A 57,671-nucleotide genomic window follows, 5' to 3' on the forward strand; every position below is an offset into this window, starting at 1 on the left:
CTGTGATATAAATTGAAACGCCGTATACGCGAACCGTACGTACGGTGTTGTGAGAGGGGCGAAAATAATACATTTATTTTCCCTCTACTCGATTGCAACAAACGGGGCAGGCTAGTTCAACAAAATTCTGTTTTAACTCAAAAACTACGATTATAAATGTAGCTTGATTCAGGCTTATATCTGGAGATTCCAAATATTAGTGTGTTACAGTAAAAATAAGGAATTTATAGCTATCATAACGAGGTGGGACGAGAAATGATAAAAGGTCTTTACGAGGCACATTTACCTGTAAGTAATCTTGAAAACTCAATAAAATTTTATAAAAAGTTAGATTTAGAAATTGCATATCAAAGTGATAAAGTAGCTTTCTTCTGGATTGAGAAAGGTAAAAGTTGGCTCGGTCTATGGGAAACAAACCAGGTAGAAATTCCGTACCATCCTTCAATACGACATGTAGCTTTACAAATAGATATAGAGGACATGATGACTTCAGCAAAAGATTGGTTAAATAGTAAAGGAATCGAAATTCGTACAACCTTTGACTTAACTGAAGAACAACAACCTTTAGTTCTCGATAATAATCCACAAGCTCACGCAGCTATTTATTTTAATGACCCAGACGGAAATTCTCTTGAATTGATTGCTCCTTTAAGATTGGACTTTGAGGAATCCTTTGGAGAGATGTCATTAGAGGATTGGTATAGACGAAATGCCGCTCACAACTAATTCTGCTCTGTTTCTAATGGATTCTTGAGTTTAACAAGGCGGTTGCTGTGGCAATCCTTTTCCATATGGAAAAACGGGTGCTTTATTTCATTATCAGGAGCTGATCAGCAGCTTCTTTTCCTTATGCAATTATAAGGGCTGGTTAGTTCAACAAATGTGACTTTTTCGATAAAAAGTTAAGGAATTATAAAATCGATTTTTTTGATATGATTGGTTATCTTTGGGGAGGTAATTTAATGGAATACAGAGGTGCATCAGCTTACAATGATGATAAATTTTTCGAGAATTATATCACCAGAAGAAATCGTGAAGAAAGTCCAAACAATATTATTGAAAAGCCTATATTGCTAGAACTTATTGGTGATGTAGTAGGAAGAAGGGTGTTAGATTTAGGGTGTGGTGAGGCTAAACTTGGTGTTGAACTTCTACAAAAAGGATGTATCTCGTATGACGGTGTAGAAGGTTCAGTAAATATGGTTAGGGAAGCTACTAAAAACCTAAATGGGACAGAGGGTAATGTGCATCTTTCTTCAATGGAGACGTGGAATTTTCAATCAGAAAATTATGATTTAGTTGTCTCACGTTTAGCTCTACATTATTTAGCAGAATTAAAGGATATATTTCAAGAAGTTCATGGTTCCCTTGCAAGTAATGGGAAATTTATATTTAGTGTTCAGCATCCTGTATTAACTTCATCAATAAAAAGTGCAGCAGCTTCTTCTTCAAAAGCAGATTGGATCGTGGATGATTATTTTAATAGTGGCGAACGAATAGAACCCTGGATTGATAAAAGGGTTGTTAAATATCATCGAACTTTTGAAGAATATTATCAACTTTTAAAGCTAGCTGGATTCAATATTGAAGATATTAGAGAAGGCACTCCAAGAGTTGAGGAATTTAGCAGTGAAAGTGAATATAAACGTCGAATGAGAATTCCACTATTCTTGATTTTTTCTTGTAAAAAATAAGATTTCTTCAATAAGGGAGGTTGCTCGGAACTCTTTTCATTAAGAACTCGGGGCAAGTTAGAAGAAGGAAAGTACAAAAGTTTGAGGAATAGTTAAAACAAAAGGGGAACCAGTGTATGAATAATGAATTTGAGAAGGTAATAAATTTACTGAAAAAAAATGATAAAGAAACTTATCCGACATTTGCTTACTCTGTATTAAATAATTTTATTCCTGGACAGGTTTATATGGATGAATTAAAGAAAACAGTTTTAGTTGGTACTGATTCAGGTCTTTTTGTTGTCGGTGGAGACGAAATGAACAATGATCTTGACAGCATATTTTTAGAGATTTATAGAAGTAGAAAAAATGATAAAAAGCGATTCACTTTGTTTTCTCCATCAAAAGAGTGGGATCAAGTTATAAATAAATTGTTTGAAAAAGAGTTAAGACAAATGCACAGATATTCTTTTCATTTTAATAAGGATACATATGCAGCAATAAAAAAGGAAAAAGTCCCTAAAGATTTTATAGTAAAGAGAATAGATGAAAAAATAATTACTGAAAGTCTGGAATTTAATGAATCTTATTATAATGAATATTGGGGTTCAGTATCAAATTTTCTAGAGAATGGTTTTGGTTATTGTTTGTTACATAATGATAGCGTTGTAAGTGAGTGTACATCAATATTTAGTTCATCACAATTTGCTGAAATTGATATTGCAACTCAAAATAAGTATAGAGGAATGGGCTTGGCTCAAAATGTTGCAGAAATATTCATTGGACATTGTATTGAAAGAAATTTGAAACCCAATTGGGACTGTGATGTTAACAATTTTGCGTCGATAAAGCTGGCTGAAAGATTAGGATTCGAAAATCCAATGGAATATTCGGTATTCGTTAGAAGCTAAAAGTTTTTATTTATTTCGCTAACGGGTGTTTTACTCCAATAATAGAAGTTGATGAGGCAACCTTTTTGTTATGAACTAAAGGGGTAGCATTCCTGTAATTAATGAAAATTAGTATTGAGCACATCTCTCTTTTTTAAACAAAACCAGCTAAGTTTGTGATTAATACACTTAAACTCCCACCTTAACAAAATAGACCCAGTAAAAACGCTTTTTAAAAAAAGGCTGAGCCTTATGAGTGATCTGATTGAGTTTGGTAAATCGTTAAACAAAAACCTCCAAGTATAGTAAATTAAGTAGAGGCTAGCGCAACGACCAAAAAAGGATCAATCTCCCCTGAGTCCTACCCATATAGGGCGCAACAGTCGGTGGTCCACAATGGTCGTCGGAGTCAAACTAACGAATGGGCTCAAAGGCACCATAGTTCAACGACCTTCTTCTCCAGCCATTACAACATTATCACATAGAGATCAATTTTCATTCTCTGTGGTGAAGCGCTGATTTTTGCGCTTCCTGAATGGCTAAAGGGGTAGGATAATTGAAGAAGGTCTTTATTGTTCAGATAAAGAATAGTATTAGGTAAAGGTTGATTAAAAAAATTAATATTAGGAGGATAAAATGGTTGATAATAGTTATGAGAAACAACAACTGAAAAAAGTCAGAACTTATATTTACATCACGATAGCATTACTTTTTTCAATGATATTTATATTTGTTAGCATTTTATTTTTGTTTTTTCCTATGATAGGCATTTTAGACATTGTGTATTTTTCACCAAAACTCGCAATTTTTTCATTCTTAATTTCTATTGTATTTTCTGTTTTAGCCATTAAAAATCTCTTTGGTAAGATATTGTTAGTATTTAACATTTTTCTAATGCTATTTATGATTTTTTATGGACCATAAATAGATACAAGAAGACTATCTTTGGAGTTAGTATAGCTTCATGGACAAATTCAAGAAGGTTATAAAGCAGACCTTGTATTTATTAAAAAAGAAGATTTTCTTTTACCATCACTCGAAACAGAGCATTATTCTACATTGCTGCATAATTTATTACTTTACTTAAAAGAAGATTCTATCAAACATGTAATGATTGATGGTAAGTGGATTATGAAAGAACGACAAATTCAAACAGTTGATCAACAAAAAGTCGAGCAAAAATATAAGGAAGTTGTTAATGCATTTATTGAGTATGTGTACCAAAAAGAGAATACTATGAAATGAAATTTGTTATTTGTATAACACTCAGTCAGCTAAAGAGGGCTTTTATTGAATAAGTAAGTACTTTTTCTAATTCTATTAAAAGCAAAAATTCCTTACCTTTTCTCCTAAAATCGGGGTTTTTTGGTTTCCGCTAATGAGATTGTGAAGGTTTAGTTGCAGGGAATTGGGGTAATATGCCAAACTATAATTTTCTACCTGATCCATATCATCATAGGAAAAGGTTAGCTTATTTCGGAGGGTTTTCAAGTCAGTAGCGATCTATATGTATTACATACAGCTATTTAGATTATAACATTATCATTTTGTTATGTTAGGAAGTGGATACAGTCCACTTCCGTCTGATCCTCCATTAACCATCGGTTACCACTGGAACTCTTAGTCGCGTCATTAAAACGATTAACCAAACATTTGCATGAAAATCGTACGGAGTGCCGAACAAAACTTTAAGTATCCCAAGCGGTATGACAATGCGCACTTCCTATTTAGCTGCACATATCCAATTTTTCACTCCGATCATTAAGGACTTTAAATGCAATCAGAGTACAGAAGCAACCAAGGTTTCCTTCATAAGGTTCCCCAGCATGTACTTCTCACAGGACTGCATCTTTCGTAATGATCATACTATCGGCTTTGCTTTCATTGGCCATTTTTTATTTAATTCAGTTATAAAAGTTTTAACATTCTTTTTATCTTCCATAATCGGTGAATAAACGTATGAAAGAGTTCTATTAAAGGATTCATTTTTTAACTGAATGATAGAAAGGATTTTATTTTGTACATCCCTTTCAATGACACTTTGGGAAAGGAGAGCCAGCCCTTCGCCGTTTTTTATAAGTGTTTCTTTAATTCCTTGATTGCTGCTTATCGTCAGTATCGATTTAATTTTCAAACCATTAGTGCGTATGACGTGGTTAAGGTACTCACGTGTACCAGATCCAACTTCCCTGGTTACCCATGCTTGGTCATGTAGATCAGTAATCACCACTTCGTCTTTATAAGAAAGTTCATGATCATTTGAAGAAACAACGAATAGCTCATCTTGCATAAAGGGGTGTACGGAAAGCTCTTTTTCATTAGTTTGACCTTCGATTAAACCAATATCCACTTTGTATAGCCGAACGGCTTGAACGATTTCTTCGGTGTTTCCAATTACAACTTGAAGTTCAAGCTCAGGATAGTCCTTTTGAAGGTCAATGAGTAACGAAGGGAGGATATATTCTCCGATTGTAAAACTTGCCCCAATCTTTAATTCGCCTTTAATGGACTTATCATGTTCCTGAATGTCCTCTCGGGTCTGTTCATAGATTGTGATCATTTGTTTAGCCCGATCGTAAAGAATTTCTCCTGTTAAGGTGACTTTTAGGAACTTAGGAGAGCGGAGAAATAATTTGGTTTGGAACTCTTCTTCTAATTTTTTAATGTGCAAACTAACACTTGGTTGCGACATAAGAAGGATTTCTGCTGTTTTTGTAAAATTCTTGACTTCTACAAGGGTCACAAATGTTTTTAAAGCATCATAGTACATAAGAATCCCGCCTTATTATTAATATTCTTAATAGTTGCAATAAATTATATATATTTTACTAATGATGTACCTTCCAGTAAAGTTAATGAGAAACTTATTTTAGGAAGAGTTTAGGCTGGGGAAGGCTATCGTCCTTTATAACCTTATTTTTTATTTGTATCGTGGTTTGAAGAAGTGTTCCATTCCTGTATGAACTGTAATTCTAATTTTTTTTCAGTTAAAACCGACTTGGTCTATAGGAGTAAGCGAGTTAATTAAATGAATGGAAATAAATATTAAGCCCACTCGTTGTATATAAGAGTCAACTAAGATAAGTTTATATCCTTTTGAGAGGTGGAAATCGTGCAACTTCAGGAAATGAACAGTCCCTTTAATCATGAACAGGCAGAGCTTCTTAACAGTCTTCTGCCTAGTTTGACAGAAACACAAAAAATTTGGTTGAGCGGTTATCTGACCGGATCTTTATCCGTTTCGAATATTGGAACAGCCGGTGCCCCGGTAATGAAGGACCTAGGCAGCGGGAAGACATTTTCAAAAGATATTACCATTCTTTATGGTTCACAGACTGGCAATGCTCAAGGGCTGGCGGAAAATGCGGCGAGAAAACTTGAGGGTAATGGCTTTCAGGTTGCCATTTCATCCATGAATGACTTTAAAGTCAACAATTTGAAAAAAGTCCAAAATCTCCTTATTGCCGTAAGCACGCATGGAGAAGGAGATCCGCCGGATAATACGCTTTCCTTCTATGAGTACCTCCATGGCAGAAGAGCACCAAGCCTTGAAGGTCTCCGCTTTTCAGTATTGGCGCTTGGGGACAGCTCGTATGAGTTTTTCTGTGAAACAGGAAAACAATTTGATAAACGGTTGGAGGAACTTGGCGGGACACGACTATTTCCGCGAAGGGACTGTGACCTTGATTATGATGAGCCGGCGGCAGAATGGCTGGAAGGAGTCATTTCCAGTTTAAGTGAAGCGCAAGGCAGTACTGATGCTGCAGTTCCCGTAGCGATACCTTCAGCAGGTGAAAACACTTATTCCAGGACAAATCCGTTTAAAGCGGAAGTGCTGGAAAAAATAAACTTGAACGGCCGTGGCTCTAATAAAGAGACACATCATCTCGAGTTATCACTTGAAGGCTCTGGCCTTACATTCGAACCTGGTGACAGCCTTGGTATTTATCCGAAAAATGATTCGGATTTAGTGGATATGCTTCTTTTGGAACTCAATTTGGACCCTGGAGAAACCGTGAAGATCAATAAGCAGGGAGAACTCCGTCAGCTAAGGGAATCGCTCATCTCCGATTTTGAAATTACGGTTTTAACAAAATCTCTCCTTGAGCGAGCGGCCCAGCTTTCAGGTAACGAGGATTTAAAGGAGATTTTATTACCTGGTAATGAAGAAAGACTAAAAGAATATCGTGAGGGCCGTGATTTGCTTGATTTTATCCGTGATTTTGGCTCTTGGGGCGAATCGGCGCAAGAGTTCGTATCCATACTCCGGAAAATGCCTGCACGACTATATTCAATTGCGAATAGCTTATCCGCATATCCGGATGAAGTGCATTTGACAATCGGTGCTGTCCGGTATGAAAGTCACGGTCGTCCAAGAAAAGGTGTCTGCTCCATTTTATGTGCGGACCGAATACAGACCGGGGACATGCTGCCCGTTTACATCCAGCATAACCAGAACTTCAAGCAGCCTAAGAACCCAGACACGCCTATTATCATGGTTGGACCTGGAACGGGCATTGCTCCGTTTAGATCCTTCATCCAGGATCGCGAAGAAACGGAAGCGAATGGGAAAACGTGGCTCTTTTTCGGTGATCAGCATTTCGTCACGGATTTCCTCTATCAGACTGAATGGCAAAAGTGGTTGAAAACAGGTGTACTTACGAAAATGGATGTTGCCTTTTCCCGTGATGCGGCTGAAAAAGTGTATGTTCAAAACCGGATGCTCGAGCACAGCAGGGAATTATACGAATGGCTTCAACAAGGGGCAGCGGTTTACATTTGCGGCGATGAGAAAAACATGGCACATGACGTCCATAATACGCTAATTGAGATCATTGAAAAAGAAGGTCAGATGAGCCATGCTGCTGCGCAAGCTTATCTTGACGAAATGCAACAGGCTAAACGTTATCAACGTGATGTTTACTGAAATTTGGATGAAAAGGAGATAACGACATGGTGAACCCACTATTAAAAGCACCAGAAGGCCCGCCTAGTGATGTTGAGCAAATTAAAGAAAAAAGTGATTATTTGCGAGGAACACTTGGAGAAGTGATGCAGGATCGGATCAGCGCCGGGATTCCAGATGATGACAATCGATTAATGAAACATCACGGCAGCTATTTGCAGGATGACCGGGATTTGCGCAATGAACGTCAAAAACAAAAACTTGAGCCTGCTTATCAGTTCATGTTGCGTGTCCGCATGCCAGGTGGGGTTGCTTTGCCTTCTCAATGGCTTGTTATGGATGACCTTGCTCAGAAATATGGTAACGGTACATTGAAATTGACAACAAGACAGACATTTCAAATGCATGGTATTTTAAAATGGAATATGAAAAAAACGATTCAGGAAATTCATGCGTCCATGCTGGATACAATTGCTGCATGCGGAGATGTAAACCGGAACGTAATGTGTAATTCGATTCCATTTCAATCCGAAATCCACTCGGAAGTATATGAATGGTCGAAAAAATTGAGTGATTATTTATTGCCACGTACAAGGGCGTACCATGAAATCTGGCTTGATGAAGAAAAAGTCGTCGGAACACCTGAATTGGAAGAAGTTGAACCAATGTACGGACCGCTTTATTTGCCAAGGAAGTTTAAAATAGGCATTGCGGTTCCTCCATCCAATGACATTGATGTTTACTCCCAGGACCTTGGCTTCATAGCAATTGTTGAAAGTGGAAAACTCGTTGGTTTTAATGTGGCGATCGGTGGAGGTATGGGAATGACCCACGGTGACAATGCGACATATCCCCAACTGGCCAAAATAATTGGCTTTTGTAATCCTGACCAAATACTGGATGTGGCGGAAAAAATCATTACGATCCAGCGCGATTACGGAAACCGTTCCGTCCGGAAAAATGCCCGGTTCAAATATACGGTTGACAGGCTTGGACTCGGAGTGGTAAAGACTGAGCTGGAAAACCGTCTAGGCTGGAAACTGGAGGAAGCGAAAACTTTTCATTTCGACAATAATGGTGACCGCTATGGCTGGGAAAAAGGCATTCAAGGAAAATGGCATTTTACACTATTTGTCGAGGGTGGCCGAATTGCCGATATCAATGATTACAAACTGATGACCGGTTTGCGCGAAATAGCTAAGATTCATACGGGTGATTTCCGTTTGACGGCCAATCAAAACCTGATTATTGCCAATGTATCAAGCCAGAAAAAGAAAAAGATCGTTGAATTGCTCGAAACATTCGGTTTGACGGACGGTGCACACCATTCAGCACTCCGACGTAGCTCGATGGCATGCGTGGCGCTTCCAACATGCGGTTTGGCAATGGCAGAAGCAGAACGTTATTTGCCGGTTTTGCTTGATAAAGTCGAGACCATCGTTGATGAAAACGGGCTGAGGAACGAAGAAATCACGATCCGCATGACCGGTTGCCCGAATGGCTGTGCCCGGCATGCACTTGGAGAAATTGGTTTTATAGGTAAAGCACCTGGCAAATATAATATGTATCTCGGTGCAGCATTTGATGGAAGCAGGCTAAGCAAAATGTACCGTGAAAACATCGGTGAAGAAGAGATTTTAAATGAGTTGCGTGTACTTCTTTCCCGTTATGCGAAAGAACGTCAGCAAGGAGAGCATTTTGGGGACTTTGTCATCAATGCAGGCATTGTTAAAGAAGTGGCGGATGGAACGAATTTTCATGATTAATTAAAACGAACGAGAGACAGGAATGGATTCCTGTCTCTTTTTAATGGAAATGTCAACGGAAGTTTAGATATGGGTATCCTAGCTTTGACTATTTTAGAGATTAAACAGAGTATGGTTACTTACTGACTGCATAGAAGCCTTAACAAACAGGCAATTGACTTCGATAGTATTCCCTCTTGATTATTCAGAGACCCCGGTTTGGAGGATGTCAACTTTGGTTTCTACTTTAATGTCCATCATGGGATAGATCTTTCTCCATTGTTCATAGGTCATTTTTTTATTTTTGGCGTGATATTTTCCCTTCAAGTCAATCGGGTCAATGTTTTTTTTCTGAAAATCTTTAATAAGACGGTTTGCCTGCCTGTTTAAGGAAGTTTCCATATCCTTTTCAATCCTTTTTATCATCTTTTTATTGGTTAGATTGTCACTTCGCATTGATTCTTTAATTTGTCCTTTAATTTTGAGCTTAATCGTAATGGACGGATTTCGCTCGGAGTTGGATACCTCATAGTTTGAACCGCTTCGGATACTTTCTACTACGATATCACTTTTCTGCTTGTCTTTTAATTGGAACTTGTAAATCCCCCGTTTATGAAATTGAACTAATGTCTTGAAAATGAACATATCATCCGTTCGAACTTTACTGACCATTTTATTTTCATGAAACAAGGCAACTCCTGAAACTGCAGCTTCTTTATTAATTATTTTAAATAAAGGAAGAAACGAATCTCCGCCAGCTTCCAGGGAGTTTCTTAAAAAAAGATGGAGGTTTGTTTCCGGACCATTCCCTGTTTCAATTTGTTGATTAATTAAATCCGATAAAAAGACTCCAATATTTACATTCGTATTTGGTGGTTTGGTATTTATGAAATCCTTGACCTTTCCTTCAACGATGCCCAAAATGACCCTGTTTCCCAGTTGAGGCTCACGGTAGAGATAATCGGTCAGTTCTGTCATTCCAATTTCATGTGCGATTTTCTCGCTAAATAAAAAGATGCGTGTCTGTCCAAGCATTACCGGCTTATCCGCTTTTTTGGATACGATAGCCTGAACATCACTCGTTGTCGTCGATGTTCCAGTTAAGATTTGATACATCCCCATCTTGTCCTGTTGGAAGATAGGGATAACGAACATTCCTTCGATTATTTTATCCTTTCGTATATCGTAGCCAATGGCTTGGGCCATATTGACTTCATCAACCACTTTTGGCTGGGCACAGCTGCAAAGGAGGGGAAAAGCCAAGATGACAATGAATAATTTTCTCATAAACGTTTCCTCCTTTTCTTTATATAAATGATGATTAAAAGAAGAGGCAAATATAATGCAAGGAAGAGCACGGCGTATGGATTGATTATTTTATTCAATATATATAGGGAATCTTGATCAAAAACAAATATATTTGTGAGCAGGATAATGATGGACATTGCCCATAATGGATACTTTTGCTGAACGTTGAATATGCGCTTGACACCCCTGCTGGCAGCCCACAAGCAGATGGTCATGTTTGGTATGACAAAAATGGCCCACCAAGAAATTTCTATATATTCAAATCGCTGAATAAAAGGTAATTCGACAATGCTGGTCATTGTAAGTGTCGGCCATATAGTCAGTTCCAACTGTTTTTGTGAATAAAAAATCAGTGAAACTAAATAAATGAATACGGTTAATAAGGTTGTTGTTAAGGCCCCTCCATGAGCATATTTTTGTGAAGTTTTAGCATCTTTGATGAACGGATAAAACATCAGGATCATTTCAAAACCAAGCATAGTTAAGGAAGTACTTCTGGTTCCCTTCAGTATATCCAATAGGTTGTGGTCGAATATAGGGAGCAAATTGGTGAATTCAGAGTATTTAATGGCATAGAATAGGACAAAGAAAATCCAGTAAGACAAAATGACGCTTAAAAAGGCAATTCCCGTAATTGTACGGAAGCCTCCCGTATTTATATAATAAATCAAAAGCAATAAAACCACTGTAAACGCCCAAGAAGCTACCTCTGCAAACATCCATACATGTATGACATTTATATAGCTGATAATCATATTCATTCCAAGGATCAAAAAGTAAAGAATGAATAATAGACTGAAAAAATTCCCAATCCATTTTCCGAATGCATGATTATTGGCAGAAATGATATCACCTGGGACGATACTTAATATTTTATATATGATCCAAATCAATATATGAACGATCAATCCGGCAAGTAGTATCGAAATCCAGCCATCCGTTCCCGCCGACTTTGCTAAAACTCTTTGAAAACTTAAAACGCCTACTCCCGTTTGCATGGAATGCACTAAAAAAAACACATAGAACGGTGATACCTTATAATTTTCATTAACTTCTACTTGGTTCATATAGGACCCTCATTTAAATCATTCATTAAAATCATTTTTTTTGATTTTCGCTTTTTTTGGCGTTGGCTGTCTGGACTTATCATCAGGATGTAAATTTTCAGGTCTGGATTTAAAAAGATTATAAGGAAGCCGAACAAAGCTATCTTTCCAATCTTGGATGCGAAATGGATATATGGGTTCAAGGTACGGGTGTCCCATTGATGTTAATTTGATAAGGTGGGTCATCAAAAACACGGCCGTTAGGATAATGCCAAGTCCCCCCCAAATTTGGGCCCCCACTAAAAAGGGGAATCGCAGTAACCGAATGGCATTCCCCATTTTATAAATAGGAGTAACAAATGATGCCAAAGCCGAGAGGGCAACGATGATTAATAAGATATTACTGGTCAGACCAGCTACAACTGCCGCTTGACCGATAACGATACCGCCGACGATACCTAATGTCTGACCTACCTTTGTTGGCAGCCTGGCTGCCGCTTCACGTAATAACTCAATGGAAATCTCTAAGAATAACGCTTCGATTAAAGGCTGAAAAGGAATTAAGTTCCTTGAAGTGACGATCGTTTCCAACAAATCTTTAGGAATCAGTTCATAATGATAGGTCAGCACGGCTACATAAATGGGAGTTGCAAATATGGAAAAAGCCACCGCAAATATCCTTAATAAACGGAAAGCAGATGCCGGAATCCAAGGCATATTATAATCTTCCATGGTGATAAAGTATTCCAACAATATGGTTGGAGTAATAAGTACAGAGGACGACCTATCGATTAACAAGGCTACTTTACCTTCTGCCAATGCACCTGCGATGCGATCAGGCCTTTCCGTATTTAGAAAAAGGGGAAATAAGGTATTTGAATTATCATATAGCATTTGCGCGAGATGTGACCCGTCCAATATTTCATCAAACTCTACGTCATTGATCCTTTGTATAACATTATCAACATTTTCCTGATCAACAATCCCTTCTATCGATAACACTGCCACTTTCGTTTTAGACAAGGACCCTACAGTCTTTTCATTTACTTGTAACCCTGGGATAGGCAGCCTTTTTCTGACTAGATTCAGATTAATATCAATATCCTCGACAAAAGCTTCTTGAGCACTTATGATTCCAAATTCAAGTTCAGGTTTATTAACTTGCCTGCCTCGTTGGGCCGCAACATTGATTAATAGGCATTCATCAAGATTTCCATCTAAACGAATGGCAATTTCGCCTCTCATGATCCTTTCTTCGATTACAACTTTGGTACTGGTTATAAGCGTATTTTCAATAGGAACGTTTTCTTTAATTTGCTCCAAATTTATCGTTTTCAGAGTTGGTATGACAGAAAGAACACTTTCGTGAAGTTGCTGTGCATCAATTAAAGAGCGATAAAACGATACCCAATAGCCGACGCCATTATATGTTCCTTGATGGTTTATGAAATCATTGGATGAAGAAAGGGAATTGAATAGGTCCCTTACGTCCGAAGTTTTTTTAAATTCGTCATTTTTGACATAATGTTGAATGTCTTTTTTTTTGAACTTTCTACGGTTAAACAATGTTGTCACCTCTAAACTAAAGCTTATTATCCTAGCATTTGCAAATTAATTACATATTAACCATTTTAGTTTGCCCATGGTGCTCGTTTCGGAAAGGGGATTCATTAAAAAACCCTATCAAGATTTCCTTATCAAATAAAAAAATTTAAAAAAGAGGAAACTGAAAATAAACTCATTAACCAAAGGAGTTCGCCATGAAAAGTAAACCCTTGCATACAGAATTGGATATGCAGGATGATGTTGTTTTAAAATAGGTACTCATTCCCTGCTCAGGATTATTTGTATTTGTCAATGGAACGGGATAGCGAATGGTTATGTCTTGAATCTGGAAAAGGAAAAAACCCGTACACTGGGTGAACCTTCAACAGAAAGGGTTGTCCATGGACCGAAAATCGGGTTTATCGAAAGTTTCTTCAAGAAAATATCGGCTTGAAAAGGCAATATTCAAACCACCCTAACCTTATTGTCAAACACAGGGACGTTTGAAAAGCGGGATTTTGCATGGATCTATTACGGAAAAGCAAGCGATTCTTTGCTAAAAGAAGTGAATAAACGGATAGAAGGAGTGAAAGCTACTGATCTTCAAGACACGGGAATGCTTGAAGAATTAATTGAAGATACATCGTATATATCTTTCCCACAGATCCAGAATACGGAGCGTCCGGATAAAGTATTGGCGGCACTGCAGGAGGGAAGGGTGGTCATGATGGGTGACGGCTCACCATTTGCGTTGATGGCACCGGCGACAATCACGATGTTACTGCAGTCACCGGATGATTATTATGAAAGATGGGTCGCAGGATCTTTTTTACACGGTAAGCCTTTAAGTGTTGAAGTGCTTATAAGGACAAGGAGGAAAACCACGACAAAATTGAACGGGAATCATTTGATGATTAATATTAAGGTCTGGTACACAGCAAGACTTTCGGAAGATTGGTATAGCAAGGAAAACTCATTTAATGAAACCTATTTAAAAGAGATTGAGCATATTGCCGAGGCTGAAGTTGAGAAGGATGTCGAGAGAATCGTAGACAAATTACAGCATGAATATAAAACAGGGGTGGCTGGATTATTTCAGTATGTGGAAAATCAGCATCCGGAGTTTTGGGAGAAACATAAGCAGAAATGGGATGGGATTTTCAGTAAAGCTGATATTAATTATCAGGATCATAGACTTTAGTTCAAAAGGAGGGGTGAAGTGAATTGTCAGGGGTAAAGGCGAACATTCCATAAATGAGCAGGCATCATAAGAATGAAAAACCTTACAAATGGGAAGTTTTCAGTTTGTAGGCAAAAAGGTGTCGGAATGTTCTCATTCCGACACCTTTTTGATTTTTTATTGGATGGAAAGGTTTTTTGTCAAGGCTCATTAGTTGATTGAATGCAACATGGTCAAAAAAAGTAAACGATCCCATCATTTATTAAGGCACATCGAAAGTTCTTGGAAGATTCGTCACTTCATGTGCAACCCTGATGCCGGATTGAATGGCCCCTTCAATCCAAGCAGGTACTGTTGATGTATGCTCTCCAGCGAAGTGAACCCTTCCTTCAGGAGTCGGGATGTATGGAAACAAGTCCGTTTCCTGACCAGGTTTAAACATGGAGAACGCTCCGTATGCGTACTGATTCATGGTCCAGCTATAAGAAGCTCCTGATAAAAAATGATCGTATACTTGTTTTCCATGTACCTTTTCCAAATTTTTCAATGCGTGTTGTATACGTTTTTTTTCCGGGAGGATATCCCATAAAGTGGCATCATCCCCCCATGTATAACTTGCTAAGATGATCCCAGATTCACTTGGATTTACCGTTTGGTTGGGGTAATAAGAAAATCTAATGGGTAAATCGGTCATCAATTTACCTCCGAATATTCCTTCCCTTTCCCAGAACCTATGTCTGAACTGAAGTCCGATTTTTGTTGAAGCAGGATAATGGAGTTCCCTTATTGCCTTCCACTTATTATGGGAAAAGGAATTGCGGGGTTCAATATCTATAAATGACAATAATTGAAGAGGTATTGTCACGATGGCAAGATCACCGGTAACGGTTAAGGGTCTTTCGCTTTGAGTGTGTTTAGAATGAATGGTGACTCGATTATCATGTTGAACAATCTTTGTCACTTCATATCTGAAATTTAGATTATCCTTTAATTCGGGTACAAAAGCATAAGGAAGCCGGTCGTTTCCTCCCTCGATTGAATAAAAAACTATGTTTGGATTAAGGAGTGGCAAAAACTCCCGAAGAATGGCAGTAAAAGAAAGTTCAGGGAAACCTTCTAAACCCATTAGGACTTTAATACTTTCAATCGCGCCGGTTGATAGACTCATCCCTACTGGATTGTATTGCAAAAAGAAGCCCATGGAGTATTTATCAAATTCTTTAATAACTATTTCCCAATTTCTAATTGGGTTTTGAATGATGAAATCGGTCACTGGCTTAATTGCCATGTTAAATAATTCTTCAGCTGTTTTACCTCTTTCATGAGGAGCTACTGGGTACTTCAGTATATCCGGGTTTCGTTGATAAATGGCAGCGGTCGTCTTGATTCCATTGGCATAAATGGGATCATTAGGAGTCGCGTTCACAAAAGGGATGATTCGTAAACCGTACTTCTTGATGTATTCAGCAACTAAGTAATGATAATTCGGAATGCGCATGGCACCTGCTTCAAGGTAGAAACCATCTGAAAATGGCTCCCGTATGGTCAAAATACGCCCTCCGACCCTGCCGGTAGCTTCCAATATTGTTACATCGTGTCCGGCTTCTTTTAAAAGGGATGCTGCAACTAACCCAGACATGCCGGCACCAATGATAATGATTTTTTTCGGTATTTTGGATGACCCCAGTCCATTTCTGATGAAAGCCAGCTTTTGATCGGTTGAAAGCGAATCTCTGATAAGGGACAAAGTGTTTTTCTCCTCTCGGGCTACACTTTCCTATATGGGATTTACGCTATCATATTCTTATTGGTTCACCATTTATGATGGGTCTTCAATAATTTGTCATGAAGTTTCCAAAATTACAGTCTTCAAGAAAAAATGTCTTCTTTAAATCTGATAATCTTGGAGCTTATGCCTCCTTTGAAGACGGACCATATCACCATTTTTTTAATGCCTCATATATCCCAAAAATAACCTCGACAGAATATTAGAGAAACCAATCAACCAAAAAACCATCATTAAGTAACTAACTGATTTTTTGCAAAACCTATGAAAACTTAGTTTATGGAATATTATTAAATATTTTCCTTTGCTGCGGAGATACTACCAAGAGACAAAGGTTAGAAAGGAAGGCAGTATGGATCATATACAAATGGCCCGTGCGATGTTCGGGACGAATATGGCTGTACATATCATATTTGCAACGATCGGCGTCGGGTTGCCGATGATGATGTTGGCCGCGGAATTGATGTATCAAAAGACAAAGGATTTACAGTATGTTGTCATGGCTAAACGCTGGACCAAAACATTAGGGGTGTTACTTGGGGTCGGGATTCCGACTGGTACGATTGCAGGTGTGCAGTTGTCACTATTATGGCCTGGATTCATGGAAGTGATTGGACGTGTCATGGCGCTTCCATTTCAGATAGAGATTTATGCATTCATGGTTGAAGCGCTGTTCATGTCCATCTATGTGTATGCTGCTGAAAAAATCAGGCCATGGGCACGAATCGTGAGTTTATTTTTTGTTGCATTCGGAGCAATGGCTTCGGCTGTTTTGATTTCGAATGTCCATGCTTTTGAAGGGACACCGGCTGGGTTCCGGTTTGAAAATGGGGAAATCGTCGACGTCGATCCTTGGGCGGCATTTTTCAACCCTAGTTTCTCGGTGACAGCAGGACATACGGTACTGACTGCTTATACTACAGGCGCTTTTGTTGTAGCAGCAGTTGCAGCCTATAAGATGCTGAAAAATAAATTTGGCACTACTGAATTTAATTTTCATCAAAAAGCACTGAAGCTCAGTATTGTATTAGGTTTGGTTTTCTCTTTTTTGACTGCACTGAACGGTCACACTACTACACAGCATTTATATAGGGAACAGCCGGAAAAATTGGCGGCGGCAGAAGGATTGTTCGAAACGCAGGACCATGCTGGACTCACCTTATTTGGCTATACCGATAGGGAAGCCCAGGAAGTGAAGTATGGCATTGAAATTCCATGGGTATTAAGCTTCCTATCTGGTAATAGTTTTGATACTGTCGTAACCGGTTTGAACGATTTTCCAAAAGAGTATTGGCCGCCGCTTTATGTCCATATCTTATTCAACGCCATGGTCATCATTGGTTCAGGTTTAATTGCGTTAGCCTTGTTTGCATTGATTTGGAATAAGTGGCTAAAGAAGGAGACTTATCCGAAATGGGTTCTCTGGCTGTTTGTCGCTGCAGGACCGCTTTCGGTCATTTCAATCGAATGCGGGTGGATTTTTGCCTGTACAGGCAGGCAGCCATGGACGATATATCGGATGCTGTCCACCGCGGATTCAGTAACTTCGTACGAAAACCTTGGATTTCTATTTACGCTGTTCATTCTTGTATATATCATTTTATGCGTTTCTGTCGTGTTTACACTTTTGTATTATTTCAAACGTCATTCCGTGATGGATGATATATATATAGCCGAACAGAAAGACGTACGGTTTTTCGATTCGAATTCATAAAAGGGGGGAAGGCGAATGAGTGATGCGCTTCTTGCAATAACACTTGTGTGGGGCTTTATTTTTCTTTATGCCATCATGGCCTCCATGGATTTTGGCGCTGGCTTCTGGGCAATGACTTACATTAAAAAGGAAGAAACCAATGCTACGAAGATAGCGAATAGCTATTTATCACCAACTTGGGAAGTAACTAATACTTTTGTGGTTGGTCTTGTTATCGCTATTTACAGTTTATTTCCAGGTGCGGTTTTCCCGATTGGGGTAGCCTTGATCGTTCCCGCAAGCCTGATCTTGGTCCTTCTATGTATTAGGAGTGCATTCTTGGTTTTCTCGCATAGCGTGGACAAATATGAAAAAGTGTTAACGTATATATCAGGATTAACGGGATTGCTCATTCCCGGATTATTAATCAGCGTATTGCCAATCACCCACCTTGGATTTGTCGAGGACGTGGGAGGAAATGAAGGATTGAACCTTTCTAAACTTTTCACAAGTCCAAATGAGTATTCATTTGTAGGGTTCGGAATTATGAGCACACTTTTTTTATCATCCTTGCTCCTATCTGATTACTCGAAACAGGCTGATGAAATGGAAGCCTACAAAATATACCGCAGGGATGCGATGATAACGGGACCGCTTATGTTAGTCATGGCAATGCTCGTTATGTTCACATTAAAAAATGAAGCAAATTGGATTTACGATGGGATGATGAAAAACTCTGCATTATTACTCATCTCGCTCGTGTTTTTTATCATTAGCGGGGTAGCTCTTTATCTGCCCCACTTTTCTAAGCGGGAGGTTAAAGGAATGCCTCGCCTCGCCGTTATAGCGATTATCATTCAGTATTTAATCGGTAGTTATGTTTATGGAATCGCACATTTACCCTATATTATTTATCCAAATGTCACAATCCTTTCAGGATTTACCGACCCGACTTCATTCCGTGCCTTGTTTGCCACATATATTGTGGGCTTTGCGATATTGGTGCCAGGTTTCTATTATTTCTGGTCCATCTTCATGAAAGATCAGCGCCGAAAGTTCAAACGGAAACAAATGTCAAACTAGTTCATCTTGGAAAAGAGAGGTTATCACTATGAAAATGTTAAATCTGCTAAAATATACGGTTTTAGTCATCTCACTCTTTTTGAGCTATCAAGCGGTTGAAGCACATGATAAAAATTTTCAGGTCGATGGCACCTATATTTCAACAAAAAGAGATGTAACAGGAGACCAGAAAATAGACATCATCCAGGTACAGGGGCTGCCATATGAGGAAGGAAGCAAATTTCTGAAGAAAATTGAGTTGAGTGTTGAAAGCAATCGCCGTACAATCAGCGTTCCGCTTGAAGCAGGGTATAATCCAGATCTCAAGGTTACGGACTTGAATAATGATGGTATCCAGGATGTATTGGTCACGGTTTTAATGGAAGGTAAAGATCGTTTGGTATCCAGTTACGCCTATACGTTCAAAGATGGAAAATTGAAGGAACTGGAAGTCCCGCCATCCGTTCCTGTAATGGCCCAATTTCTCGATGGATACAAAGCGGAAATCATTATTGAAGGACAAAAACCTGTGGTGATAGATGTCATTTCCAGAAAACAAACCTATGATGCATTGGGCATTTACAGAAATGGAAAGCTAAATGAACCGACCGAGCTTTTGGTTGATCCCTATTCTTCACTGGACCTCAAGACATTTTTAGGAAAAGGAAAGGGGCTTACAGGGATCCAACATGTGAAAGGGTCCGATGAACGCGATCCGATATTGGAGATTAAATCGGTATGGAATTATAACAATGGATGGCAGCTTGTAAAAGCCCAGGTTAAACCAGTCAAGGCAAAGAATAATAAATAGTCCGTGTGAATGGTAATTGTTCAGACATATCTTAAATAAAGCAGGTTGACAGCTCTTGGTCATGAGGGCTGTTTTTTGTTTATATTTAAAATTGACAATTTTTAAATATTTGGTAAAATCTAAATAAATCCAGTTTATACATAATCAAACTTCTTTTGCTGGATTAAATGTAAGCGGATACAAGGGGGGTGCAGACTTACGGAGTTAAAAGAAAAAATAATCGAAACATCGTTGACGCTCTTCGAACAGCATGGTTTTCATGGTGTTTCCGTTAACGAAATCGTCAAGGCATGCGGAACTAGCAAGGGTGGATTTTATCACCATTTCTCTTCCAAAGATGAGCTCTTATTTGTCATTCATGATTACTTTATTTCATATGTTTTAACTAAAGCACAGGAAGCCATTTCAGCAAGTACCCATCCAACAGAGAAAATGCAAAAGATCATTCAATCTTTCGTTAAAGTTTTTGACCTCTATAAACCACACATCTCAGTTTTCTATCAAGAAAGCATTTACTTAAAACCACCTTATGTTGAAGCAATCAAAAAAAAACGTCAAATATATAAAGAAATTATTTTTTCCGTCATCAAAGAAGGTATTGACAAGGGAGTGTTCCGCAGCGAATTACCGGTTGAAATTACCGGGATGTCGATTCTGGGCATGGTGAACTGGTCCTACAAATGGTACAAAAGGGACGGCGGAAAAACCATCGATGAAATTGGTGATATTTACGTAGATTTAATTCTGCACGCACTATTGACGGATAACCAAAAAGAAGAGGAAATAACCCGGCCATTTTTACTGAAGAACCAATTGGTTGTGGATTAAACAGTAAAACCTGAATTGTACAGACCAACTAGTCGGTCTTAATAGAAAGGGGAATAAACAAATGGATTTCTCACTTACGAAAGAACAACAGATGATTAAGGAAATGGTTAGGGAATTTGCGGAAAAGGAAATTAAACCAATTGCCATAGAATTGGATGCAAAGTCCATGTTTGCGGAGGATGCATTCAAAAAAATGGGGAAACTCGGGTTGCTTGGAATTCCGTTCCCTGAAGAATATGGCGGCTCGGGTGGAGATACGATTTCGTATGCCATTGCAGTGGAAGAGGTTGGCAAGGCATGCGGAGGAACAGGGTTAAGCTATGCAGCAGCCGTTTCACTTGGAGCAAGTCCAATTTACTATTTTGGAACCGAAGAACAGAAGCAAAAATATCTGGTTCCAATCACGACCGGTGAAACTTTGGCAGCTTTCGGGTTGACAGAGCCTAATGCGGGTTCGGATGCTGGCGGTACGAGAACGACTGCCGTATTAGAAGGTGATGAATATGTGATAAACGGCGAGAAAACATGGATAACAAATGCCAGCTATTCAAGAACCATCACCGTTACCGCTGTATCGGGCAAAGATTCCAGGGGTAAGAACATCATCTCCGCGTTCATCGTGCCAACGGATACCCAAGGGCTTACGATCAATAGCAATTATGAAAAAATGGGAGTTCGGGCTTCCAATACTTGTGAAATCATTCTTGATAATGTACGCGTACCAAAGCAGAATTTATTGGGAGATCCAGACAAAGGGTTCAAACAATTTTTATTCACGCTGGATGGCGGAAGGATTTCAATTGCAGCTTTGGCCGTGGGCATCGCACAGGCAGCCTTTGATAAGGCTTTAGCTTTTTCAAAAGAGCGCATTCAATTTGGTAAATCCATTTCAAGTTTTCAGGCGATTCAATTCAAGCTTGCAGACATGGCAATGGAAATTGAATTGGCAAGGAACATGGTATATAAGGCGGCATGGTTAAAAGACAATAAAAAACCTTTTGCAAAGGAAGCGGCTTACGCCAAGCTTTTTGCAAGTGAGACCGCGTTCCGGGCCAGCAATCAAGCGATTCAAATACATGGCGGTTCTGGATACATGCGTGAATATGAAGTGGAACGCTATTTAAGAGATGCTAAGTTATTGGAAATCGGGGAAGGCACATCCGAAATTCAAAGGATGGTAATCGCCAGACAATTAGGCTGTTAATCTTTTCGGAACGAATGAACAATGATGCTTGGGTTCAATCAGATGAGAAGCAGATGTTATCCATACAGCAAAAAGCGTTCATTCTTACTTTTATTTGATAGGAGGAGTTTGATGTCCGATTTGCTAGATGTTACTATCGGAAAACTGCTTGAAAAGACAGCTGAACAATATGGGGATAATGAAGCGGTGGTTTACCATGAACTTGGCCTTCGTCATTCGTATCGCGAATTTGAAAAGATTTGCCGAAAGGCGGCCCGGGGGTTCATGTCACTCGATATAAAAAAAGGGGAACATATCGCCATTTGGGCGTCCAATAAACCGGAATGGCTTATATCCCAATTTTCGACCGCGAAAATGGGCGGGGTACTGGTAACGGTCAATACCAATTACCGTACAAGTGAACTGGAATACCTGCTTAAGCAATCGGATTCGACGACGATAATCCTGATGGAACAATATAAGGATCATTCCTATATAGATACGTTGTATGAAATTGTACCTGAATTGAAAATTGCAGAACCAGGAAAATTACAATCTGAAAAACTGCCAAAATTGAAAAATATCATCGTTTTAGGCGAAACGCGTTATCCTGGCACGTTTTCATGGGATGAAGTCATAAGCGGGAGCGAATCCGTTTCAGAGGAGTTACTGGACCTGAGGATGGGGGAATTGGCTTCCAGTGATGTGATTAATATGCAATATACATCAGGGACGACAGGATTTCCAAAAGGAGTGATGTTGACCCATTCAAACTTGGTCAACAACGGATTGAATGTTGCGGAGTGCATGAAGCTTACAAAGGATGACCGGCTTTGCATCCCCGTTCCGTTTTTTCATTGTTTTGGCTGTTCCCTTGGTACGATGGCCTCTGTTACTGTAGGGGCAACAATGGTGCCTATTGTGGAATTTAATCCACGCGTAGTCCTTCAGGCCGTTGAAGCAGAAAAATGTACGGGGCTCCACGGTGTACCTACGATGTTCATCGCCGAACTTAATCTCGATGACTTCGACCAGTATGATTTACGTTCGTTGCGGACTGGAATCATGGCAGGCTCCACATGTCCGATCGAAGTTATGAAAAGTGTGGTGAATAAGATGGGAATCTCTGAAATTACGATTACTTATGGTCAAACCGAATCATCGCCAGGAATTACGATGACAAGAACGGACGACCCAATTGAACTACGTGTTTCCACAGTGGGAAGGGCATTGCCGAAAGTGGAAGTGAAAATTGTCGATCCGGCTACTGGAGAAGAAGTCCCACGGGGCAAACAGGGGGAACTCTGTTCAAGGGGATACCATGTAATGAAGGGATATTATAATAACCAGGAAGCTACTGAACAGGCGATTGACCGGGAAGGGTGGCTTCATACGGGAGATTTAGCGGTGATGGACGAGAATGGTTATTGCATGATAACAGGCAGGTTGAAAGATATGATCATTCGCGGGGGGGAAAATATTTATCCTCGTGAGATAGAAGAGTTCCTCTATAAACATCCTGCAATTGTAGATGTCCAGGTACTCGGTGTTCCAGATCGGAAGTATGGGGAAGAGGTAGCGGCATGGATCATTTTGAAACCGGGAGAAACCCTTACGGAGAAAGAATTGATAGAGTATTGCAAAGGGAAGATATCATTTCATAAAATTCCCCGTTACATTCAATTTACCGATGCTTATCCAATGACTGCATCCGGAAAGATCCAAAAGTATAAGCTTCGGCAACAAACGCTTGACCTACTATCGGAACGCACTAAATAAGGAGGATACCAAATGATTCGAAAAATTCTTATCGCAAATAGAGGAGAAATAGCAACACGTATTATTCGTACATGCAAGAAGTTGGGAATACTTACTGTCGCCGTCCATTCGGAAGCAGATTCGGATTCGCCGTTTGTGGGACTGGCAGATGAGGCATATTTATTGGGTGGCCCAAGAGTACAGGAAAGCTATTTAAACGTCAATAAGATTTTGGAAATTGCTAAAGAAACCGGAGTGGAAGCCATTCATCCTGGTTACGGATTTCTTAGTGAAAATGCAGATTTTGCACGTTCATGCGAAGAAGCAGGCTTGATATTCATTGGTCCCAACCCAGAGGTCATCCAGCAGATGGGCAATAAAGTCGAGGCACGGAAAAAGATGGAGCAAGCGGGACTTCCATTGGTGCCTGGATTTTCACGTCCGTTAATTGATAGCGCAGAAGCGGCTGCCGTTGCCGAGAAGATTGGCTATCCAGTCATGTTAAAAGCAGCAGCAGGCGGCGGTGGAATCGGCATGCAGGCCGTTGCTAATGAAGATGAACTTACCAAGGCATTCGAAGGGAATCAAAAACGGGCCCAGTTGTTTTTTGGAAATGGAGATATGTTCATAGAAAAATTGATTGAGAAGCCTCGCCATATCGAAATTCAGGTATTAGCGGATTCCTTTGGGAATGCTGTTTACTTATGGGAAAGGGAATGCTCCGTTCAAAGGCGCCACCAGAAGGTCGTGGAAGAGGCTCCCTCTTCTTTCCTGGACGAAGATACAAGAAACAGGATGGGAATGGCTGCAGTGAATGCGGTAAAATCCATTGGTTATAGCAATGCAGGGACCCTCGAATTTTTAGTTGATGCGGATAAAAATTTTTATTTCCTGGAAATGAATACACGCCTTCAAGTTGAGCATCCTGTCACCGAAGAAATTACGGGACTGGATTTAGTCGAACAGCAAATAAAAATCGCGTCAGGCAACAAACTGGAAATCACCCAAGCAGAGATTAAAAAGGATGGACATTCCATTGAAGTGCGCATATATGCTGAAGATCCGAAAACCTTCTATCCAGCACCGGGGAGAATCACCAGCATGGAACTTCCGGAAGGTGAGGGGATCCGTCATGAATTGGCGGTTCATGGAACTTCCGTCGTATCCCATTTTTATGATCCGATGATCGCCAAATTGGTAGTGAGCGGCGATTCGAGGGATAAAGCGATCGAGAGATTAAGAGAAGCTTTGGAAACCTATAAAATAGAAGGAATTAAAACAAACCTTCCTTTGCTGATGGAAATAGTTTCTCATGAAGCTTTTTCCCAAGGAGATACGACTACGGATTTCATTGCGAAATATATTAAAAAATTGACTGTATAAGGCGTATTTTAAAACATAATGATCAGGAGGAATACAAGATGGCAGAATTAAAGGCAAGCATGGCAGGAAGCGTTTGGAAAATCGTAGTGAACGAGGGGCAAAGTGTAACCGACGGACAGGATATCATTATCTTGGAATCGATGAAAATGGAAATCCCCATTGCAGCAGAGGAAGCTGGCACCATTAAAGAACTTAAAGTGAATGAAGGGGATTTCGTAAATGAGGGCGATGTTTTGGCCGTCATTGAATAAAGGGACGGAGGGGTAAGATGAATTGGCCTGAAAAAGTGACAATTAAGGAAGTGGGTCCGCGTGATGGGCTGCAAAATGAAAAGGTCATGATACCTGCACAAAGCAAAATGGATTGGATCGATCAGCTCTCTGATACAGGATTATCTTATATAGAGGTGACTTCTTTCGTACATCCAAAGTGGATTCCCCAATTGAGTGATGCCGCCCTGGTGGCTAAGGGAATAAAGCGCAATCCCGGGATCACTTATGCGGCCCTTGTACCCAATCAAAGGGGTCTGGAATCGGCCCTTGAAGCCAATATCGATGAAGTTTCCGTGTTCATGTCTTCCAGTGAGACCCATAATCTTAAAAATATCAATAAATCGATTTCCGATACCTTTCCAATAATGAAGGATGTCATCGGGACAGCAGCGAAAAGCGGGAAAACGGTTAGGGGCTATATTTCTACCGTTTTCGGCTGTCCATATGAAGGGGAGGTTTCGTCCGAGCAGGTTTTCCGTGTTTGTGATCAACTATTTGAATACGGAATCAGTGAGCTCTCATTGGGTGATACCATTGGGGTCGCTTCTCCAAGACAGGTTGCCATGTTCCTTGAACAGGCTGTAAAAAGATATGATATAAGCCGAATTGCTCTCCATTTTCATGATACAAGGGGAATGGCGCTCGCAAATGTTCTTGAATCACTGAATTATGGTGTGGACACTTTTGACTCTTCGCTCGGAGGTTTGGGAGGATGCCCATATGCACCAGGTGCGAGCGGAAATGTGGCTACGGATGACCTGATTCATATGCTACATAAAATGGGAATTCACACGGGAATCAATCCAGAAAAACTAATGAAGGCTGCGGCCTTGATGCAAAGCTTTTTGGATAAACCACTGCCTAGCCATCAGATGGCTGTTTATAACGCACAATAAGAGAAGAAATTGAGGTGAATTTATGACTTCACTAGTTGAGATCAGTACTGAGGAAAAGGGAATTGCCATCGTGACTTTGAATCGGCCGGATGCTGCTAATGCTTTATCCACAGAATTGCTTCATTGTTTAGCCGAAGGGCTGGATGAATTGGAAAGAGATTCCAATTTACGAACAGTCATTATAACGGGAGCAGGTGAAAAGGCGTTTTGTGCAGGTGCGGATCTTAAGGAACGAGCAGGTATGAATGATGATAAAGTCAAGGAGACAGTCAAGTTGATTGGAGACACGATTACGGCTGTAGAAAACCTTCCAGTTCCAGTCATCGCCGCGATTAACGGTTCGGCTTTTGGAGGAGGGCTGGAGTTGGCACTCGCTTGTGACATACGCATCGCATCGGAAACGGCGAAGGTGGGACTGACAGAAACGTCATTAGGCATCATTCCAGGCGCCGGGGGCACTCAGCGCCTGCCGCGGATAGTCGGAATGCCGACAGCGAAAGAACTGATTTATACGGCAAGGAGATTGGATGCAAAAACAGCACATGCCTTGAAAATCATCAGTCATGTATATTCACCTCAACATTTACTTGATGAAGCGAAAAAATTGGCTGGAGAAATTGCGGTCAATGCCCCATTGGCACTCAAGGCTGCAAAAGCGGCGATCAATCAAGGGGCGGAGACTAGTTTGAAAACAGGGTTGCAAATTGAAAAAGACTGCTATCAGACCACTTTAAAAACCCGTGACCGACTGGAGGGTCTGTCAGCATTCAAGGAAAAACGCAAACCGGTATTTAGGGGCCAATGATTTCAATTAAAGGAGGAACAGGGATGGTAACGACGGATAAACTAACCGAAACGGTTGAAACGATAAAAAAAGGCGGTTTAGAAAAATATCACCAAAAAAACGCTGAAAAAGGAAAGCTTTTTGTTCGTGAACGGCTAGAGCAGCTTTTCGATGAAGGGGTTGAAATAGAGGACGCTTTCTTTGCTAATTGTGCCAGTGATGGTCTGCCTGCTGATGGTGTGGTTACAGGTATCGGGAAAATCAATGGTCAGAGGGTCTGTGTCATGGCCAATGATTCGACTGTAAAAGCTGGTTCCTGGGGAGCAAGGACCGTCGAGAAAATCATTCGCATTCAGGAAACAGCTGATAAGTTACAGCTGCCCCTTCTTTATTTAGTCGATTCTGCCGGGGCACGAATTACGGATCAAGTAGAAATGTTTCCGGGACGCCGCGGAGCGGGACGAATCTTCTACAACCAAGTAAAGTTATCAGGAAAAGTCCCGCAAATTTGTCTATTGTTCGGACCGTCTGCAGCGGGAGGGGCATATATCCCAGCTTTCTGTGATATTGTCGTAATGGTTGACGGTAATGCATCCATGTATTTAGGATCACCGAGAATGGCAGAAATGGTCATCGGCGAAAAGGTGAGCGAAGAGGAAATGGGCGGGGCGAAAATGCATTGTTCTGTTTCAGGATGCGGGGATGTGCTTGTTAAGTCAGAAGAAGAATCCATCGCGTTTGCACGCCGATACTTAAGCTATTTTCCAGGAAATTATCAAGAAAAGCCTAAAGCCAAAAAGCCTGAGCTGCCAGCTGAATTCGAAAAAACATTGGAAGAGCTGATTCCAAAAAATCAGAATGCAGCCTTTAATATGTACGACCTGATCGATAGGATTATAGACAGGCAATCGTTTTGTGAAATCAAGAAGCTATTTGCCCCCGAACTAATTACCGGGCTTGCAAGGCTAAATGGACAAACGATAGGGATCATTGCCAATCAGCCGCGTGTCAAGGGCGGCGTCCTTTTCCATGATTCAGCCGATAAGGCGGCCAAGTTCATCAATTTATGTGATGCTTTCCATATACCGCTGTTGTTCCTGGTGGATATTCCAGGATTCATGATTGGAACGAAGGTCGAACAGGCAGGCATCATTCGCCATGGTGCGAAAATGATTTCGGCCATGAGTGAAGCCACCGTCCCCAAGATTTCTGTCATTGTCCGTAAAGCTTATGGTGCTGGACTCTACGCGATGGCTGGTCCCGCTTTTGAACCGGATTGCGTTCTTGCCTTACCGACGGCATTGATTGCGGTCATGGGGGCAGAAGCTGCGGTCAATGCAGTCTATGCCAATAAAATCAATGCGATGGAAGCGGAGGATCGCCCAGCATTCATCGAACAGAAGCGCAATGAATATAATGAAGACATTGATATCTACCGCTTAGCCTCCGAGATGATAGTTGATGGCATCATCCAGCCAAATGACCTGCGTGATGAATTGAGCGCCCGGTTTGAAGCATATAGCAGTAAACAATTGACATTTACCGATCGAAAACATGGAGTCTATCCAGTCTAAAGAAACAAGCCCGGTCATTATGACCGGGCTATCTATTTACCCTTTTCATTATAAAAGGTCGTTTCTTTGGTCATATTTTTTATCATACATTTAAGTGTTTCGAGAAAGACAAAAAGAAAACGATCCTAACATTGTTTCCCTAGGAAGTTTTTTGGATTTGCCTACATAGGTTCTTATCTGTGTTTTGTTTCCCAAGCAAAATTAATTTCTTTATCATCCCAAGGAATTCTTTTTTCATCTGGTTTGGAAGCGTTATACGACTTTGTCGTACAATAAAGAACAGTTGCTGGCTTTTCGCCAAGTACTCGGTAGCCGTGAGCCACACCTTTGGGAATGAGTAAAATACTAGGATTGTTTTCACCCATATAATAAACATTCGTTTCACCCTTGGTAGCAGAGTGGTCTCTTAAGTCATGTAAAACTACTTGAGCATTACCTGATGGAATAAACCAAAGGTCATCTTGCTCTTCATGGTAGTGAAATGCTTTAATAACACCTGGGTAAGATGTAGTCCATGATAGTTGACCAAAATGAGATAAAAGATTGTCATCATCTCTTACCACTTCTGCAAAAAATCCTCTATCATCACAATGCTTAATTAATTTTTTAGAAATAACCCCTTCAATTTCCATCTTCATCATCTGCCTTTTTTAAGTATTCATGTAAACCTTCTTTCCAATTTCGCAAAAAGAGTCCGTTGGAATTCAACTTTTTTTGACTTAAAACAGAATAATTGGGTCTGGGTGTTTTAAGCCCATATTCTTCTGTAGAAACAGGGATGACTACTGTCTGTGAATTTAAGAACGTAACAATTTCGGTTGCAAATTCAAACCAACTGCAACTTCCAGCGTTTGTGACATGATAAATGCCATGTGGTTTTGTTAGTAAATTTTTTAGTGCTATTCCAAGATCTTTAGTGTAGGTAGGACAACCGTATTGATCATGAACCACACGGATTTCTGGTGAATGGCTGGCTAACTTTTTAATGGTATTGACGAAATTTTTCCCATTATGTCCGTATAACCATGACGTTCTAATGATTGTGGAACTTTCATTAGCAGTTAATGCTAATTCTTCGCCTAGCAGTTTGCTTTTTCCATAAATTGTTTGGGGGGCAGGAGAATCCTTTTCTAAATAGGGTTCAATTTTTTTACCATCAAATACATAGTCAGTACTAATATGAAAAAACTTCACTTTTTTTTCCTTTGCTTCACAGGCTAGATAATAAGGTCCAATTCCATTAATTAAATAAGCTTGATCTATATCCGTTTCGCAAAGGTCAACTTGTGTAAAGGCTGCAGTATTAATAAGATAATCTGGCTGGATTTTCTCAATCATTTCTTTTATTTGCGTACGATTAGTAATATCTAATTGTTGTTTAGTAAATGGAAATACCACATAATCTTCCTCTTTAAAAAGCTGAATGAGTTCTTTTCCTAATTGGCCTCCTGCACCTGTAATGACAATCTTCATATGGAAGTACCTTTAAATTTGTTCATGTGCCAACGAACTGTTTTTTCTAATGATTGATCAAAGGAAGAGGTCTGTTTCCAGCTTAACTCGTCATGTAACTTAGAAGAATCAATGGCATATCTTCGGTCATGACCTTTTCTGTCTTCGACAAATTCAATCAAGTGGTCAGGCTTCCCCATTATTTCTAAAATTTGTTTTACGACATCGATATTTTTCCTTTCATTTCCGCCACCAATATTATAAACTTCACCCCAATTACCATTTTCAAGAATAAGAGAAATCGCTTTACAATGATCTTCTACAAACAGCCAATCTCTTATCTGTAAACCATCCCCATAAACGGGGATTTTAAGGTTGTGAAGCGCCCTATTTACAATGGTTGGAATGAATTTTTCCATGTTTTGAAATGGACCGTAATTATTACTGCATCTTGTCGTAATCAATGGTAATTTAAATGTTTCATAGTAAGATCGTACTAATAAATCCGAGCTTGCTTTCGTAGCCGAATAAGGATTGTTAGGTGAAAGAGGGGATTCTTCTGTGAATGGTTGTTGAGTAGGGCTTAAAGTACCATAAACTTCGTCTGTGGAAATATGGATCATTTTTTTTGCATAGCCTTTGATTAATTGTTGTAATAATTGATAAGTACCGACAATATTTGTTTGGATGAATTTATCTGCATTTTGAATACTATTATCAACATGAGACTCCGCAGCAAAATGAATAATCGCTTCATAATTTTGATCCATCACAGTTTCCATATCTTTTTCATCTACAATGCTTCCTTTAATAAAGCGAAATTTAGAATCAGATGATGTTAGGGTACGTATCTCTTCAGGATGACTTGCGTACGTAAGAGAATCGATAACGGTTATATTGTATGACGTATTTTTTAACAAATAGTGAACAAAGTTGAGACCGATGAAACCAGCCCCACCTGTAACTAGAAGATTCATAATTGCCTCCTTTCAATGAATAGCTGTTAATTTTCTATTAATCTTACAAGGTATTGCCCATATTCATTTTTCTCTAATGGTTTAGCTAAGGCAAGAAGTTGCTGTGGTGAAATAAAACCTTTTCGAAAGGCAATTTCTTCTATACAAGCAATTTGAACGTTTTGCCGACTTTGAATGGTTTGGATAAATAAAGAAGCGTCAAGTAGTGATTCATGAGTACCGGTGTCTAACCAGCTAAATCCTCTCCCCAATAACTCAACATTAAGCTGGTTTTTCTTTAGGTAACATTCATTCACAGAAGTAATTTCATATTCTCCACGGGAAGATTTCTTAATACCCTTTGCGATATCAATAACATTATTATCATAAAAATAAAGTCCTGTAATGGCATAGTGAGATTTAGGCGTTACAGGTTTTTCTTCCAAAGATATCACTTTCCGATTTTCATCAAATTCTACAACACCAAATCGTTCAGGATCTTTAACATGATAGCCGAATATAGTCGCACCGTTATGTCGATTAACGACTTCTTCTAATGTTTTAATGAAATTATGTCCATAAAAAATATTGTCTCCTAATATTAAAGATACAGAGTCCTTTGCTATAAAATCCTCTCCTATAACAAAAGCCTGTGCGATTCCTTCCGGTTTTTCCTGTGATATATAACTTATTTTGATTCCTAATTGTGACCCATCGCCTAATAAACTTTTAAAACGAGGTGTATCAATGGGGGTAGAAATGATTAAGATATCTTTAATTCCAGCAAGCATTAGTACGGACAATGGATAATAAATCAAGGGTTTATCATAAACAGGTAATAGCTGTTTTGAGACAACCTTTGTTAACGGATATAATCTAGTGCCATATCCACCAGCTAATATGATTCCTTTCATTATTATTCACCTCCTCATGTAGTATGATATAAAAAATAAAATGAATTTAAATTTTATCAGTTTCTGAATTTCACGGAAAAAATGATCCTTTTCAACATATGCGTAAAGAATGTGATTGGATTCTGTACAAATGAAGGATAATTTTAAAAAATTTATATAGAAGTCTTGCGAGATTGGCAAGAAAAGACTACAAAGCTAAAGTGAAAACTCGCTTTGTAGTCTTTTTTCTCTCTTGGTTAAAAATCAATCGGGTGAAATAATTCTTTCCTTTACAAAAGGCAGAAGCACAGAAAGAAGGGGTTTCCTCGATATAGAATTTTTAACAAAATGTCTTATTTAGAAAAATTAAGACTTACTATAAGTGTTCTTTAATCCTAGCACTTGCAGTGGAAAAGTGAGATAGTCTGGGTTCTAAAATTTTTTAACTGTAACCCATTAGTTTATAACTATTTGTTAAGCCTTATTACCTGCATTCTATTCTAAATCTCTTTTTAACTGTGCAGGTACTCCTGCATAAAGGGTTTTCGCAGGAATATCATTCTTTACAAATGCTCCGCCTCCTATAATCGACCAAGCACCAATATTGATCTTTTCACGGATAGAAGAACCAATGCCAATGTACGCTCCTTCACCAATGGTAACATTACCTCCAATATTAACTCCAGGACCTATCGTGACATAGTCGGTGATGATATTATCATGGCTAATGTTCGAACTCCGATTTATGATGACAAAATTCCCCACTTGAACATTTGTGGTAATAATGGTTCCTTCACAAATTATCGATCCAACTCCAAGTGTGTTCCGTTTTGATATGAAAACAGAAGGGTGGATTATTGTATCAGCAATCTCAAAACCTGCATTTTTGGTTTTGGTGACAAAGCGCTTTTTTAAAGATGGATCTCCAACACCGGCACAAACAATTTTAACTTTGTTCCGAAGAGAATAAATATCATGAAGATCGCCCAAAACCGGTACATCATCTATTATTAGCCCCTTCATTTCCGATCTTTCATCTAGAAATCCTATAACCTCATAACTTGAATTTTCACACAGATGATTTACCTCACGTGCATGCCCTCCGCATCCCCAGATGACGATTTTTTTCATGGTTCTAATCCCTTAGCAAGCACTTCCGTTACTTGGACGATATCACTTTGCTTCATTTCTTCCCATAGAGGTAAACTAATTATGCGTCCTGAAATATTATTGGTAATAGGCATTAATGTGCGATTGAATGATGTAAAATAATTTTGTTGATGACAAGTAGGGGAAAAATAGGTGCGTGCTTCTATTTGATTGTCAGCCAGCAATTTCACAAAATCTAAATTACTTTGATCTTCAGGACAGAGAACAGGCATAAATTGATGGGGAATTTTTCCTTCTGTTTTTTGGAGTTGCCATTCTTTTTTTAAGACAGGAGTTTGTTGGAATTGCTCTCGGTACCATTGATAAATTTGTTGTCTCTGTTGTCTCTTTTCAGGAAAGGCATCCAGAGTTGCAAGAGCAATGGCTGCGCTATATTCTGAAAGTTTACTATTAAGACCTTGTGATATAGTTTCCCTATCAGTCGAGAACCCAAAATTCCCCGCTTGACGAATTTGATTTATCAGATCTTTATCAGCACTATATATTAAGCCGCCTTCGCCAATACCAAATGATTTCGTAGCATGAAAGCTGAACACAATAGGGCCGGGAAAATTATTACCAAATGATCCACTCCGCCCTGATGTCCCAAAACTAGGGGCAGCATCAAAAACTACCGGTATCCCTGACTCATGAATCTGCTTATAAAAGGATAGGTTTACGTCTGTTCCAAAGGTTGAGTAGGGAACAACGATTGCCACTTTATCTCCTAATTTTTCCAATGCATCTTTTACAAGTTCCTCATTCATACACCAATCGTCTTTGTTCACATCTACAAAATAAGGTTCTAAACCACACCACATAGCCGCTAAAGGGGTGGCTGAAAAAGTAAAGCTAGGCATTAATGCAAACTGCCCTTTGGGCCGTTTACTCTGATTAATGGCTAACATCAGTCCACTGGTAGCATTGTTGACCGTGAGCACCGCTCCGTTTCCTTCATAGTATTCGGTTAGAACTCTATTCTCAAAAAGAGTATTTAATGGTCCATAATTACTGTACAATCTGGATTGTTCAATCTGGGATAAATAATTGGTAAATGCGTCTTGTTTCACCAAGTTGGGTCGTAAAAACGGAATTTTACGGATATTTTTCATCTCCGTTTCAATTAATCTATAAATTTAATTACTTTCTCACATAATGACTGATAAGTATTCAAAGTATCCATCCAAAAATAAAATTATATTCCGGGTGATGCAATGTTTCATTGCTGTAGTGTAGAATTTTTGGGTATGACGGAGTTTTATTGTGTCATGGCCTGATGGCGCGCAAAGCGGATATAAATCTGGACTTGATAAAAAAACTACCTCAATCAAAAGTATATCCAGCCATATATTCCATTTGTTGCGGATTGCTATTTATGGATATTTTTTAATTCAATAGTTCTTTGGTGTCCTTTCCATTAATATTCCTTTTGAATAAATTTTATGGCTATAAATTGCAATTAACAGGAGTCCTATAATTTTTATAGTTCTTTAAAATGACATTTTTGAAAAAACAGGGTTGTTTTAACTGTACAAAAGTACATATAGCAAGGGGAGATTTTCATCATCTCTGAGGAATTGAAAGTGATTTTTAGCATAAGATTACGTTGCGGATTAAGAGAAGATTAGACAGGAAATGTTATATACTCAACGGATTGCAGAAGTCAGCTTTTAAAGCGATTTAAATGGATCGGTGTAGTTTCCAGAGCATTTAGTGGAATAAAAAAACCGATTTATAATGGACGAAGTGATTAAGGAATACGTCATTTAAGCCATCTGATGACACTGTGAGTCAAATGAAATGTAAATCCAAGTAAGAAGTAATGGATGAAATCGTATGACGTTATAGAGTCTAAAGGAAAACACAATTCATTTTCCCTCAGACACACAGAAACTAAAGGCAGAAATGTTCTTCTTAAGAAAGCATTGCAGCCTTCAGCATTGATTAGAGTATATATAGGCCACAAAGCAATGAATTTCCCCCTTTAATTACTCAGATAATAGCTTGTGCAGTTCACTATTAGCTTAGTTCTTACTTCGCCGATCTCATTCCCGATTAATGCTGGTGATAAAGCATTAGTTGTGTTTAATATAGATCCAACGACCATAATTGTCTTGCTGTTAAAGGTTTCAAGCGCGGGTAAAACGATTATTAAAATTTTGTTAGTAGTTTCGAATTCAAGACATCGATTGCAGATTAACAAAATGGATGAAAAATTTATCACGCCCATAACAGTTTATTTTAAAACGGGAAGGAGTAATAATCTTCCCGTTTTTGTCGAATGGAAAGGTGTTTATGAAAACAACCCATTGTTACATTAAAATAATTTTTAAAAACCCTAAATTGGTTTCACATTTAAGTCATTCATTCCTTACTTTTAGCCTATTATATATAGTGTTTTATAGCTAGTTTTTAATATCCTATTTCTAATAAATAACCTATTCATTTCTGATGGTGTAGATGTGTCAGAATAATAAAAATAGAAATTCAGTTAGATGTGTGTTTATTTTTTCAATTTATTATTTAGTGGATATAAAGAAATTGTGAGCCTTATCAAATGACCAAAACACATAATGGGGTCGAAATTAGAAGGAGGAGTACGTCGTCTCATCTAGCCATCAAATGACACACAGAGTCAGATGAAACGTAAATTAAAGAAAGAGTTACTGGATGAAATTGTATAACATTATAGATTCCTAAGAAAGCACTTTGAGTTCTCCCTGGAAAAAAAGAGACTAACGGCAGCAATATTCTTTTTCAAGTAGTTTATCTCCACTGTGTTACTAGAGAATCATGTTTGGGTAACAAAGACAGGATAACCTATGACTAGGATTTTTTTAATGATGTGCTTTTGAATTTTACAATGGTTCTGGTTCTGTGCTTTTAATAAATGGGTGTAATTCACCCAATCCAATTTATTCCCAATTCATAGACTAAAGTAATGTTTTAAGAAAAGGAGGATACAGAATTGGGTAAGGATAAAAAATGTAAAGATTGCGGACATCGCAAATGTACATGCAATCATAAAAAATGTAAAGATTGCGGACATCGCAAATGCACATGCAATCATAAAAAATGTAAAGTTTGCGGACATCGTCAATGTAAATGCTCATCTAAACAAGTACAAAAGGTAGAGCAAAATGTGAAAGTGAATGTAAAATCACCTCCTCAAGGTACTCAAGGCCCACAAGGGCCGCAAGGTCCGCAAGGAGTTCAAGGTCCGCAAGGAGTTCAAGGCCCGCAAGGGTTCCAAGGTCCACAAGGGTTCCAAGGTCCACAAGGATTCCAAGGTCCACAAGGATTCCAAGGTCCACAAGGATTCCAAGGTCCGCAAGGATTCCAAGGTCCACAAGGGTTCCAAGGCCCACAAGGATTCCAAGGTCCGCAAGGATTACAAGGTCCACAAGGATCCCAAGGCCCGCAAGGGTTCCAAGGTCCACAAGGATTCCAAGGTCCGCAAGGGTTCCAAGGCCCGCAAGGATTCCAAGGTCCGCAAGGGTTCCAAGGTCCACAAGGATTCCAAGGCCCGCAAGGATTCCAAGGTCCACAAGGATTCCAAGGTCCACAAGGATTCCAAGGTCCACAAGGATTCCAAGGTCCGCAAGGGTTCCAAGGTCCGCAAGGATTCCAAGGTCCGCAAGGATTCCAAGGTCCGCAAGGGTTCCAAGGTCCACAAGGATTCCAAGGTCCACAAGGGTTCCAAGGTCCGCAAGGGTTCCAAGGTCCACAAGGATTCCAAGGTCCACAAGGGTTCCAAGGTCCGCAAGGGTTCCAAGGTCCGCAAGGGTTCCAAGGTCCACAAGGGTTCCAAGGCCCACAAGGATTCCAAGGTCCGCAAGGGTTCCAAGGTCCACAAGGGTTCCAAGGTCCGCAAGGATTCCAAGGTCCACAAGGGTTCCAAGGTCCACAAGGGTTCCAAGGCCCACAAGGGTTCCAAGGTCCGCAAGGGTTCCAAGGTCCACAAGGGTTCCAAGGTCCACAAGGATTCCAAGGTCCGCAAGGGTTCCAAGGTCCACAAGGAGGCACTGGTGGTGCAATCATTCCATTCGCTTCCGGTACTCCAGTAGCATTGACTAATGTTCTATTAGGATTAGCTAATACTGGAGGTCTTATTGGGTTCGGAAGTTCTACTGATGCTGTTACTATTGGTGGAGGAACAATTACTCTAAGTCCTGGTGTAGGGGGCGTTCTTGACTTCGCATTTGTAGCACCACGTGCTGGAACTGTATCATCAATATCGGCATTCTTTAGTGCGACAGCGGCAGTAGCTTTAGGTTCAGCTGTTACTATAAGAGCAGAAGTATGGACGGCAGCTGCAGCTAGCAATACGTTTACTCCCTCAGGTGCCTTTGTACTATTAACACCAGCTTTAGGACCTGGTATAACCATTGGAGAAACAGCTAATAATACTGCTTCAACTGGACTCGGAGTTGCTGCAGGGGATAAATTATTACTGGTTTTCTCTATAGAGACTGCAGTTTCGGTTCTCACTACGGTTGAAGGTTTTGCAAGCGCGGGTATAACGATTATTTAATTATTAGTTTATATCTTTGAATTCAAAACATCAGTTGCAGATAACAAAATTGATTAGAATTTTATCACGCCTGATAACAACTTTATCTAAAAAAAACGGGAATGATTAATAAATCTTCCCGATTTTTTTGTATGCCCGGCATGAGGGCAATCTATAAGGTGAAAGCCCCGTACCATGAAGGCAGTAATAGTGGTTAACTTAATGGAAGGGTGTCCACGATAACATGGAATCTGAATGAAGCAAGCGGCAAACCTCCGATCTAAGGAACGCGAACTTCATATAGGGCTAGGTATCAGACAAAGTCCTTACTGCATAATGTGGTACAGAGTAAATGAAGCAGATAGATAGATGGAGGGAAGGATTGCACTCTTACCCGGGGGTGTCTGGTGACAGCCAAGTACAATTGGTGACCTCTGTCCAGTGATGGGCAGCTGAATCATCAGGAGTCAGCAGAGGTTATAGTACTTGTCTACTCGAGAAGATAAGGAGGGAGCGAACAGATTAAGGAGGACGGATACTAGGTGTTCGTTATCTGCGAAGAAGCAAACAATTCCTAACGGAACTTATTTGAAGGAAGAAGAGGTGATTACACGGGGAACTTCAAAAAGGTGAGCAAATAAAGGCATAAATAGACCATTTATCCAAATAGAAAGGATATCAACGATGTTAATGGAACAGATACTAGAGAGGGAAAACTTAATACAGGCATTGAAGCGTGTAGAAAGAAATAAGGGAAGCCAAGGTGTAGATGGAATGCCAGACTGCACCTTATAACTGGTGGCACAGCATGAAAACAACCCTTTTACAAGGGATCTTACATACCGCAACCCGTACGTCGTACCGAAATCCCGAAATCAAACGGCGGAGTTAGGTTATTGGGTATCCCGACCGTTTCATTCAATAAGCCATTGCCTAGATATTGACCAAGAAATATGACTCAACCTTTTAAGAAAATAGCTATGAATTTTTCCTAACAAACAAGGGCAACAGGCGGTTCAAAAGCGTACTGAGGAAATTAGATTCATGGATTCGAAGAAGGCTCAGGATGTGCCAATGGAAACAATGGAAGTTACCAAGAACGAGAGTGAGAAAGCTCAAAGGACTGGGCGTTCCATTTGGAAAAGCATATGAATGGGGAAATAGCAGATAGGCTATTGGCGTATTGGCCATAGCCCAATTCTAGAGAAAACTTTTGATAACTTATTAATGGCATCACCTGGGGGTTGGATAGTTTATATGAAAGATATAAAAACTACGTCAGACATAAAAGCGAACGGTACGTACGGTGTGAGAGGTCGGAGGCTAGGCGCCTCCTCCTACTCATTGGCTATTAGGTTTGTAACGTTGTACTTCATCTATACCTATTGCATGATTCAAAGAGTTTATTTTATTTTACGGATAAGGCGCAAACTGTCGTAATCACAGACGTATACGTATTCTTTACTCTCACAAAGTTCATCAACAGCTCTTTTAACATCTTGGTAAGTACTGTAGTCATGAAATGCAATCATGCCTCCGTCTACGACTCTTGGAGCATAAAGTTGTATATCCTGCTTTACGTTTAAATAGCTATGATTACCATCAACAAAAAGTGCTGAAATAAGCTCAGGGCATTCACCGATTGCTTCATGACTGTAGTTCTTTATTGGAATTACATAGTTCTCTAGTTGAAAACCTTGAATAGCTTTTTGAAAATCGTTAAAGTAATTTCCATGATATCCGCTATTAGGAATAAATGGATCTATTGCATATATCGAACGTTTGCGCTCACTAATCCACTTACTTCCGAGACCTAAGGCTGTTGTACTTTTTCCTTTAAAAGAACCAATCTCAATGATGTCCCCTTGCAAATGATCAACTAAAGCCGGTAGATGCAAAAGTGCCGTTTGTTCCAAATGTGTCAACCAGCCATCTACGCTTTCAATGAAACCATATAATTCACTAATCTTTAATTGAGGAAAATCTCCTTGTGTATTCAATTTATTAAGTCACCTCTTACATTGTAGTTTTCTTCCAATTAATATATAAATAATTTGAAGAGCTATTAATATTTATAGAATAATCTATCTTAATCCATTATTATCCAGAGCTTTTTTTACTGCTTCCAAATATTGATATCCATACTTCTTATCTGGCTCCAAATATGTTCCTTCCGCCCACTCATTCCAAGCATTGATAAACAAAAATTCACTATTGTTTTTAACTGCCTTTTGAATTTGCTGACTTAGATAGTAAGAGAACTTTTCAGGGGTCGACCCTTGAAAAATCAGCGCTCGATTTCCTACTCTGGCTGAGTTATCCCAATCAATAAATGCACCTGGAAATGTCTTTATATTTTTCTTTAATTCACTTCTATCTAAAATACATGAACATACTTGATCATAATCCATCACAATAAACTTTTGTTGATACCCATCCACAGCTCTCCGGAAAGTTGAACCACCTCCATGATTCAAAGTGTAACCTGGTTCAAATTCAAGAGAAGCATCGAATCCTGCAATTTGAGGAATCGTGAATATATTTAAAGTTTTAACAAAGTAAATACCATCAAGTCCATTTTGTTTAGCTAGATTTTGCCAATACTGTAACATTTCCTCACATCTTGGAATGCTACCAGGTCGATATATAGTAAATAAAGGTTTGTTGTCCACTCTGATATACCTTTCATCCTTAAATGCTGTTAGTAGAAAATCAAAATGTTCTTTCCAATCCTCTTCATCACCATAATCTTGAGGCATTAAGACGTCGTGAATCCAACCATCCCACCTTCTAGTCCACGGTTCATTTGCCCATGAGAGACAGAAAGGAAGATCAGGTTCTCCTGTTCGAAGAACTTCATTAAATGGTTTTTCGAGTAACCTTTTTCCTTTGAACCAATAATGATAATAGCAAAATCCATAGATACCGTATTTTTTGGCAATTTGTGCTTGCCATTTTCTCGCAGTATCATCTGCCAAATCATAGTAATAATCTTGATAAGGTTCCCGTGGTTGATTATGTCCAGGAAACAATGTTGGGGCTTTTTTTGTATTCGTCCATTCGGTAAATCCTGGTCCCCACCAAAGGTTATTTTCTGGAATTTGGTGAAATTGGGGCAAATAGAAAGCTATAAGTTTCAAATTCTTCTCACTCCTATAAAAATGTTAAACATAATTTAAACTAATTGCATTGGGATGAATCCATTCATAAATTAATATTAATGATTAAAGAGTCCAGTAAAACCGGCGAAGGAAATCAGGATTAGTAAGATTGATAGCCAGGGGATAAGATGACAAGCTTAATAACCGGATGGCTATGCTGGAAGCTGTCGGGTATTTTTTTTTTTTGGATGGAAAAAACAGTATAACGACAAAATAAAACTTTTCAATTTAATCAACAACTAAGCGTCACAAAGCAAGATTTTTAATCCAAGGTTGTTAAAATCATATCAATCTGCTTGATATCTTCTGCAAGTTCATGATATTTCTTTATACGTTCACGATAAGAGTGAAGAGCAGTTTTGAATAAATCGTTCGTATCAAGAAATCCATCTTCTCGTGAGGCAATCATAATATCTAACCATTCACTAAATGCTTTTAAGCCTAGTGTATTGTTATTTTGATTCGGATGTCTTCGAAAATAACTAAGAGCTTCTGGAATATACACAGCTTTCCCTTTGGATAGCAACGACAACCAGGCAGCTATATCATTGATCAGAGAATACTGTTTCCCTTTGTATACACCATATCGTTCGGTAAGGTCTTTTTTTCTAAATAACACTGTTGTCGGTTCACCGATAACATTGAGACAATGGGTTAATGCTAGGTCTCCCAACATCTTTCCGTCAAGGATCCTTGTTTCTTCATATATTCGAGCTGTAGCACCAATAGGAGGGAGAAATTGACCGGATGCATCGATAGTTTGTCGATAAGATGTGACAAGGGTAATATTTTCGAATTCCTTGAAAAAATAAACCATTTTTGCGATTTTTTCTTTATGATACACATCATCATCCATCAAGTAATTAATATATTCTCCCGATGCCAAATCATAGCATTTATGCCAATTTTCAAGAAATAAATTTCTTTCGTTTTTATAATACTTAATTTTAGGGTTTGAACCTAAATAAGGTCCAAGCATTTCTTGTACTCGATTATCTGTACTATCATCACAAATAATAATTTCGATATTAGGGTAGGTTTGTTCTAATACACTGTCAATCGCTATTTTTAGAGTATCTGGTCGATTATACGCAGGAATGACGACACTAACTAAAGGATTTCCCATATTGATTACCCCCTTGTTTCCTGAAATTTACTTCACTGTTTAAGGTACGAAATTTTTTATTACTTATTATTATTGTTCCTTAACCCCAAAGAAGGCAGCAGAAGCAACCATTGATACCCAAAATTCATTGGTTTGTTGATAGTATTCAAGGTTCATTTTTATTCAAAACGTAGCATAGGGGGTAAAAACGGCTACCTCATCGCTTAATATTAGCGCGCCTCTTTAAGGAGTTTTTCATCCATAACCAACTAGCCTAACGGCAATCAATAAATAGGGCTCTAAACCACACCGCAGTCAAGGGGGGAATGTAAAACCGGGATTGGGTATATTTACCTTTTGTCCGTTTGAATTGTGAAATAGTAATTCGCTTTGACAGTTGTAACTGCTTCAAATGTGTTCAAAGTATTCATCCAATACTTGTTACTCAAAACGTGTTTATTGAAAGGACCAAAAATGCTATATATTCGACATGATTCTATCTCAGATAATAGGGACTAGCTCCTCACACTATACAAAGTTAGGGCGTATAAGTAGAATTTTTTCATGAGTGAATGAAAATTCAATTCCTTTCCTAAATATATTGCTAACGCCCGGGTAATAGACTCAACTGATTCAAAATTTTATTGATCTTGCTGGAATTTAAATGCATGTTCCTAGCTTTTCTTCCATTCGCTCTTTAATTTCATGTCTTTTGACGACCATTCAAGTGTTTTCTACATAGTGCACAAGAAATTTCCAACTCCATTTTCCTCTTTACTTTATAAGTATGTATCCATTGATATTGTAGTGTTATTCATTATGACAAGAAGATTTGAGTTTTCATTGAGTCATATTTTTTTGCTATTTCTCATATTAATTAAGGAAGAATAACAGAGAAAAAGATAACCATTTGTACCAATTGGATTTATCATGCACTTGTTATTCGTTATTAAGAAGGCCTTAAAAATCATTATATTTATTTATAAATAGATATTATATTTGCGAGTTCCAATATGACTCCATTTCAATATAGCCAGTAACCAAATAATTTGTTGTACGAGCTTGCAAGATTTATATAAAAGCATAAGACAAACAAAGCTTGCGTAAAATTCCCATTTTTTACTCATGGACTAAGTTATAGCTGCAGTAGGAATGAGAAAAGACAATGTTTAAGTAGGAAAAGGAGATCAATAGAGATGTTTAAAGAAATTGATAATAAAAATCAATTTAATGTCAAAAAAAACGGTTACACTGTTGACCAAAAAGAAGGGGGGGAGGGACCATCATCGGATTTAATGATCAAAGATGAAGTTGGTCTTAATGACAGATTTGATTTCTGGAATAAAAGTGTACTTTATATTCATCCTTGGCATGGAGATACCTACAGGGTTATTAATCAAGGAATTATTGAGGAACTTAGATATTTAGTGCGTGAAGTATATACAGCAAAAGCGGAGGAAAATGTGGTTAGTCTTGCAGCTGAACTAAGGCCGGACCTTTTGCTTGTTTTACTTGGAGATACATTTCCTATTGACCAAGTGAAAGCCATTAGGGAAATGGGTATTAAAACAGCAGTGTGGTTTACGGATGACCCATACTATACAGACGTAACAACAAACATAGCCCCCTATTATCATTATGTTTTTACACAAGAGATAAGCTGTGTATCTTACTATCAGTTGTTAGGTTGTCCCCAAGTTCATTATTTACCTCTCGCAGTCAATACAAAAGTTTTCCATTATCAGAGGGAGAGGAAGGATAACTCGATTCCTATTGACGTTTGTTTTATGGGGTCAGGTTGGAACAACAGAATCTCTTTGTTTGATGAAATTGCTCCCTTTCTATCAAAAAAAAATACACTCATCGTGGGGTCGCGTTGGGACCGGATGCGGAATTATCACTTACTATTTGATAAAATCCGTTTTGGTTTCCTATCTCCGAGTGAATCAGCCCGCCTTATTAACCAATCCAAAATTGTGATTAATAACCATCGTTTATACGATGATACTACGTTATTCAATCGTAACAGTAATAAACTTACGGCCCTTTCAATTAACCCTCGAACCTTCGAAATTTCTGCCTGCGGCGCATTTCAGCTTTCGGATATTCGACAAGAATTAAAACGTTATTATGAATTAGGGAAGGAAATTGAAACTTACACATCTCCTTCTGAATTGACTGAAAAGATAGATTATTATTTAAACCATGACGAGGAGAGAAATACGATTGCGCAAAGAGGGTATATTCAAACATTAAAAAGTCATACTTACGCGAAAAGACTAGCAACTCTGTTGAAGTTGATATATGGATAATTCCAATTCTGGATTCGAGTAGTAGGTTCACTTTTGTTCATCATGTTTTTATGTTCAAAAGTAAATTTGCACCTGTATAAAACTATATTTTTGAAAGGAACATAAATATTAACTTGGTGTATAATAACGGTGAATTTTCTATCTTTTGTATTCACGATAATTGATACCTATTTATTTTAGGAGGGTAAATATGACGACCAATCATACTCCACTATTGACAGTCCATCTATTTGTTTCAAAGAGGAATTCAGGGGATGGGTTGGAAGAAATGTTAATGAGACTGGCTGAAAGTGACATTACAGTGAAGGTTTATGGTCCTGATGATGCATTACTGGATATAAATCCCAAAAACCCTCGCGTCTATGTTTCATTAGGAACGGAGTGGGGAAAATTTAGTGAGCTTAATACGTTACCTGTTCAGGAGAGAAAACGTTGGCTACATTTCGATTCTCCAACAGAAATTCAACCATACAACTTATTTTACTGCTGGCTCAAACAGACAGATCCTTTCCCAGAAAATAAAACCCTACCGTCGACCCGTTTTTCTTCAGATACTCCTTTAGTGTCTGTGTTTACAGCCAGTTACAAGTCAAAAGAAAAAATTCAGCGACCTTATCGTTCCCTACTAAATCAAACATACTCCAATTGGGAATGGGTGATTGTAGATGACTCCGGTGATGATGATGAGACATACAATCAAGACTTACTCCCTCTAGACGATCCCCGTGTGAGGAGGTATCGCCAAGATTCCCGCAATGGCTACATAGGGGCCATCAAACGGTATGCAGCAGGTCTATGTACAGGGGAAATTTTAGTAGAAGTAGATCACGATGATGATCTAACTCCTGACTGTCTAAAGAAAATCGTCGATGCACTTCAACAACATCCTGAATGTGGCTTTGCTTATGGAGATTGTGCAGAGGTGCACGTAGGCAGCCACGATGCTCATTGGTATGGTTGGGATTGTGGTTTTGGATACAGTCTGCATTATCGAGTCTGGGTACACGAAATGAATCGATGGCAAAATGTGCAAAGACACACTACCATCAATGGGAATACAATCCGTCATTTGGTTGGTTTACCGAATCATCCTCGTGCGTGGACGAGAGATTTTTACCATCTGATTGGAGGCCATCGCGAAGAACTATTGGTTGCAGACGATTACGACATGCTCGTTCGGACGTTTCTTTGTACGAAGTATATATCGATTCCCGATTTACTCTATATCCAATATCGAAATGAAAATGGAGATAACTCTACTTTTCAGAGAAATAATCAGATTCAAATCCTCGTAAAAGAACTAAACAGTTATTATCGTCCGAGAATCTATAAAAGATTGGAAGAACTGGGTTTACAAGAGGAAGTGCCATATAGTCGTATTTGGGAGACAACTTCAGATAATCCCGCAAGAAAAACTGCTCATATCATTCATGAGGAATTATCCAAAGTTTCAATCCTGTTTCCTATTCCTCACTCCTGCCCCACAAATGAGCATACCCAATTATTTAAGACACTTCAAAAGGGCATAGATACCAATTTTAAAGAGATCGAAGTAGTTGTTGTTGGTCGTATTCCTGCAGAAATCGAAACCTTTGCGTCGATGGCGCCCATGGGAGCCATCCGATGGTGGCCAATGGAGCCGAACGATTCTTTAGAAACGTGTATCGAATATGCCAAGCTTTGCTCTTCATGTACGGAGAAAGTAGTGGTGTTGCCGTGAACCTTTAATAATGATAAGGGTTGCTGCTAGTTTTTTCAAAAACACTATGACCATTCCAACATGCACCTTACTCTTATTTATTACGCTTGATACCAATTTAATTTAAAACGGGAAGGGTTAATAACTGTAGGAAAAAGGGGTTTGGAATGTTTCATTCCGGACCCCTTTTGAAATTCCCTTTGAATCTTGCTCAAGAATAAGAGATTGGACGTCTAAACAAAATGAAAAATATTTATTCTGAGATTAATAACGCAACAGCATTTATTAACGGATCTCCAGAATACAATGTTGGATAGTAAAAGTTTTATTGATTATTTAGATAAGGTTTTGGATCCGTTGCTATCTTCGTAGATGTATTCGAACTTCCAAAAATAGATGGGGAAGGTCATTTTATTGGGGATGTTTGGATTCTATTAAGTGAAACGAATTTTGTTAAAATGATGGAGTATTGAGGAGTTTAAGGAAGAGAAAAAGGTTTGAAACCAATCTTTGGTTGCTGCTATTCCTTGTTATTCTGAAACACTAAACTTAAAAACAATGGTTCACACCCGTCCAATAGCTATAGAATTAGAACCAATACCACCCCCATTATCCTTAGATCAAAGAGAAGGAGTTGGATATAAAAAAATAAAGAGCTTGCGGGAGAGTTGTGTAATGCAGAAGACAAATAATCACCTCTGCTTTATGAACCAACGGTGCTTCGTATTATAAGGTTGATCAGTAAAAAAATACTGGTTGACCTTTTTTTTTGCGCTCTGCATGTGAAAGTCCTGAACCAGTAGTGATTAGCTTCAGGGAAAGTTGTCCACGGTGTCCAGGAATCTGAAGGAAGCAAGCGGCAAACATCCGGTCAGTTACTGCCGAAAGTCTACAAAGTAAATGAAGTATATAGATGGTAGGAAAAATGTACTCTTTCCCTGGGAGATCTGGTGACAGCTAAGTGCACTTGGCAGCCTGGGTCATAGTACTTGTCTATTCGAGAAGATAAGGAAGGATCTAACAGATTAAGGAGGACGGATACTAGTCGTTCTTTATCTTGTGAAGAAGCAAACAATTCCTAACGGAACTTATTTGAAGGAAGAAGTGGTGAATACACAGGGAACTTCAAAAGGGATGAGCAGTTAAAGGTTTTAGTTTCACGAGGTCTAAGAAGACACCAAAGGTTCGACTGGCTCACCAAAGCTTGAAGAGAGTAAAGATACGTAACAGAGAAATGACCTTGAGAAAATCACCGATACCCATGGAAGTCAAAAGTAAGAAAGCTAAAGCAATTCCTCAGAGGATGAATCGGGTATTACGCATTCGTAGATACTCCGAGTGTATAAAGGAAATTAGATTCATGGATTCGAAGAAGGCTCAGGATGTGCTATGGAAACCATGGAGGCTGTCAAAGACGAGAGTAAGAAATCTCAAAGGATGAGGTGTTCCATTTGGAAAAGCATGAATGGGGAAATAGTAGACGGGTTATTGGCGCATTGCACATAGTCCCATTCTAGACAAACCTTCGATCCATGCTTAAGGGTTAGAAAGTCTATATAAAAGGTATACAATATTACGACAGATCTAAACTGAACTGCGTATACCGAACGACGGTGGTGTGAGAGGTCGGAGGCTAGGCGCCTTCTCCTACTCGATTAACGTTTTAAAATAAATGATTTTTCAAATAATAAGATTTTTTTCCCATTAAAAGTTGCTAAATCACAACAGGAAGAGTACTATAATTAGTAATTAATGATTTACTAATTACATAATCCATACTTAGTGAAAGAAAGTGAGAGTTGCCATGGTTCAGCAGGAAAAAAAGAAATATATTACTCCAGATGGATACACAGCAGATATTGCGATCTTTACTATAACTACGAAGAAAACGGCAGAGAAAGCGCCGCCTGAAATGCTTTTGAAGCTATTATTAATCAAACGCGCAACAAAAGATAAGGAAGGAAGCCCAAATGTTGAAGGAGATAAATGGGCTTTGCCCGGAGGCTTTGTCAATGCTGGCGAGACTGCATATGAAGCAGCTAAACGGGAATTAAAAGAAGAAACGGGCGTAGCTGGATTCCATGTCAAGCATTTCGGGGTTTATGACCGGCCAGGACGCGATCCCAGAGGATGGATCATATCCAATGCTTTTTATGCAATTGTCCAGGAAGAGTTTCTTCATCAAAGAAAAGCGGATGACGATGCAGCTGAGGTTGAATTGTTCACGATACAGGAAGCCTTACAATTAGAACTTGCATTTGATCATCATACAATTATTAACGACGCGATGAACTTACTGAAAAAAGAAATGGTGCAAACGACGATAGCCCAAAAATTCCTGCCGGATGAATTTACACTTTCTGAACTGCAACGGGTGTTGCTGACAGCTAGAGATGATGCAAAAATCAGCGCGGATTCACTTTTTTATGCAAAAGCCCCTAAACTCCCGTTCTTGGAGAAAGTCTTGGATGAAAAGGGTATTCAGAAGAAAACGAAACGAAATTCGTATCGGCCTTCACAACTTTACCGATTTAATGCAGAGATTGTCATGGACTCTATTTATTATTAAGGGGGATTAGGTGAAATGGGTAAAAAGGCATTGATCAATATCGATTATACGTATGACTTCGTGGCAGACGGGGGTTCATTGACCTGCGGGAAGCCAGGACAGGATATCGAGAAGACACTAGTCAGTATTACCAAGGAGTTTATCAAGCAAGGGGAATACACGGTCTTCGCGATTGATTTACATGAAGATGGAGACCGCTTACATCCTGAATCGAATTTGTTCCCACCACATAATATAAGCGGTACAATGGGTAGAGACCTATATGGGACGTTAAAAGAAGAATATGAAACAAATAAAAATCAAAAGAATGTTTATTATATAGATAAAACGCGTTATTCAGCATTTGCAGGAACGGACCTTGATATCCGCCTAAGGGAACGTCACATTACAGATGTATATTTAGTCGGGGTTTGTACAGATATCTGTATTCTGCATACGGCAATCGACGCTTATAATCTAGGATATAATATTTTTATATATGAAAATGCAGTGGCCTCATTCAATGATGCCGGTCACCATTGGGCCCTTGGGCATTTTAAAGGATCTCTTGGAGCAACCATTCTATAATATCCAACAGAATAGAAGGGAGGCGAAAGCTTCTCTTTTGGGAGGAACTATCCATGGAAAAAATATACAACGATGACAGTTACGCACTACACACTGACCTTTACCAAATCAACATGGCCCAAACTTATTGGCAGGACAAAACACATAACCGAAAGGCAGTTTTTGAGATATTTTTCAGAAAACTTCCATTTAACAGCGGATATGCGATTTTTGCGGGACTTGAAAAAATTGTCCATTACCTTCAAAACTTTTGCTTCTCGGAAAGTGATATCGACTATTTAAAAACGGACCTGCACTATGATGAGGAATTTTTGGATTATTTGCAGAACATCCGTTTCACGGGAGCGATCCGCTGCATGAAAGAGGGAGAGCTTGTCTTCGGAAATGAACCGATTTTACGGGTGGAGGCACCGCTTGGTGAGGCCCAACTCATAGAAACGGCGTTGCTAAACATTGTGAACTATCACACACTTGTGGCAACAAAGGCCTCGCGCATAAAACAAGTTATTGGAGATGAATCTGCCCTTGAATTCGGTTCGAGACGGGCACAAGAAATGGATGCTGCAATTTGGGGAGCGAGAGCGGCCTATATTGCTGGCTTTGATTCCACTAGTAATGTACGTGCTGGAAAGCTGTTCGGCATTCCGGTTTCAGGGACGCATGCCCATTCCATGATCCAAGCTTATAAAGATGAATATACGGCTTTTCATAAATACGCCGTTTCCCATAAAGACTGTGTATTCTTGGTTGATACCTATGATACATTGCGTTCTGGCATCCCCAATGCAATCCGTGTTGCCAAGGAACTGGGCGATAAAATCAATTTCATTGGCGTCCGTCTTGACAGCGGTGATTTAGCTTACTTATCAAAAGAAGCACGACGTATGCTTGATGCTGCAGGGTTCCATGATGCGAAGATTGTCGCTTCCAATGACTTGGATGAATATACGATCATCAACCTGAAACAACAAGGAGCAAGAATTGACATTTGGGGCATCGGAACCAAATTGATTACGGCATATGACCAGCCAGCGCTCGGTGCTGTTTATAAAATGGTTTCAATAGAGGGTGAAGATGGGAATATGAGAGATACCATCAAAATTTCTTCTAACCCTGAAAAGGTTACGACACCTGGCTTAAAACGAGTATATCGAATCATCAATAAAGTGAACCATCATGCTGAAGGTGATTATTTGGCGATGGAATATGAGAAGCCGCAGGAACAGGAAAAATTAAAAATGTTTCATCCTGTCCATACCTTCTTAAGTAAATTCGTCACGGATTTCGATGCGGTTGATCTTCATGTTGATATTTTCAAGGATGGCAGCTTGATTTATGAAATGCCAACCATAGATGAAATCAAGGCCTTCACGCAAAGAAATCTCCAAGTATTATGGCCGGAGTACCTGCGTGCACTTAATCCTGAAGCATACCCGGTAGATCTAAGCCAGGATTGTTGGGATAATAAAATGAGGAATATAGATGAAGTTAAAGCCAATGTAGAAAGAATGCTAACGAAATAACCAATCTATTTTATTAGAAAGCGGGGCTATGCCAATGCGTCCATTACAAAAAGAAATCGTAAAAAAATTACTTGTCCAACCAACGATCGATCCTGAAGTCGAATTCAGGAAAAGTGTTGATCTATTAAAAGGATATATGAAGAAAAATACGTTTTTGAAAAGCTTTGTACTTGGAATATCTGGAGGTCAAGATTCAACACTGGCGGGGTATATTGCCCAAACCGCTGTCAATGAATTGAATGAAGAAAAAAATGGCAGCGACTATAAGTTTGTTGCTGTTAGTTTGCCATATGGAGTACAGGCTGATGAAGATGACAGGCAGCTGGCTTTAAAATTCATCAAGCCAAGCCAAACGGTTACAGTTAACATCAAGGAAGCGGTGGATGCATCAGTAAAGGCTGTGGAAGAAGCCGTTTCTGAAAAACTATCGCATTACTTAAGGGGAAATGTCAAAGCACGTGAGCGGATGAAGGTACAATATGATTTAGCCGGTCTTTACAAAGGTGTCGTGCTTGGTACGGACCATGCGGCTGAAGCAATCACAGGTTTCTTTACGAAACATGGTGACGGTGCAGCGGATATCATGCCATTATATCGATTAAATAAAAGGCAAGGAAAAGAAATCCTGAAATTCGTTGATGCTCCTGAGCGTCTTTATACGAAGGTTCCAACGGCCGATTTAGAAGATGACAAACCGTTAATTCCTGATGAAGTGGCTTTAGGCGTTAGTTACGACGAAATCGATGATTACCTTGAAGGAAAGGAAATCAGGACGGAAGCTGCCGAAATCATCGAAGGATGGTATACTAAAACCGAACATAAACGGAATGAAGCCATTAACGTCTATGATACTTGGTGGAAATAAAAGAATGGGTGAAGCCAAGAAGTTCAAGCCTCTGCTTGGCTTTAAATTTAAAACCCGCATCACTTTTAAAGATGCGGGCATTTTTGGGAAGGCCATTGAATATCACCTTTGCTAACACATGAGTAATAAAAAATATTTTACCGGCAAAGGGGAAAATTAAATGTCGACTATAAATATGGATTTATCCAGGCTTATTGAAGAAACCAGCAAGGAAATTGAATTCTCCGGTGTAATTGGTGTGAAAACGGGAGACGATCTGATATATAGCTCAGGACATGGCTATTCTAATCGATCGGATGAAATTATGAATACGGCTGAAACAAGGTTCGGAATTGCTTCTGGGTGTAAACTGTTTACGGCGATTGCCATATGCCAGTTAATACAAGAAGGGAAACTTAGGTTCGATTCTAAGCTTAAAGACTGTCTCCCGATCGTGTTTCCTGATTTCCATCAAAATGTAACCATACATCACCTCTTAACACACACCTCAGGTATTCCTGATTACTTTGATGAAGAAGTGATGGAGGACTTTGAAGAGCTATGGCAGAAAAATCCGATGTACCATATAAAAAGATTAAAAGATTTTCTGCCCATGTTTCAAGATGATGTGATGATGTTTGAACCTGGGGAAAGATTTCATTATAATAATGCTGGCTATATTGTATTGGGATTGATTGTTGAGGAAAAAACTGGACTTGAATTTTCCGAATATATTGACAAGAACATCTTTCTGCCTTGTGGTATGAAAGATTCCGGTTACTTCTCCATGGACAAACTCCCTAAAAACACGGCGCTAGGGTACATAGACCAAGAAAATGGAACATGGAGAACGAATGTTTATTCCCTTCCCATCAAAGGCGGAGCAGATGGAGGGGCGTATATTACCATTAAAGATATGTTCAAGCTATGGGAAGGGTTATTTTCCAATCAGTTACTGAATAAAGAATATACCAATCTTTTATTGGAACCCCATATTGCTGCGGAAGATGAAGGGAAATTCTATGGGTATGGTATATGGATTCGTAAAAAAAATGACGCGATTTTCAAATATCATCTTATGGGGTATGACCCGGGTGTAAGCTTCAATTCTGCGGTATACCCGGCAAATCGATTGAAAACCGTCATTATTTCTAATGAAAGTATGGGTCCATACGATATTACCTGCGCGATCGAGAAAGAATTATAAACAAATGGAACCTTTCCGATAGTGAAGGGTTCCATTTGTTTATAGTCAATGTGACTTCATTCATGGCCTGTTTTTATTCAAGAACGCGGCTTTAATGACATGGCGTATCACTTTTCCATTTCTTGTCACGGGAAGCTCTTTAAATAGGTAGATTTCTTTAGGTTTCAAGGCTTTTCCAAACAAAGAATTTGTATATTTAGATATCTTGAAGTAAAGTATATTTAATATACACCATTTTAACCGGTATTTTCCGATGGAGGTTCTTTTTACGTTATGAAGGCAAGATATGAACTCGCAAACATGAACTTAACACTAAGCAACGTGACTTTACGTAATGCAGCGGATAGTTATGTCCTCTTGAAAGCTGCAGATGATCAAAATAATAATGAAATCACGATCAAGCTTTCCCACGGTCAAGCTGAATTTCTAGAAGCGGAATTAAGGGAAGTAAATCGCCGTCGCAGGGAAAATAGTTCTGAATTATCCGGGTATGATCAGGACCGTTTGAATGACGACGATTCTTTTAATCTGTTTAGCATTGATTTTAACGAAAGTGAACCGAAGTAATTGATAGCATGTGTTCATTACCTCGCCTGAAAACGGCTTCTCTGTAACTTTCCCTTTCCATATTAAAATGTTGCCACAGAGAGTGTCCCATTCCCGCCAATAAAAAATCCAATGGCCATAAGGAATAAGGTGACATGTCGTTACCTTTTTTCTGATTGCTTGAAAAAGTTCTTCACTAAAAGGAATATGGATGACACTGCAGCAAAAACCATGAAAAATACGATAAAGCCCCAAAGGCCAACAGCAGCATCTTGAAATTCCATATTCCCTCTGCTGGTAAGGGCCTGCTGAATTTCAATTGCAAATACTAAAACAACCATGACAGTAAAGGTATAAAGGAAAGAAAGTATCGTAATCCCAAAACGCATCCGGGAAATTAAATTAGATAAAAATAACACGAACAAAAAGATGATAATACCGATGATTCCCATTATCCAAAAATGCAAATCCTTGTCCGTTGCATTTGAATTTAATGTATCGCTCACAAAGAATAGGATGAAATCGTGAAGATTATTGACGATTTCCGCTAATATCTGGATGAATTCTTTCATTTTTCACACCTCCAATTCCTTAGATTATAGCAGGTTATAAATCTATATAGAAGAGGGCAGGTTCTATGGAGGGGCACGACTGACCTTAGATGCAGTATTATGAAATATAAACACGCTAAGGGGTGAATATCCACTACTATGTCAGTATTTATTCTTTCGCATTTATTGGGATACATAAAAAAAAGCATAAGTGAATGAATTGGAAAATCAGGACATGAAACGTCAGCTAAATAAAGGTATAGTTAATATATTGTGAATAGGTTAACCATAATAATATTCAATACATAAAAAAATTAAGAATTAGAGATTCTGAAAGTAGGTATTCCTGATTTCTAATATTCTAATGCCTCTAGTAATCTTAGTCTTTATCGTTTTGATTGGTTTCTTCATTAATATACTTAAATGGTTTCAAGGTTGGAGGAAAATAGAATGAGTGATGTACATAATAATATGTTAACAATAATCGATTATATGATAACCGGTCATAATACTTGCTTTGTAAAAGTATCCGGTTTTGATGCTGAATCCGAAAAGAACTTTGAAGGTGAAGTTAAATTTGTCGGGGATTTGCCATTTGGAGATTTGATACACCCTCAAAGGTCACCTCTATCTTCCACTTGCAGGGAATTTGTCCGGGAAGACTTGGTGTTCAGATACGGTAAAGGGCAGTTTGAATGAAGTGATTGAAATACTTATGGACGATCTAAGGAAATAAGGAATCTATTCACTTGTTTAAAATTGGTAAAATTCAGGGTATAAAGAATATGGTATGTATGATATTATCATGCCAATCTTCTCTGTTAACTGACAAAATAGCATATTTTTCCCTATTTAACTCTCGGACTTTAATCCTTATAATTAAATAAGAAAAATATGACAAATAATGTAGAAATATACTATTTGAGGTGAGTTTCATGGTATATGCAGATATTTTGAGTAATATTCACTCTGCTATCTCCAGTAAAAAAGCTGATTTAAATGCGAAAATTGAACGGTTAGAAAAAGCGAAAAACGATATCATAAAAGAACAGAGTATGTGTCTTAACGAGATTAGGAAAATAAAAGACCCTGAGCTTGGTGGAAGTTGGACCGGGAAGCGCTCGGATCATTTTCAGGAAGCCCGTCATGATGCCTATAATGTCATGTTTAGTATCATTCATGACGATTATGACGATTACCAATGGAAGATTGAAGCGATGATTACAAAGCTAAGTGCCGAGAATACCCTCCTGAATATAGCAGGGAATATAGCCCAAGAAGCCGACAACCTTTTAAGCAAAGGCGAAGAGGCATTTGAGCAACTGGAAAATAAAATATCAGATTTAAAAAGGCGGTTGATTTAATGACGACAATCAAACTGAATCATCCTGCCGTAACGAAGCAAGTCGATCAGGTGAAGACGGCGCTTGGTACAGTCAAGCTTGGAAATCTGCCGGCAGGCGAGCTTGGCAACAATAAATTGGAATTCACCTCGAAATGGATCGACCGGGAAACGAATTTGGAGAAGGTCTTTGAGCAATATATCAAAATCGTTCAGAAAAATGTGGAAGATACCCGTGCCAACATCGACTTATTAAAAGAACAGGATGAAGCCATCGCCCATACATCTTCACATGGGTATCATCCGAGATGAAAATATATGAAGCCAAGACATTGACGGCCGCAACCAAGTCGCGCGCCAAGCAATATGAAGAACTAAAGAAGGAAGTCGCAGCCTTGAAAAAGGAATTTCAGGGTATCGTCGGCCTGGATAACGAGTTTCAAGGAGCCGGTGCGGCTGCCATCAAAAGCTTCTATGAAGCACAAATCGAGGTGGCGGACGCCTGGATGGAACTATTCACTACCCAGATCAGTTTTTTGGAAGGCATTCCGGCCAGTCTGGAAGAGGCGGACCTCTCCGGAAATACGGTGGTCGAGGTTCCCTTTTTAGATGGGGAAGTCTCGAATGGCATCAGCCAAGCGAAGTCGCTTGTCGCTGAACAAGCGAACGATCTCCAAAGGATCCTCGATACCATTGACGATATCCTGCCTCTTGATATATTCGACCAAAAAGACTTTAATGAAAAAATCACGCTGGCCGGACAGAGATTGGATGACACCGTGACGAAGGTCGAGAATGTTGACAGGCAATTGGTCGAGGAATATGATGTGTCCGTCGGACAGGAAAACGTGGCCGTTGGCCTTTTCCGCGCCTTGCTTGATGCTACCAAACAGGACGGCAACGTTTCGCCGATGACTTTCAACCAAACGGCATTTAAAAATAGTGAAGTCTATCAAGTGAAGGATGAAGTAGCCGGTCAGATGAAAGACTATCAGACCTTCAAAAAGCAACAAGCAGAAGCTAAGGAAATCGAACGTGAAATGGAAGAACTCGAAAACCGCCCATGGTATGAAAAAGCCTGGGATACGACAAAAACCTTTACAGGGGAATTCACGGGATATTATGATTCAATCAGGGCCTCAACCGGAGTCGATCCAGTGACGGGCCGCAAGCTGTCCGAAGCCGAGCGAATCGCCGCCGGCGCCATGGCCGCCGCTGGATTCATCCCTGTCGTCGGCTGGGCCGGCCGGGCCATCAAAGGCGGAAGCGCCATCTACAAAACGGCCAAAGGACTCAACGCGGCGAACCACGCGCTCGACGCCTATAAAACGACAAAAGGCTTTAGCCTCCTCCAGAAAACCGAATACGGGATATACGGACTCCTCGCAGCCAACGGCCTCGGCGAAGCAGCCACAGGCAAAGACATGTTCGGCAACCAGCTTACTGAGGAACAGCGCCAGAATGGGCTGTTGATGGCTCTTGGAATCGGCGGAGTGGCAGGCGCGGCGAAGGTCGCAGATAAAGTAGTAAGTGGTACAAAGTTCGTCCCTTACAGTAAGGAATTTGCGCAAAGGCGGGTTCAGAAAGTTCAAGCCTTCGGCAGAAAATTTGGCAAAGTGGAAGTGCCACTTCGAATCAGAGTTGAGGAATTAGCCACAACGAATGGAGTCAATTTCAAACATGTTACGTTTGATAAGACGACGATTCAGGATATTGTACAGAAGTTTGCAGTGAAGAGACTTTCTTCTGTAAACCAAGTGAAGGCCGATGATGCGATGGTTGAAGCAGCTAGAAAACTACCAGCATATGCAAGAAGACCTAACCAACCAAGAAATTATAAATATAAAGAACGTAATGAAGACGGAACTACACTGTACACTTTTATTTCAACCAAAAACGGCAAAGAATATCAAGTGAATTATGACAAAGGTGGATTCCCGATTTTTCATTCAAAATATGATATTTTCTTACCAGAAAAATATTATTTAGAAACAGATGCCGTACAATTTGAGTATTTATCTAAAACCTTATATGAAGAAGTAATCAGGAATCCAGAATTAGCGGAAAAGTTCACTGCAAAAGAATATGAATTATTAAAAGAAGGTAGAGTTCCAAAAACACTTACTTGGCATCATCATCAGGAATCAGGTAGAATGCAAATTGTGGATTATTTTGAACACCAAGCAGCCGGACATACTGGTGGAAGAGCTATATGGGGCGGTGGTGAATCGGGAAGAAAGGGTATTATAAAAAAAGAGATTCTGGAGATGGTAAGATGGGATTGAAAAAGTGGCTATTTGTAGAGGAAGAAAAGCCCGATGAGAGTGTAATAGCTTCGATTGAAAAAGCGTTTGATATAGAATATCCTGATGATTACAAAATATGTGTTATGAAATATAACGGAGGTTTTCCAGAACCTAATATCTTTAATTTCAGTGAAGGGCAACAGGGAGTATTTAATGATTTAATTAGCTTTACTGATAATGATATAAATATAGAAATGTTTTATGAGAGATTTTCTGGTCCAACGTTAAAAGGAATTGTGCCTTTTGCTAGAGATCCATTTGGAAACTACTTATGCTTTGATTATCGAAATAATCATTCTTCTCCAAAAATAGTTTTTCTCAATCATGAAGAGGAAACGTTATTATTAGTGTGTGATACATTTAATGATTTGTTGAAGCAATTGTATTCTTTAGAAGATACAAAGTAGGAGGGGGAGCAAAAAATAAGATGGAATACAAGTTTGAATACGCATTTAAAAAAATTTCGGTAAGTGAAATTGAAAATTTTGAGAAAAAATTTAATATAGTACTACCGAAAGATTTTAGTAGGTTTTTATTATCTAATAATGGCGGAAAAGCAGTAAATAGAAGATTTAAAACAAAAGATCGTACAATCACTTCCTCGATTATACTATTTTTTCCTTTATCAAGTGAAATAGATGAAAATCTAGAAA

The 57,671-nt window shown here is 39.1% G+C and carries 49 protein-coding genes and 2 pseudogenes (1 of these 51 running past the window's edge); 34 read left to right on the forward strand and 17 right to left on the reverse strand.

The window, feature by feature from the left end; all coding sequences use genetic code 11:
• The first annotated feature begins 255 nt into the window (after positions 1-255).
• The 3 genes from ACQKKK_RS22290 (at position 256) to ACQKKK_RS22300 (ending at position 2,584) form a co-directional block, all read left to right on the forward strand.
• Positions 256-726, forward strand: coding sequence for a VOC family protein (locus ACQKKK_RS22290; RefSeq protein WP_427619183.1), 471 nt, complete (start codon positions 256-258; stop codon positions 724-726).
• A gap of 236 nt (positions 727-962) precedes the next feature.
• Positions 963-1,694: a class I SAM-dependent DNA methyltransferase gene (locus tag ACQKKK_RS22295; protein ID WP_427619185.1), complete on the forward strand. Its 732-nt coding sequence runs from the start codon at positions 963-965 to the stop codon at positions 1,692-1,694.
• A 116-nt stretch (positions 1,695-1,810) separates the two neighbouring features.
• A complete protein-coding gene (locus tag ACQKKK_RS22300; protein WP_427619187.1) occupies positions 1,811-2,584 on the forward strand; it encodes a GNAT family N-acetyltransferase in 774 nt (257 codons plus the stop codon).
• Positions 2,585-3,252: 668 nt separating this feature from the next.
• On the opposite strand, the gene ACQKKK_RS22305 is transcribed toward ACQKKK_RS22300, so the two are convergent.
• Both ACQKKK_RS22305 and ACQKKK_RS22310 read right to left on the reverse strand, forming a co-directional pair.
• Positions 3,253-3,411: a hypothetical protein gene (locus ACQKKK_RS22305; protein WP_427619189.1), complete on the reverse strand. Its 159-nt coding sequence runs from the start codon at positions 3,409-3,411 to the stop codon at positions 3,253-3,255.
• A gap of 1,013 nt (positions 3,412-4,424) precedes the next feature.
• The gene (locus ACQKKK_RS22310) at positions 4,425-5,333 is read right to left on the reverse strand and encodes a LysR family transcriptional regulator (RefSeq protein WP_427619191.1); all 909 of its coding nucleotides are present in this window, start codon (positions 5,331-5,333) and stop codon (positions 4,425-4,427) included.
• Positions 5,334-5,675: 342 nt separating this feature from the next.
• On the opposite strand from ACQKKK_RS22310, the gene ACQKKK_RS22315 reads away from it, so the two are divergent.
• Both ACQKKK_RS22315 and cysI read left to right on the forward strand, forming a co-directional pair.
• Positions 5,676-7,490, forward strand: coding sequence for an assimilatory sulfite reductase (NADPH) flavoprotein subunit (locus tag ACQKKK_RS22315; protein ID WP_427619193.1), 1,815 nt, complete (start codon positions 5,676-5,678; stop codon positions 7,488-7,490).
• Positions 7,491-7,516: 26 nt separating this feature from the next.
• Positions 7,517-9,235 carry an assimilatory sulfite reductase (NADPH) hemoprotein subunit gene (gene cysI / locus ACQKKK_RS22320; protein ID WP_427619195.1) on the forward strand — a complete coding sequence of 573 codons (1,719 nt, stop codon included), beginning with the start codon at positions 7,517-7,519 and terminating at the stop codon, positions 9,233-9,235.
• Positions 9,236-9,415: 180 nt separating this feature from the next.
• On the opposite strand, the gene ACQKKK_RS22325 is transcribed toward cysI, so the two are convergent.
• The 3 genes from ACQKKK_RS22325 to ACQKKK_RS22335 are packed head-to-tail and all read right to left on the reverse strand — an operon-like array spanning position 9,416 to position 13,101.
• Entirely contained in the window at positions 9,416-10,501 is a 1,086-nt protein-coding gene (locus tag ACQKKK_RS22325) for a Ger(x)C family spore germination protein (RefSeq protein WP_427619197.1), read from the reverse strand.
• Positions 10,498-11,589 carry a GerAB/ArcD/ProY family transporter gene (locus ACQKKK_RS22330; protein ID WP_427619199.1) on the reverse strand — a complete coding sequence of 364 codons (1,092 nt, stop codon included), beginning with the start codon at positions 11,587-11,589 and terminating at the stop codon, positions 10,498-10,500. The genes ACQKKK_RS22325 and ACQKKK_RS22330 overlap by 4 nt, the downstream gene beginning before the upstream one ends.
• An 18-nt stretch (positions 11,590-11,607) precedes the next feature.
• Positions 11,608-13,101: a spore germination protein gene (locus tag ACQKKK_RS22335; RefSeq protein WP_427619277.1), complete on the reverse strand. Its 1,494-nt coding sequence runs from the start codon at positions 13,099-13,101 to the stop codon at positions 11,608-11,610.
• A 316-nt stretch (positions 13,102-13,417) separates the two neighbouring features.
• On the opposite strand from ACQKKK_RS22335, the pseudogene ACQKKK_RS22340 reads away from it, so the two are divergent.
• Together ACQKKK_RS22340 and ACQKKK_RS22345 are read left to right on the forward strand one after the other, a co-directional pair.
• Positions 13,418-13,933, forward strand: a pseudogene (locus ACQKKK_RS22340) (spore germination protein); the annotation flags it as partial.
• A gap of 36 nt (positions 13,934-13,969) precedes the next feature.
• Entirely contained in the window at positions 13,970-14,314 is a 345-nt protein-coding gene (locus ACQKKK_RS22345; protein ID WP_427619278.1) for a Ger(x)C family spore germination C-terminal domain-containing protein, read from the forward strand.
• A gap of 241 nt (positions 14,315-14,555) precedes the next feature.
• Here the strand turns inward: ACQKKK_RS22345 and ACQKKK_RS22350 are convergent, their stop codons facing one another.
• The gene (locus ACQKKK_RS22350; protein ID WP_427619201.1) at positions 14,556-16,040 is read right to left on the reverse strand and encodes a flavin monoamine oxidase family protein; all 1,485 of its coding nucleotides are present in this window, start codon (positions 16,038-16,040) and stop codon (positions 14,556-14,558) included.
• 391 nt (positions 16,041-16,431) lie between these two features.
• Here ACQKKK_RS22350 and ACQKKK_RS22355 point away from each other — a divergent pair, with 391 nt between their 5' ends.
• The 11 genes from ACQKKK_RS22355 to ACQKKK_RS22405 all read left to right on the forward strand — a co-directional run bounded on the left by ACQKKK_RS22355 (position 16,432) and on the right by ACQKKK_RS22405 (position 28,323).
• Positions 16,432-17,793 (forward strand): cytochrome ubiquinol oxidase subunit I, encoded by a 1,362-nt coding sequence (locus ACQKKK_RS22355; protein WP_427619203.1) that lies wholly within the window; start codon positions 16,432-16,434, stop codon positions 17,791-17,793.
• Between the two features lie 15 nt (positions 17,794-17,808).
• On the forward strand, positions 17,809-18,855 hold the full coding sequence (locus tag ACQKKK_RS22360) for a cytochrome d ubiquinol oxidase subunit II (RefSeq protein ID WP_427619204.1): 1,047 nt from the start codon (positions 17,809-17,811) through the stop codon (positions 18,853-18,855).
• Positions 18,856-18,883: 28 nt separating this feature from the next.
• The gene (locus ACQKKK_RS22365; RefSeq protein ID WP_427619206.1) at positions 18,884-19,645 is read left to right on the forward strand and encodes a hypothetical protein; all 762 of its coding nucleotides are present in this window, start codon (positions 18,884-18,886) and stop codon (positions 19,643-19,645) included.
• A 177-nt stretch (positions 19,646-19,822) separates the two neighbouring features.
• On the forward strand, positions 19,823-20,473 hold the full coding sequence (locus tag ACQKKK_RS22370) for a TetR/AcrR family transcriptional regulator (RefSeq protein ID WP_427619280.1): 651 nt from the start codon (positions 19,823-19,825) through the stop codon (positions 20,471-20,473).
• A 61-nt stretch (positions 20,474-20,534) separates the two neighbouring features.
• The gene (locus ACQKKK_RS22375; RefSeq protein ID WP_427619208.1) at positions 20,535-21,677 is read left to right on the forward strand and encodes an acyl-CoA dehydrogenase family protein; all 1,143 of its coding nucleotides are present in this window, start codon (positions 20,535-20,537) and stop codon (positions 21,675-21,677) included.
• A gap of 120 nt (positions 21,678-21,797) precedes the next feature.
• Complete coding sequence (locus tag ACQKKK_RS22380; protein ID WP_427619282.1) at positions 21,798-23,435, forward strand: AMP-binding protein; 1,638 nt, start codon at positions 21,798-21,800, stop codon at positions 23,433-23,435.
• 12 nt (positions 23,436-23,447) lie between these two features.
• Positions 23,448-24,797 carry an acetyl-CoA carboxylase biotin carboxylase subunit gene (locus ACQKKK_RS22385; RefSeq protein WP_427619209.1) on the forward strand — a complete coding sequence of 450 codons (1,350 nt, stop codon included), beginning with the start codon at positions 23,448-23,450 and terminating at the stop codon, positions 24,795-24,797.
• 38 nt (positions 24,798-24,835) lie between these two features.
• On the forward strand, positions 24,836-25,048 hold the full coding sequence (locus ACQKKK_RS22390; protein WP_427619210.1) for an acetyl-CoA carboxylase biotin carboxyl carrier protein subunit: 213 nt from the start codon (positions 24,836-24,838) through the stop codon (positions 25,046-25,048).
• Between the two features lie 17 nt (positions 25,049-25,065).
• Positions 25,066-25,965, forward strand: a complete 900-nt coding sequence (locus ACQKKK_RS22395; protein WP_427619212.1) for a hydroxymethylglutaryl-CoA lyase — start codon at positions 25,066-25,068, stop codon at positions 25,963-25,965.
• Between the two features lie 22 nt (positions 25,966-25,987).
• Positions 25,988-26,770 carry an enoyl-CoA hydratase gene (locus ACQKKK_RS22400; RefSeq protein ID WP_427619214.1) on the forward strand — a complete coding sequence of 261 codons (783 nt, stop codon included), beginning with the start codon at positions 25,988-25,990 and terminating at the stop codon, positions 26,768-26,770.
• 23 nt (positions 26,771-26,793) lie between these two features.
• Positions 26,794-28,323 carry an acyl-CoA carboxylase subunit beta gene (locus ACQKKK_RS22405; RefSeq protein WP_427619216.1) on the forward strand — a complete coding sequence of 510 codons (1,530 nt, stop codon included), beginning with the start codon at positions 26,794-26,796 and terminating at the stop codon, positions 28,321-28,323.
• 173 nt (positions 28,324-28,496) lie between these two features.
• Here ACQKKK_RS22405 and ACQKKK_RS22410 read toward each other — a convergent pair whose 3' ends face one another.
• The 7 genes from ACQKKK_RS22410 to ACQKKK_RS22440 all read right to left on the reverse strand — a co-directional run bounded on the left by ACQKKK_RS22410 (position 28,497) and on the right by ACQKKK_RS22440 (position 36,810).
• The gene (locus ACQKKK_RS22410; RefSeq protein ID WP_427619217.1) at positions 28,497-28,955 is read right to left on the reverse strand and encodes a dTDP-4-dehydrorhamnose 3,5-epimerase family protein; all 459 of its coding nucleotides are present in this window, start codon (positions 28,953-28,955) and stop codon (positions 28,497-28,499) included.
• Positions 28,945-29,796, reverse strand: coding sequence for a dTDP-4-dehydrorhamnose reductase (gene rfbD, locus ACQKKK_RS22415; RefSeq protein ID WP_427619219.1), 852 nt, complete (start codon positions 29,794-29,796; stop codon positions 28,945-28,947). The genes ACQKKK_RS22410 and rfbD overlap by 11 nt, the downstream gene beginning before the upstream one ends.
• Entirely contained in the window at positions 29,793-30,752 is a 960-nt protein-coding gene (gene rfbB / locus ACQKKK_RS22420; RefSeq protein WP_427619221.1) for a dTDP-glucose 4,6-dehydratase, read from the reverse strand. Before rfbB ends, rfbD begins: the two co-directional genes overlap by 4 nt.
• Before the next feature lie 26 nt (positions 30,753-30,778).
• Positions 30,779-31,645 carry a glucose-1-phosphate thymidylyltransferase RfbA gene (gene rfbA / locus ACQKKK_RS22425; RefSeq protein ID WP_427619223.1) on the reverse strand — a complete coding sequence of 289 codons (867 nt, stop codon included), beginning with the start codon at positions 31,643-31,645 and terminating at the stop codon, positions 30,779-30,781.
• Between the two features lie 474 nt (positions 31,646-32,119).
• A complete protein-coding gene (locus ACQKKK_RS22430; RefSeq protein ID WP_427619225.1) occupies positions 32,120-32,755 on the reverse strand; it encodes an acetyltransferase in 636 nt (211 codons plus the stop codon).
• Entirely contained in the window at positions 32,752-33,876 is a 1,125-nt protein-coding gene (locus tag ACQKKK_RS22435) for a DegT/DnrJ/EryC1/StrS family aminotransferase (protein WP_427619284.1), read from the reverse strand. Before ACQKKK_RS22435 ends, ACQKKK_RS22430 begins: the two co-directional genes overlap by 4 nt.
• A 2,010-nt stretch (positions 33,877-35,886) precedes the next feature.
• A complete protein-coding gene (locus ACQKKK_RS22440; RefSeq protein ID WP_427619226.1) occupies positions 35,887-36,810 on the reverse strand; it encodes a hypothetical protein in 924 nt (307 codons plus the stop codon).
• A 32-nt stretch (positions 36,811-36,842) separates the two neighbouring features.
• On the opposite strand from ACQKKK_RS22440, the gene ACQKKK_RS22445 reads away from it, so the two are divergent.
• Together ACQKKK_RS22445 and ACQKKK_RS22450 are read left to right on the forward strand one after the other, a co-directional pair.
• A complete protein-coding gene (locus ACQKKK_RS22445) occupies positions 36,843-37,307 on the forward strand; it encodes an exosporium glycoprotein BclB-related protein (RefSeq protein ID WP_427619228.1) in 465 nt (154 codons plus the stop codon).
• 1,000 nt (positions 37,308-38,307) lie between these two features.
• Positions 38,308-38,560: pseudogene (locus ACQKKK_RS22450) on the forward strand (group II intron maturase-specific domain-containing protein); the annotation flags it as partial.
• A gap of 129 nt (positions 38,561-38,689) precedes the next feature.
• On the opposite strand, the gene ACQKKK_RS22455 reads toward ACQKKK_RS22450, so the two are convergent.
• The 3 genes from ACQKKK_RS22455 to ACQKKK_RS22465 form a co-directional block, all read right to left on the reverse strand.
• Positions 38,690-39,286: a class I SAM-dependent methyltransferase gene (locus ACQKKK_RS22455; protein WP_427619229.1), complete on the reverse strand. Its 597-nt coding sequence runs from the start codon at positions 39,284-39,286 to the stop codon at positions 38,690-38,692.
• A gap of 84 nt (positions 39,287-39,370) precedes the next feature.
• Complete coding sequence (locus tag ACQKKK_RS22460; RefSeq protein ID WP_427619231.1) at positions 39,371-40,426, reverse strand: glycosyltransferase WbsX family protein; 1,056 nt, start codon at positions 40,424-40,426, stop codon at positions 39,371-39,373.
• A 283-nt stretch (positions 40,427-40,709) separates the two neighbouring features.
• The gene (locus ACQKKK_RS22465; RefSeq protein ID WP_427619233.1) at positions 40,710-41,573 is read right to left on the reverse strand and encodes a glycosyltransferase family 2 protein; all 864 of its coding nucleotides are present in this window, start codon (positions 41,571-41,573) and stop codon (positions 40,710-40,712) included.
• Between the two features lie 1,175 nt (positions 41,574-42,748).
• Here ACQKKK_RS22465 and ACQKKK_RS22470 point away from each other — a divergent pair.
• The 8 genes from ACQKKK_RS22470 (at position 42,749) to ACQKKK_RS22505 (ending at position 52,840) form a co-directional block, all read left to right on the forward strand.
• The gene (locus tag ACQKKK_RS22470; protein WP_427619235.1) at positions 42,749-43,864 is read left to right on the forward strand and encodes a CgeB family protein; all 1,116 of its coding nucleotides are present in this window, start codon (positions 42,749-42,751) and stop codon (positions 43,862-43,864) included.
• A gap of 190 nt (positions 43,865-44,054) precedes the next feature.
• Complete coding sequence (locus ACQKKK_RS22475; RefSeq protein WP_427619237.1) at positions 44,055-45,584, forward strand: glycosyltransferase; 1,530 nt, start codon at positions 44,055-44,057, stop codon at positions 45,582-45,584.
• 1,783 nt (positions 45,585-47,367) lie between these two features.
• Entirely contained in the window at positions 47,368-48,132 is a 765-nt protein-coding gene (locus tag ACQKKK_RS22480; protein WP_427619239.1) for an NUDIX domain-containing protein, read from the forward strand.
• Between the two features lie 15 nt (positions 48,133-48,147).
• The gene (locus ACQKKK_RS22485; protein WP_427619241.1) at positions 48,148-48,699 is read left to right on the forward strand and encodes a cysteine hydrolase family protein; all 552 of its coding nucleotides are present in this window, start codon (positions 48,148-48,150) and stop codon (positions 48,697-48,699) included.
• Between the two features lie 53 nt (positions 48,700-48,752).
• Positions 48,753-50,222 carry a nicotinate phosphoribosyltransferase gene (locus tag ACQKKK_RS22490; protein WP_427619243.1) on the forward strand — a complete coding sequence of 490 codons (1,470 nt, stop codon included), beginning with the start codon at positions 48,753-48,755 and terminating at the stop codon, positions 50,220-50,222.
• 34 nt (positions 50,223-50,256) lie between these two features.
• Positions 50,257-51,087: an ammonia-dependent NAD(+) synthetase gene (gene nadE, locus ACQKKK_RS22495; protein ID WP_427619244.1), complete on the forward strand. Its 831-nt coding sequence runs from the start codon at positions 50,257-50,259 to the stop codon at positions 51,085-51,087.
• A 160-nt stretch (positions 51,088-51,247) separates the two neighbouring features.
• A complete protein-coding gene (locus tag ACQKKK_RS22500) occupies positions 51,248-52,273 on the forward strand; it encodes a serine hydrolase domain-containing protein (protein WP_427619246.1) in 1,026 nt (341 codons plus the stop codon).
• A gap of 273 nt (positions 52,274-52,546) precedes the next feature.
• Positions 52,547-52,840 carry a hypothetical protein gene (locus ACQKKK_RS22505; RefSeq protein ID WP_427619248.1) on the forward strand — a complete coding sequence of 98 codons (294 nt, stop codon included), beginning with the start codon at positions 52,547-52,549 and terminating at the stop codon, positions 52,838-52,840.
• Between the two features lie 140 nt (positions 52,841-52,980).
• Here the strand turns inward: ACQKKK_RS22505 and ACQKKK_RS22510 are convergent, their stop codons facing one another.
• Positions 52,981-53,391, reverse strand: a complete 411-nt coding sequence (locus ACQKKK_RS22510; protein ID WP_427619250.1) for a hypothetical protein — start codon at positions 53,389-53,391, stop codon at positions 52,981-52,983.
• Between the two features lie 429 nt (positions 53,392-53,820).
• Between ACQKKK_RS22510 and ACQKKK_RS22515 the strand changes: the two genes are divergently transcribed.
• The 6 genes from ACQKKK_RS22515 to ACQKKK_RS22540 all read left to right on the forward strand — a co-directional run.
• A complete protein-coding gene (locus tag ACQKKK_RS22515; RefSeq protein ID WP_427619252.1) occupies positions 53,821-54,069 on the forward strand; it encodes a hypothetical protein in 249 nt (82 codons plus the stop codon).
• Between the two features lie 236 nt (positions 54,070-54,305).
• Positions 54,306-54,734 carry a YwqH-like family protein gene (locus tag ACQKKK_RS22520; RefSeq protein ID WP_427619254.1) on the forward strand — a complete coding sequence of 143 codons (429 nt, stop codon included), beginning with the start codon at positions 54,306-54,308 and terminating at the stop codon, positions 54,732-54,734.
• A complete protein-coding gene (locus ACQKKK_RS22525; protein WP_427619256.1) occupies positions 54,734-55,024 on the forward strand; it encodes a YwqI/YxiC family protein in 291 nt (96 codons plus the stop codon). Before ACQKKK_RS22520 ends, ACQKKK_RS22525 begins: the two co-directional genes overlap by 1 nt.
• On the forward strand, positions 55,021-56,997 hold the full coding sequence (locus tag ACQKKK_RS22530; RefSeq protein ID WP_427619258.1) for a T7SS effector LXG polymorphic toxin: 1,977 nt from the start codon (positions 55,021-55,023) through the stop codon (positions 56,995-56,997). Before ACQKKK_RS22525 ends, ACQKKK_RS22530 begins: the two co-directional genes overlap by 4 nt.
• On the forward strand, positions 56,988-57,425 hold the full coding sequence (locus ACQKKK_RS22535) for an SMI1/KNR4 family protein (protein ID WP_427619259.1): 438 nt from the start codon (positions 56,988-56,990) through the stop codon (positions 57,423-57,425). Before ACQKKK_RS22530 ends, ACQKKK_RS22535 begins: the two co-directional genes overlap by 10 nt.
• A 20-nt stretch (positions 57,426-57,445) precedes the next feature.
• Positions 57,446-57,671, forward strand: partial view of an SMI1/KNR4 family protein gene (locus ACQKKK_RS22540; RefSeq protein WP_427619261.1) — the 5' end (the start) only. The gene runs 233 nt beyond the window's last position; only the first 226 of its 459 coding nucleotides appear in the window; the start codon lies at positions 57,446-57,448; the stop codon falls past the right edge of the window.

Origin of the sequence: Peribacillus sp. NPDC006672, from assembly GCF_050274955.1 — a bacterium.
In the GTDB taxonomy this organism is placed as follows: domain Bacteria; phylum Bacillota; class Bacilli; order Bacillales; family DSM-1321; genus Peribacillus.

Bases quoted from the DNA above. Each gene is read 5' to 3' on its own strand.
- ACQKKK_RS22290 (WP_427619183.1), top strand. From the start codon at position 256: ATGATAAAAGGTCTTTACGAGGCACATTTACCTGTAAGTAATCTTGAA.
- ACQKKK_RS22295 (WP_427619185.1), top strand. From the start codon at position 963: ATGGAATACAGAGGTGCATCAGCTTACAATGATGATAAATTTTTCGAG.
- ACQKKK_RS22300 (WP_427619187.1), top strand. From the start codon at position 1,811: ATGAATAATGAATTTGAGAAGGTAATAAATTTACTGAAAAAAAATGAT.
- ACQKKK_RS22305 (WP_427619189.1), bottom strand. From the start codon at position 3,411: ATGGCTAAAACAGAAAATACAATAGAAATTAAGAATGAAAAAATTGCG.
- ACQKKK_RS22310 (WP_427619191.1), bottom strand. From the start codon at position 5,333: ATGTACTATGATGCTTTAAAAACATTTGTGACCCTTGTAGAAGTCAAG.
- cysI (WP_427619195.1), top strand. From the start codon at position 7,517: ATGGTGAACCCACTATTAAAAGCACCAGAAGGCCCGCCTAGTGATGTT.
- ACQKKK_RS22325 (WP_427619197.1), bottom strand. From the start codon at position 10,501: ATGAGAAAATTATTCATTGTCATCTTGGCTTTTCCCCTCCTTTGCAGC.
- ACQKKK_RS22330 (WP_427619199.1), bottom strand. From the start codon at position 11,589: ATGAACCAAGTAGAAGTTAATGAAAATTATAAGGTATCACCGTTCTAT.
- ACQKKK_RS22355 (WP_427619203.1), top strand. From the start codon at position 16,432: ATGGATCATATACAAATGGCCCGTGCGATGTTCGGGACGAATATGGCT.
- ACQKKK_RS22360 (WP_427619204.1), top strand. From the start codon at position 17,809: ATGAGTGATGCGCTTCTTGCAATAACACTTGTGTGGGGCTTTATTTTT.
- ACQKKK_RS22365 (WP_427619206.1), top strand. From the start codon at position 18,884: ATGAAAATGTTAAATCTGCTAAAATATACGGTTTTAGTCATCTCACTC.
- ACQKKK_RS22375 (WP_427619208.1), top strand. From the start codon at position 20,535: ATGGATTTCTCACTTACGAAAGAACAACAGATGATTAAGGAAATGGTT.
- ACQKKK_RS22385 (WP_427619209.1), top strand. From the start codon at position 23,448: ATGATTCGAAAAATTCTTATCGCAAATAGAGGAGAAATAGCAACACGT.
- ACQKKK_RS22390 (WP_427619210.1), top strand. From the start codon at position 24,836: ATGGCAGAATTAAAGGCAAGCATGGCAGGAAGCGTTTGGAAAATCGTA.
- ACQKKK_RS22395 (WP_427619212.1), top strand. From the start codon at position 25,066: ATGAATTGGCCTGAAAAAGTGACAATTAAGGAAGTGGGTCCGCGTGAT.
- ACQKKK_RS22400 (WP_427619214.1), top strand. From the start codon at position 25,988: ATGACTTCACTAGTTGAGATCAGTACTGAGGAAAAGGGAATTGCCATC.
- ACQKKK_RS22405 (WP_427619216.1), top strand. From the start codon at position 26,794: ATGGTAACGACGGATAAACTAACCGAAACGGTTGAAACGATAAAAAAA.
- ACQKKK_RS22410 (WP_427619217.1), bottom strand. From the start codon at position 28,955: ATGGAAATTGAAGGGGTTATTTCTAAAAAATTAATTAAGCATTGTGAT.
- rfbD (WP_427619219.1), bottom strand. From the start codon at position 29,796: ATGAAGATTGTCATTACAGGTGCAGGAGGCCAATTAGGAAAAGAACTC.
- rfbB (WP_427619221.1), bottom strand. From the start codon at position 30,752: ATGAATCTTCTAGTTACAGGTGGGGCTGGTTTCATCGGTCTCAACTTT.
- rfbA (WP_427619223.1), bottom strand. From the start codon at position 31,645: ATGAAAGGAATCATATTAGCTGGTGGATATGGCACTAGATTATATCCG.
- ACQKKK_RS22430 (WP_427619225.1), bottom strand. From the start codon at position 32,755: ATGAAAAAAATCGTCATCTGGGGATGCGGAGGGCATGCACGTGAGGTA.
- ACQKKK_RS22465 (WP_427619233.1), bottom strand. From the start codon at position 41,573: ATGGGAAATCCTTTAGTTAGTGTCGTCATTCCTGCGTATAATCGACCA.
- ACQKKK_RS22470 (WP_427619235.1), top strand. From the start codon at position 42,749: ATGTTTAAAGAAATTGATAATAAAAATCAATTTAATGTCAAAAAAAAC.
- ACQKKK_RS22475 (WP_427619237.1), top strand. From the start codon at position 44,055: ATGACGACCAATCATACTCCACTATTGACAGTCCATCTATTTGTTTCA.
- ACQKKK_RS22480 (WP_427619239.1), top strand. From the start codon at position 47,368: ATGGTTCAGCAGGAAAAAAAGAAATATATTACTCCAGATGGATACACA.
- ACQKKK_RS22485 (WP_427619241.1), top strand. From the start codon at position 48,148: ATGGGTAAAAAGGCATTGATCAATATCGATTATACGTATGACTTCGTG.
- ACQKKK_RS22490 (WP_427619243.1), top strand. From the start codon at position 48,753: ATGGAAAAAATATACAACGATGACAGTTACGCACTACACACTGACCTT.
- nadE (WP_427619244.1), top strand. From the start codon at position 50,257: ATGCGTCCATTACAAAAAGAAATCGTAAAAAAATTACTTGTCCAACCA.
- ACQKKK_RS22500 (WP_427619246.1), top strand. From the start codon at position 51,248: ATGTCGACTATAAATATGGATTTATCCAGGCTTATTGAAGAAACCAGC.
- ACQKKK_RS22505 (WP_427619248.1), top strand. From the start codon at position 52,547: ATGAAGGCAAGATATGAACTCGCAAACATGAACTTAACACTAAGCAAC.
- ACQKKK_RS22510 (WP_427619250.1), bottom strand. From the start codon at position 53,391: ATGAAAGAATTCATCCAGATATTAGCGGAAATCGTCAATAATCTTCAC.
- ACQKKK_RS22515 (WP_427619252.1), top strand. From the start codon at position 53,821: ATGAGTGATGTACATAATAATATGTTAACAATAATCGATTATATGATA.
- ACQKKK_RS22520 (WP_427619254.1), top strand. From the start codon at position 54,306: ATGGTATATGCAGATATTTTGAGTAATATTCACTCTGCTATCTCCAGT.
- ACQKKK_RS22525 (WP_427619256.1), top strand. From the start codon at position 54,734: ATGACGACAATCAAACTGAATCATCCTGCCGTAACGAAGCAAGTCGAT.
- ACQKKK_RS22530 (WP_427619258.1), top strand. From the start codon at position 55,021: ATGAAAATATATGAAGCCAAGACATTGACGGCCGCAACCAAGTCGCGC.
- ACQKKK_RS22535 (WP_427619259.1), top strand. From the start codon at position 56,988: ATGGGATTGAAAAAGTGGCTATTTGTAGAGGAAGAAAAGCCCGATGAG.